Source organism: Megasphaera vaginalis (ex Srinivasan et al. 2021) (assembly GCF_000478965.1).
Taxonomy (GTDB): domain Bacteria; phylum Bacillota; class Negativicutes; order Veillonellales; family Megasphaeraceae; genus Megasphaera; species Megasphaera vaginalis.
Window position 1 is genome coordinate 1 of record NZ_AWXA01000046.1, and the last position, 57671, is coordinate 57671.

At 49.9% G+C, this 57671-nt stretch carries 54 protein-coding genes, 5 tRNA genes, 1 other RNA gene, 1 pseudogene and 1 other annotated feature (1 of these 62 running past the window's edge); of the genes and pseudogenes, 5 read left to right on the forward strand and 56 right to left on the reverse strand.

Features of this window, described 5'->3' with window-relative positions; genetic code table 11:
- The 40 genes and pseudogenes from HMPREF1250_RS07965 to HMPREF1250_RS08160 form a co-directional block, all read right to left on the reverse strand.
- A partial coding sequence (locus tag HMPREF1250_RS07965) for a ribonuclease HIII (RefSeq protein ID WP_023054161.1) occupies nucleotides 1-862 on the reverse strand: 862 nt, incomplete at its 3' end.
- A complete protein-coding gene (gene larC / locus HMPREF1250_RS07970; protein ID WP_023054218.1) occupies nucleotides 855-1298 on the reverse strand; it encodes a nickel insertion protein in 444 nt (147 codons plus the stop codon). The genes HMPREF1250_RS07965 and larC, both read right to left, overlap by 8 nt.
- 4 nt (nucleotides 1299-1302) lie before the next feature.
- The gene (gene larB, locus HMPREF1250_RS07975; RefSeq protein ID WP_023054168.1) at nucleotides 1303-2055 is read right to left on the reverse strand and encodes a nickel pincer cofactor biosynthesis protein LarB; all 753 of its coding nucleotides are present in this window, start codon (nucleotides 2053-2055) and stop codon (nucleotides 1303-1305) included.
- Between the two features lie 6 nt (nucleotides 2056-2061).
- Nucleotides 2062-2871: a TrmH family RNA methyltransferase gene (locus HMPREF1250_RS07980; RefSeq protein ID WP_023054197.1), complete on the reverse strand. Its 810-nt coding sequence runs from the start codon at nucleotides 2869-2871 to the stop codon at nucleotides 2062-2064.
- 95 nt (nucleotides 2872-2966) lie between these two features.
- Nucleotides 2967-3434, reverse strand: a complete 468-nt coding sequence (locus HMPREF1250_RS07985) for a hypothetical protein (protein WP_023054185.1) — start codon at nucleotides 3432-3434, stop codon at nucleotides 2967-2969.
- An 11-nt stretch (nucleotides 3435-3445) separates the two neighbouring features.
- Complete coding sequence (gene coaD / locus HMPREF1250_RS07990; protein WP_023054198.1) at nucleotides 3446-3937, reverse strand: pantetheine-phosphate adenylyltransferase; 492 nt, start codon at nucleotides 3935-3937, stop codon at nucleotides 3446-3448.
- Nucleotides 3938-3939: 2 nt separating this feature from the next.
- Nucleotides 3940-4494 (reverse strand): 16S rRNA (guanine(966)-N(2))-methyltransferase RsmD, encoded by a 555-nt coding sequence (rsmD, locus tag HMPREF1250_RS07995; RefSeq protein WP_023054167.1) that lies wholly within the window; start codon nucleotides 4492-4494, stop codon nucleotides 3940-3942.
- Between the two features lie 87 nt (nucleotides 4495-4581).
- The gene (plsY, locus tag HMPREF1250_RS08000; RefSeq protein WP_023054181.1) at nucleotides 4582-5193 is read right to left on the reverse strand and encodes a glycerol-3-phosphate 1-O-acyltransferase PlsY; all 612 of its coding nucleotides are present in this window, start codon (nucleotides 5191-5193) and stop codon (nucleotides 4582-4584) included.
- Nucleotides 5190-6521 carry a ribosome biogenesis GTPase Der gene (gene der / locus HMPREF1250_RS08005; RefSeq protein ID WP_023054216.1) on the reverse strand — a complete coding sequence of 444 codons (1332 nt, stop codon included), beginning with the start codon at nucleotides 6519-6521 and terminating at the stop codon, nucleotides 5190-5192. Before der ends, plsY begins: the two co-directional genes overlap by 4 nt.
- Before the next feature lie 6 nt (nucleotides 6522-6527).
- Nucleotides 6528-7853: a DUF512 domain-containing protein gene (locus HMPREF1250_RS08010; RefSeq protein ID WP_023054179.1), complete on the reverse strand. Its 1326-nt coding sequence runs from the start codon at nucleotides 7851-7853 to the stop codon at nucleotides 6528-6530.
- Between the two features lie 66 nt (nucleotides 7854-7919).
- The gene (locus HMPREF1250_RS08015; RefSeq protein ID WP_023054211.1) at nucleotides 7920-9899 is read right to left on the reverse strand and encodes a bifunctional 4-hydroxy-3-methylbut-2-enyl diphosphate reductase/30S ribosomal protein S1; all 1980 of its coding nucleotides are present in this window, start codon (nucleotides 9897-9899) and stop codon (nucleotides 7920-7922) included.
- Nucleotides 9900-10508 carry a lysophospholipid acyltransferase family protein gene (locus tag HMPREF1250_RS08020; RefSeq protein ID WP_023054196.1) on the reverse strand — a complete coding sequence of 203 codons (609 nt, stop codon included), beginning with the start codon at nucleotides 10506-10508 and terminating at the stop codon, nucleotides 9900-9902.
- A complete protein-coding gene (gene cmk, locus HMPREF1250_RS08025; protein WP_023054193.1) occupies nucleotides 10505-11176 on the reverse strand; it encodes a (d)CMP kinase in 672 nt (223 codons plus the stop codon). Before cmk ends, HMPREF1250_RS08020 begins: the two co-directional genes overlap by 4 nt.
- A complete protein-coding gene (locus HMPREF1250_RS08030; protein ID WP_023054212.1) occupies nucleotides 11173-12414 on the reverse strand; it encodes an NAD(P)/FAD-dependent oxidoreductase in 1242 nt (413 codons plus the stop codon). Before HMPREF1250_RS08030 ends, cmk begins: the two co-directional genes overlap by 4 nt.
- A gap of 15 nt (nucleotides 12415-12429) precedes the next feature.
- On the reverse strand, nucleotides 12430-13146 hold the full coding sequence (locus HMPREF1250_RS08035; RefSeq protein WP_023054201.1) for a pseudouridine synthase: 717 nt from the start codon (nucleotides 13144-13146) through the stop codon (nucleotides 12430-12432).
- Nucleotides 13118-13669, reverse strand: coding sequence for an SMC-Scp complex subunit ScpB (gene scpB, locus HMPREF1250_RS08040; RefSeq protein WP_023054182.1), 552 nt, complete (start codon nucleotides 13667-13669; stop codon nucleotides 13118-13120). The genes HMPREF1250_RS08035 and scpB overlap by 29 nt, the downstream gene beginning before the upstream one ends.
- Nucleotides 13641-14405, reverse strand: coding sequence for a segregation and condensation protein A (locus HMPREF1250_RS08045; protein WP_023054155.1), 765 nt, complete (start codon nucleotides 14403-14405; stop codon nucleotides 13641-13643). Before HMPREF1250_RS08045 ends, scpB begins: the two co-directional genes overlap by 29 nt.
- Before the next feature lie 116 nt (nucleotides 14406-14521).
- Nucleotides 14522-14610: transfer RNA gene (locus HMPREF1250_RS08050), tRNA-Leu, on the reverse strand.
- Between the two features lie 15 nt (nucleotides 14611-14625).
- Nucleotides 14626-14699, reverse strand: a tRNA-Cys gene (locus tag HMPREF1250_RS08055).
- Between the two features lie 6 nt (nucleotides 14700-14705).
- Nucleotides 14706-14780: transfer RNA gene (locus HMPREF1250_RS08060), tRNA-Gly, on the reverse strand.
- 5 nt (nucleotides 14781-14785) lie between these two features.
- Nucleotides 14786-14861: transfer RNA gene (locus HMPREF1250_RS08065), tRNA-Phe, on the reverse strand.
- A gap of 4 nt (nucleotides 14862-14865) precedes the next feature.
- A tRNA-Asp gene (locus HMPREF1250_RS08070) sits at nucleotides 14866-14942 on the reverse strand.
- 237 nt (nucleotides 14943-15179) lie between these two features.
- A complete protein-coding gene (gene rny, locus HMPREF1250_RS08075; RefSeq protein ID WP_023054204.1) occupies nucleotides 15180-16715 on the reverse strand; it encodes a ribonuclease Y in 1536 nt (511 codons plus the stop codon).
- A gap of 167 nt (nucleotides 16716-16882) precedes the next feature.
- Entirely contained in the window at nucleotides 16883-17305 is a 423-nt protein-coding gene (locus tag HMPREF1250_RS08080; RefSeq protein ID WP_023054173.1) for a regulatory protein RecX, read from the reverse strand.
- A 2-nt stretch (nucleotides 17306-17307) separates the two neighbouring features.
- Nucleotides 17308-18360 (reverse strand): recombinase RecA, encoded by a 1053-nt coding sequence (gene recA / locus HMPREF1250_RS08085; RefSeq protein ID WP_023054174.1) that lies wholly within the window; start codon nucleotides 18358-18360, stop codon nucleotides 17308-17310.
- 9 nt (nucleotides 18361-18369) lie between these two features.
- Nucleotides 18370-19626 (reverse strand): competence/damage-inducible protein A, encoded by a 1257-nt coding sequence (locus HMPREF1250_RS08090; protein ID WP_023054214.1) that lies wholly within the window; start codon nucleotides 19624-19626, stop codon nucleotides 18370-18372.
- Between the two features lie 13 nt (nucleotides 19627-19639).
- Complete coding sequence (gene rimO / locus HMPREF1250_RS08095; protein WP_023054186.1) at nucleotides 19640-20974, reverse strand: 30S ribosomal protein S12 methylthiotransferase RimO; 1335 nt, start codon at nucleotides 20972-20974, stop codon at nucleotides 19640-19642.
- Nucleotides 20975-22021, reverse strand: coding sequence for an ABC transporter substrate-binding protein (locus tag HMPREF1250_RS08100; protein ID WP_023054187.1), 1047 nt, complete (start codon nucleotides 22019-22021; stop codon nucleotides 20975-20977).
- Between the two features lie 4 nt (nucleotides 22022-22025).
- Complete coding sequence (locus HMPREF1250_RS08105) at nucleotides 22026-23903, reverse strand: YgiQ family radical SAM protein (RefSeq protein ID WP_023054176.1); 1878 nt, start codon at nucleotides 23901-23903, stop codon at nucleotides 22026-22028.
- 9 nt (nucleotides 23904-23912) lie between these two features.
- Complete coding sequence (locus HMPREF1250_RS08110; protein WP_023054178.1) at nucleotides 23913-24311, reverse strand: helix-turn-helix domain-containing protein; 399 nt, start codon at nucleotides 24309-24311, stop codon at nucleotides 23913-23915.
- 73 nt (nucleotides 24312-24384) lie between these two features.
- Nucleotides 24385-26856: a DNA translocase FtsK 4TM domain-containing protein gene (locus HMPREF1250_RS08115; protein WP_036243040.1), complete on the reverse strand. Its 2472-nt coding sequence runs from the start codon at nucleotides 26854-26856 to the stop codon at nucleotides 24385-24387.
- Nucleotides 26857-27010: 154 nt separating this feature from the next.
- Nucleotides 27011-27190: non-coding RNA, 6S RNA (ssrS, locus tag HMPREF1250_RS11230), on the reverse strand.
- Between the two features lie 120 nt (nucleotides 27191-27310).
- Nucleotides 27311-28588 carry a serine--tRNA ligase gene (serS, locus tag HMPREF1250_RS08120; RefSeq protein WP_023054162.1) on the reverse strand — a complete coding sequence of 426 codons (1278 nt, stop codon included), beginning with the start codon at nucleotides 28586-28588 and terminating at the stop codon, nucleotides 27311-27313.
- A gap of 29 nt (nucleotides 28589-28617) precedes the next feature.
- Nucleotides 28618-29260: pseudogene (locus tag HMPREF1250_RS08125) on the reverse strand (histidine phosphatase family protein).
- Nucleotides 29261-29269: 9 nt separating this feature from the next.
- A complete protein-coding gene (gene serA, locus HMPREF1250_RS08130; RefSeq protein ID WP_023054199.1) occupies nucleotides 29270-30865 on the reverse strand; it encodes a phosphoglycerate dehydrogenase in 1596 nt (531 codons plus the stop codon).
- 22 nt (nucleotides 30866-30887) lie between these two features.
- Nucleotides 30888-31961, reverse strand: coding sequence for a 3-phosphoserine/phosphohydroxythreonine transaminase (gene serC / locus HMPREF1250_RS08135; RefSeq protein ID WP_023054194.1), 1074 nt, complete (start codon nucleotides 31959-31961; stop codon nucleotides 30888-30890).
- Between the two features lie 388 nt (nucleotides 31962-32349).
- Nucleotides 32350-33684 carry an MFS transporter gene (locus HMPREF1250_RS08145; protein ID WP_023054165.1) on the reverse strand — a complete coding sequence of 445 codons (1335 nt, stop codon included), beginning with the start codon at nucleotides 33682-33684 and terminating at the stop codon, nucleotides 32350-32352.
- Nucleotides 33685-33797: 113 nt separating this feature from the next.
- Nucleotides 33798-34313: a transcription repressor NadR gene (locus tag HMPREF1250_RS08150; RefSeq protein ID WP_023054160.1), complete on the reverse strand. Its 516-nt coding sequence runs from the start codon at nucleotides 34311-34313 to the stop codon at nucleotides 33798-33800.
- Between the two features lies 1 nt (nucleotide 34314).
- Nucleotides 34315-34851: a hypothetical protein gene (locus HMPREF1250_RS08155; RefSeq protein WP_023054206.1), complete on the reverse strand. Its 537-nt coding sequence runs from the start codon at nucleotides 34849-34851 to the stop codon at nucleotides 34315-34317.
- Nucleotides 34852-34986: 135 nt separating this feature from the next.
- Nucleotides 34987-36240, reverse strand: a complete 1254-nt coding sequence (locus HMPREF1250_RS08160) for a diaminopimelate decarboxylase family protein (protein WP_071784768.1) — start codon at nucleotides 36238-36240, stop codon at nucleotides 34987-34989.
- Between the two features lie 160 nt (nucleotides 36241-36400).
- On the opposite strand from HMPREF1250_RS08160, the gene HMPREF1250_RS08165 reads away from it, so the two are divergent.
- Complete coding sequence (locus HMPREF1250_RS08165; RefSeq protein WP_023054177.1) at nucleotides 36401-37258, forward strand: LysR family transcriptional regulator; 858 nt, start codon at nucleotides 36401-36403, stop codon at nucleotides 37256-37258.
- A 136-nt stretch (nucleotides 37259-37394) separates the two neighbouring features.
- Here the strand turns inward: HMPREF1250_RS08165 and HMPREF1250_RS08170 are convergent, their stop codons facing one another.
- Nucleotides 37395-38339: a pyridoxal-phosphate dependent enzyme gene (locus HMPREF1250_RS08170; protein WP_023054154.1), complete on the reverse strand. Its 945-nt coding sequence runs from the start codon at nucleotides 38337-38339 to the stop codon at nucleotides 37395-37397.
- Between the two features lie 159 nt (nucleotides 38340-38498).
- Between HMPREF1250_RS08170 and HMPREF1250_RS08175 the strand changes: the two genes are divergently transcribed.
- Nucleotides 38499-39056 (forward strand): helix-turn-helix domain-containing protein, encoded by a 558-nt coding sequence (locus HMPREF1250_RS08175; protein ID WP_023054156.1) that lies wholly within the window; start codon nucleotides 38499-38501, stop codon nucleotides 39054-39056.
- Between the two features lie 99 nt (nucleotides 39057-39155).
- On the opposite strand, the gene rplT is transcribed toward HMPREF1250_RS08175, so the two are convergent.
- The 7 genes from rplT to HMPREF1250_RS08210 form a co-directional block, all read right to left on the reverse strand.
- Complete coding sequence (gene rplT / locus HMPREF1250_RS08180) at nucleotides 39156-39506, reverse strand: 50S ribosomal protein L20 (RefSeq protein ID WP_023054158.1); 351 nt, start codon at nucleotides 39504-39506, stop codon at nucleotides 39156-39158.
- 41 nt (nucleotides 39507-39547) lie between these two features.
- Nucleotides 39548-39745: a 50S ribosomal protein L35 gene (gene rpmI / locus HMPREF1250_RS08185; RefSeq protein WP_023054202.1), complete on the reverse strand. Its 198-nt coding sequence runs from the start codon at nucleotides 39743-39745 to the stop codon at nucleotides 39548-39550.
- A 17-nt stretch (nucleotides 39746-39762) separates the two neighbouring features.
- Nucleotides 39763-40278 (reverse strand): translation initiation factor IF-3, encoded by a 516-nt coding sequence (infC, locus tag HMPREF1250_RS08190; RefSeq protein ID WP_036243049.1) that lies wholly within the window; start codon nucleotides 40276-40278, stop codon nucleotides 39763-39765.
- Between the two features lie 11 nt (nucleotides 40279-40289).
- Nucleotides 40290-40399, reverse strand: a sequence feature (ribosomal protein L20 leader region).
- A gap of 55 nt (nucleotides 40400-40454) precedes the next feature.
- Complete coding sequence (locus tag HMPREF1250_RS08195; protein WP_023054220.1) at nucleotides 40455-40688, reverse strand: DUF1653 domain-containing protein; 234 nt, start codon at nucleotides 40686-40688, stop codon at nucleotides 40455-40457.
- Between the two features lie 56 nt (nucleotides 40689-40744).
- Nucleotides 40745-41989, reverse strand: a complete 1245-nt coding sequence (locus tag HMPREF1250_RS08200; RefSeq protein ID WP_023054163.1) for a deoxyguanosinetriphosphate triphosphohydrolase family protein — start codon at nucleotides 41987-41989, stop codon at nucleotides 40745-40747.
- 10 nt (nucleotides 41990-41999) lie between these two features.
- Complete coding sequence (locus tag HMPREF1250_RS08205) at nucleotides 42000-42686, reverse strand: TVP38/TMEM64 family protein (protein ID WP_023054207.1); 687 nt, start codon at nucleotides 42684-42686, stop codon at nucleotides 42000-42002.
- Nucleotides 42683-43288, reverse strand: a complete 606-nt coding sequence (locus HMPREF1250_RS08210; RefSeq protein ID WP_023054183.1) for a hypothetical protein — start codon at nucleotides 43286-43288, stop codon at nucleotides 42683-42685. The genes HMPREF1250_RS08205 and HMPREF1250_RS08210 overlap by 4 nt, the downstream gene beginning before the upstream one ends.
- A gap of 1035 nt (nucleotides 43289-44323) precedes the next feature.
- Here HMPREF1250_RS08210 and HMPREF1250_RS08215 point away from each other — a divergent pair.
- Nucleotides 44324-45508 carry an acetyl-CoA C-acetyltransferase gene (locus tag HMPREF1250_RS08215; RefSeq protein WP_023054219.1) on the forward strand — a complete coding sequence of 395 codons (1185 nt, stop codon included), beginning with the start codon at nucleotides 44324-44326 and terminating at the stop codon, nucleotides 45506-45508.
- A gap of 604 nt (nucleotides 45509-46112) precedes the next feature.
- On the opposite strand, the gene nifJ is transcribed toward HMPREF1250_RS08215, so the two are convergent.
- Complete coding sequence (nifJ, locus tag HMPREF1250_RS08220) at nucleotides 46113-49628, reverse strand: pyruvate:ferredoxin (flavodoxin) oxidoreductase (RefSeq protein ID WP_023054180.1); 3516 nt, start codon at nucleotides 49626-49628, stop codon at nucleotides 46113-46115.
- Nucleotides 49629-50065: 437 nt separating this feature from the next.
- Between nifJ and HMPREF1250_RS08225 the strand changes: the two genes are divergently transcribed.
- Nucleotides 50066-50977: a LysR family transcriptional regulator gene (locus tag HMPREF1250_RS08225; RefSeq protein WP_023054172.1), complete on the forward strand. Its 912-nt coding sequence runs from the start codon at nucleotides 50066-50068 to the stop codon at nucleotides 50975-50977.
- A gap of 27 nt (nucleotides 50978-51004) precedes the next feature.
- Complete coding sequence (locus tag HMPREF1250_RS10970) at nucleotides 51005-51364, forward strand: hypothetical protein (RefSeq protein WP_023054170.1); 360 nt, start codon at nucleotides 51005-51007, stop codon at nucleotides 51362-51364.
- A 327-nt stretch (nucleotides 51365-51691) separates the two neighbouring features.
- Here HMPREF1250_RS10970 and HMPREF1250_RS08235 read toward each other — a convergent pair whose 3' ends face one another.
- The 7 genes in view from HMPREF1250_RS08235 to HMPREF1250_RS08265 are tightly spaced (at most 28 nt apart) and all read right to left on the reverse strand, a layout consistent with a single transcriptional unit that may run on beyond the window.
- The gene (locus HMPREF1250_RS08235; protein ID WP_023054166.1) at nucleotides 51692-52618 is read right to left on the reverse strand and encodes a lysophospholipid acyltransferase family protein; all 927 of its coding nucleotides are present in this window, start codon (nucleotides 52616-52618) and stop codon (nucleotides 51692-51694) included.
- 15 nt (nucleotides 52619-52633) lie between these two features.
- Nucleotides 52634-53656 (reverse strand): UDP-3-O-(3-hydroxymyristoyl)glucosamine N-acyltransferase, encoded by a 1023-nt coding sequence (lpxD, locus tag HMPREF1250_RS08240; protein WP_023054200.1) that lies wholly within the window; start codon nucleotides 53654-53656, stop codon nucleotides 52634-52636.
- Between the two features lie 16 nt (nucleotides 53657-53672).
- The gene (locus HMPREF1250_RS08245) at nucleotides 53673-54092 is read right to left on the reverse strand and encodes an OmpH family outer membrane protein (RefSeq protein ID WP_023054215.1); all 420 of its coding nucleotides are present in this window, start codon (nucleotides 54090-54092) and stop codon (nucleotides 53673-53675) included.
- A 14-nt stretch (nucleotides 54093-54106) separates the two neighbouring features.
- Complete coding sequence (locus HMPREF1250_RS08250; protein ID WP_023054208.1) at nucleotides 54107-55054, reverse strand: OmpH family outer membrane protein; 948 nt, start codon at nucleotides 55052-55054, stop codon at nucleotides 54107-54109.
- Nucleotides 55055-55067: 13 nt separating this feature from the next.
- Entirely contained in the window at nucleotides 55068-55553 is a 486-nt protein-coding gene (locus tag HMPREF1250_RS08255; protein WP_023054159.1) for an OmpH family outer membrane protein, read from the reverse strand.
- Nucleotides 55554-55581: 28 nt separating this feature from the next.
- On the reverse strand, nucleotides 55582-56877 hold the full coding sequence (locus HMPREF1250_RS08260; RefSeq protein ID WP_231391303.1) for a hypothetical protein: 1296 nt from the start codon (nucleotides 56875-56877) through the stop codon (nucleotides 55582-55584).
- An 8-nt stretch (nucleotides 56878-56885) separates the two neighbouring features.
- Nucleotides 56886-57671: the end of a BamA/OMP85 family outer membrane protein gene (locus HMPREF1250_RS08265; protein WP_023054153.1), read on the reverse strand. It continues 1578 nt past the right edge of the window; the window shows 786 of its 2364 coding nt (coding positions 1579-2364); its start codon lies beyond the right edge, outside the window; it ends in the stop codon at nucleotides 56886-56888.

Below are 57671 nucleotides of genomic sequence, written 5' to 3' on the forward strand. Positions count from 1 at the left end.
GTAAAAAAAGCCTTATGGCCTCATCAATACCGGCCCAAGCTCCTTTCGGAAAGGACAGGGAAAAAGCTCGCTCCAAAGCGGCTATTCCTTCTATAAACGCGCTTCTGGCCAGAACAGACGCCGCGGCGACAGCAATATCCCGCTCCCCTCTAGGCACCTGTATCACCTGCCTGCCCGCGCACTGACAGCCTAATGCATCCAGTACGTAAGAGTCCTTACCGAACTTATCGACTATTATACAGGGACATTCGTACTTTGACAATAGTACACAAATGTTTTCAGCATGGAGACATCCCAACAGATGATTGAGATTTTTCCCTTCCTTTTTCAATGCGGCATACCGCCGATTATAGTCTTCCGGCGGATAGGCACGCAGCGTACAACGATCACCGAGACGGCCCTTTATCTGTTCCGCCAGCCGGATAATCGTGGAATCAGGCAGTGTTTTGCTGTCACAAACGCCGATTTCCTGGAAATAAAGAGCATCTTCTTCCGTCAAAAGGCAAGCTGCCGCCGCCAGAGGTCCGAAAACATCCCCCTTTCCCGACTCGTCACAGCCGATCCAGGTTTTTACATCGTATGGGCGAATCAATTCTTCCGGCGCGGCAGCCGCCGCTTTTTTCCCGTCGGCGAGCACCTTCGTCAACTGCCGCAGTTCTTCTTTCAACGGCGTGTCTTTTCCCTGCAACACGACGGAAATTCCCTTTTTGCCGTAATACCAGTTGACGGTACTCCGCATCGCGCCTTTACAGCAGATGAGTTGGCAGCCGTAATTGATTTCTTTTTCTTGCGCACAGAAAATTCCCTTTGCCGGCAGTGCTTCTCTAAATTTCTTTACTACCCGTGTCAGTTCTTTATCCATAAATTTTATACGCTTCTTCCTTAGCTCGCCGCTGCCACTCCTTCAAGGGCTTACCGCTTTTTTCGGCAGCGCGGCGGCAATCGTCATATTCAGCGGAAATAGTAGTGACGCGCCCGTTATGGGAACATATCTTACAGCCGATCCGTTCCCCGTCGACCGTCACTTCACCGAAAAAGCGCTCGCACGCCTTTCGTTCGACCGGAAAATGCCGCACGCCGATGGACGTCGTTTCTGTAAAAATAATCGCTTCCACTTCTTCTAGCAGCGCTTTCTTACAGAGAACACCGAGCATCACTGCCAGCCGCCCTTTCTTCATCAGCATCGGTACAGCCCAGACATCATTGACGCCGCTTTCCAGCAGGCGTGAAAAGACATACTCCAGATGCTGCGGATTCATGTCGTCAATGTTTGCTTCCATTTGCCATAATGTTTCCATTGATCTACCTCATGCCGTTAATCATAGCCGCCATTCTCCCGGCGCCGAATCCGTTATCGATATTGACGACGGAAACACCGGCGGCACAACTGTTCAACATCGCCAGCAGCGCCGATAAACCGTGAAAATTGGCGCCGTAACCGATACTTGTCGGCACGGCAATGACAGGTTTGCTGACCAGACCGCCGACGACGCTGGCCAGCGCTCCTTCCATGCCGGCGACGACAATATTGACATTAGCCCGGCAAATGTCCTCGCGCCGTGCTAACAACCGATGCAGCCCGGCTACGCCGACGTCATAAATGCGCTCCACTTTATTGCCCATAATCGTTGCCGTCAGCGCCGCCTCCTCAGCCACGGGGATATCGCTGGTTCCGGCCGTAATGACGGCAATTGTCCGCTCTCCGTTAAATACCGTCCGGTCCTTATGTTGATACACCATACGAGCCGTCGCGTCGTAGCAGGCGGTGGGAACAGTCGGCTTAATCCCTTCATAAACGGCCTGATCGGCACGCGTGCCGATAACATTATCGTAACGCGCCATAAGAAACGCCAATATCTTCACCGACTGTTCTGTTGTCTTCCCGGCGCAATAGACGACTTCCGGAAATCCGCATCGTTCCTGCCGCTGTAAATCGAGATTGGCAAACCCCAGATGACAGGTATCGCCTCGGTCATCGGCCAGTGATGCGGCGGCTTCTTCCAGCGTGAACACGCCGGCTTTATACGCTTCCAATATTTTTCTGATCTCATCCATCGTTTCTCACCTCGCAAAGCCGTTCGCTTCCCATGCTCTGTACAGAACCAGGCCTACGGCTGTCGCCAGATTCAACGATTCCGTATTGCTCCGCATCGGAATCGACAACAATTCGTCGCAACACTGCGCAAACGCCGCCGTCAGCCCTTGTCCTTCATTGCCGAAGGCCAGGACAGCGGGACGTTTGTAATCGGCAGCGGCGAAGGATACACGTCCCTGCGGCGAGGTCCCGAACAGAACCCTGCCTTGCCGCAGGACAAACGCACAGATCTCTTCTTCGTCAATATTCTCTATCAAGGGAACTTTAAAAATAGCGCCCATCGCGCTGCGCAGCGTCTTATCATTATACACGTCGACGCTGCCGGGACTGAGTATAACGGCGCCGCAATCCGTCGCCGCCGCCGTCCGTATGATGGTCCCCAAATTCCCCGGATCCTGAATGGCCTGCAAGTATACCAACGAACGAGCCGTGTTATCCTTCTCCAGCGACTGCAGCGTATGCGTAAAAAAAGGAACGACGGCGGCGATCCCCTGCGGTGACTGCGTATCTTTCAACTTATCGTACACGCTCTCCGTAACGAAAAAAAAGTCCCAGCCCAGTGCAACGCCGCGAGCGAAAAGATCGTCAAAATCGGCCTGCTCACGACCTTTCGGCGAAACAAAACAAATGCCGTCACGAATTTCGTTTTCCACCGCATCCGTCACCAGACGGCGGCCTTCCAGAAAAACTCGTCGCTGCGCAGTACGCTCCTTTTTTCGTTTCACTGCACAAGCCAATTTGATCCATTGATTATCACGTGAAGTAATTTCTTTCATACTCTCGCATCCTTTACGTAAAGCCGTTTTTGCGTAAGAAATAAGTGCAATACCGCAAGGATATTGCACTTACTGCGCCACTCAATTGATTTATCTTACTTTTTGGCATCTTTTCCGCGATTCGTCTGAATCAGACTTTCTCTGTTCTGCCGGATACTGGACAAGGTTTTTTCCAATGTCGACTCCACGTATTTCAAGACATCACCGGCATAGGTGATCGAACTGTTCTTCAAATCTTCAGACGACTGATTGGCATTGGCAATGATCAGATTGGCATGTTCCTGCGATTGCCGTACCAGTTCGCTTTCTTCCGTCAATTTGGCAATATAATCTTTCGCCTGTGCTACCATACTGTCCGCATGCCGTTGTGCGTCGGCGATGATTTTGTCCCGCTCGGCCAATACCTTCTTGGATTGATCCAATTCGTCCGGCATACAAACCTTTAAGTCGTCGATGATTTGCAGGATTTCTTCTTCTTCAACAACTTTCTTGTTCGTAAAGGGCATTTTTGACGCATTTAAAATGATGCTTTCCAAATCTTCCAATAATTTATCCGAATTCATCTGCTCCACCTCTATGCCTTATATTTATCTTTAAACTTCAATTTTAATTCACCTTCAACATAACTCGGCACAAGCCCCTCTAATTTGCCTCCGAAACAAGCAAGTTCCCGAATCCCCGTCGAACTGATATACGAATGTTGTGTACTGGCCATGATAAAAACCGTCTCTATCGTCGGTTCCACCTTTTTCATCAATAAAGCACGCTGAAACTCATACTCGAAATCGGTAAGAGCGCGAAGGCCGCGAATAATGATCGTCGCTCCCCGTTCAATCGCATACTGATTTAATAACCCGCCAAAACTGACAACTTCAATATTGGCAATATGTCTTGTCGTTTCATGGAGCATCGCTTCCCGCTCTGCCATGGAAAATAACGGTTTCTTCGTTGGATTTTCAAAAACGGCTACAATCAATCGATCGACAAGTTTACTGCCTCTTTCAAATATGTCAATGTGTCCGTTCGTAACCGGATCAAAGCTACCCGGACAGATTCCGATTCGCACCTTTATACCCCTTCCTTGCAACCGCGGATAAATGATATCTGCGTGTCGCTTCCATAGGTTTTTTTTCTGATAATTGTAAACAGGGGACTATCCGCTATCGGTTCCCGACTGCTGTGCTCCATGAGAAGCAGACCGTCAGACCGAAGCAATGTATGGCGAAAAATCAAAGCAATCGTTTCATTGACAAAATTCTTCACATATGGCGGATCAGCAAAAATATAGTCGAACCGTTCTCCTTGAAGATGTGCCAACATGCGCTTATAATCACCGGCAAGGACAGTGCATCGATCGGCCGCACGGCACAACAACGCATTTTCCCTAATCAGAGCGCCGGTCCTGCTGTCAATAAAAACGGCTTTTGTCGCACCGCGGCTTACCGCTTCCAGTCCCAAGGCACCGGTACCGGCAAAGATATCGAGAACGGCAGCATCTTTCAGCGCCCCGGGTCCGAGAATATTGAACAAACTTTCCCGCGTACTGTCGAGCGTCGGCCGCGTCAGCATGCCTTTCGGCGATTTTAAAAGGCGCCCTCGCGCGGAACCCGCTATAATTCTCACAACACCACCTGCTTGTACACAATCAATTATACACGTTTTTTTATACATATCAAATAGGAAAGGAACATCAGATTAAAATTTTATCAGCTACTTTGTTTTTACTCGTTCCACTTTTAATTCATTGCCATGAAGAAGTCGGATAATGTTATCTTTATGGCGTACGATGACCAGGACAGCAGCCAACAGTCCGAAACCAGTGACCGGGAGAGGTTCATCAAAAAAGTACATCGCAACAGGAACAAGCGCCGCCGCCACGATTGATCCCAGGGATACGATACGCGTAACCGCGACGATGACACACCAAACCAGAAAGACGATCGCCGTTTCAACGGGCGCCAAAAACAAAATAACGCCTAACCCCGTTGCCACCCCCTTGCCGCCCTTAAACTGGAGAAACAGCGAACAGGAATGACCGATAATAGCAATGAGCCCGCCGGCAATCATCAAATAAATCTGATATTCCGGAGCAGCGGCGCCGGCGAGTTTCCCCAGCCAAACACCTGACACGCCTTTGGCAATATCGAGAATCAGCACAGCCAGTCCGGGCATGGCGCCCAACACGCGGTACGCATTTGTCGCGCCGATATTATGACTGCCGTATTCCCGCAAGTCCGTATGGAAAAAAAACTTGCCGACGACAAGTCCGCTGGGGAAAGAGCCGACAATATACGCCAAAAGCAGATACAACAACGACATCATAACGCATCGTCTCCCTTCTTGCCGCGGACGATCAGGCGCAGCGGCGTTCCTTCAAAGCCGAACGTTTCCCGAAGACGGTTTTCCAAATAACGGGTATAAGAAAAATGAAGCAACTGCGGGTCATTGACAAAAAGCACAAAGGTCGGCGGCTGTACCGACGCTTGCGTCATATAATAAATCTTCAGCGGTCTGCCGCCCTTTGCCGGCGGCGGATTGGTCAATTGCGCATCTTCCAACAGTTCATTCAGCACACTTGTCGACACGCGCATGTGCTGCTGTTCCGAAACGTACTTGACCAGATCGGCCAACCGATCGATTCGCTGATGCGTCAATGCCGATGCGTAAAGTATCGGTGCATACTGCATAAAAGCCAGTTCGCGGCGAATATCATCCGTATATTTCAAAGAAGTCTTGCTGTCCTTCGGAACCAGATCCCATTTATTGACGACGATGATACAGCCTTTGCCGGCTTCATGGATATATCCGGCAATTTTTTTATCTTGTTCCGTCACACCGTCAAGGCCATCCAAAACCAATACGGCAACGTCTGATCGGTCAACGGCGCGCAGTGCCCGAACGACGCTGTACCGTTCCACAGGCAAGTCAATTTTTCCCTTCCGCCGCATTCCCGCCGTATCAATAAGGACGAATTCCGTACCGTCGTGCTTCCAATGGGTGTCAATGGAATCCCGCGTCGTACCGGGAATATTGCTGACGATGACGCGATCTTTACCGAGCAGCGCATTGGTCATTGAAGACTTGCCGACATTGGGACGACCGACCAGCGCAATGTGAATAGAGCCGTCATCCTCGTCAAGAACCGGAACCTTCTGAATGTATTTCAAAACCTCGTCCAATAAATCGCCGAGATTCATCAGATTAACTGCAGAAACGCCGATAGGATCGCCCAACCCGAGACCGTAAAATTCGTAAATATTCATTTCCTGCTCAACGCTGTCGATTTTATTGACCGCCAAAATAACCGACTTACCGCTTGCGCGCAGAAGCGTCGCTATTTCCTGGTCCTGCGGCTGAATACCTGTTTTGCCGTCAACGACGTAAATAATCACGTCCGCCTCATGGATAGCCAGTTCCGCCTGGTAACGCATGCTTGTAAAAATATGATTTTTTTCATCAACAAACTCAATACCGCCGGTATCGACCATCGTAAATTCCTGGTTGAGCCATTCAGCATCAAAGTAAATCCGATCCCGCGTTACGCCGGGAAGATCCTCCACGATGGAGATGCGTTTCTTTACAATTGCGTTGAAAAGCGTTGATTTCCCGACATTCGGTCTGCCTACGACGGCCACTAAGGGTTTATACATACACAATTACTCCTTATCTTCATCCCAATGATATAACAATTGTTTCAGGTCCGGTGCAAATTCGCTGACACGGACAGGAACGCCGATCTCTTTTTCAAATTCCGCCAAAGTCACGTCGTCGAGAAAAATATTCTCGCCTTTCCGCAGCGCCGTTCCGGGAATAATCAGGCCGTCAAAAGGCTGCGACAGCCCCCGCCACGTCCGCAACATATCCGTTGCCGTCAAAAGACCGGCAACGTTAATTTGACTGCCGAAATAGTCATTTTCCACCGGTATGATCTGGCAATGCAAATTGGCAATGCAGATTTCATTGACCAGATTTTCAATAAATGGCGCCGCCAAGGTTCCCGTAAACAAAGCCAGGTTCAGTTTTCGCGCGTACGTTGCGCGCGTCATGCCGTCCCACTGATGCCATTGTTCCTCAAACAGCCGCAGCATGCCGATGCCGTCTTCAATCTGCTCATACCCGTCATACCAAGCGGCAGGCGGCAACGCCTCATGAGCCTTCAGATAAAATTCGTCGGCAAGATAAACAAAACTGCCGCGTCCCCGTTCCCGGCTGTCCATGATGAAAGGCTTCGCCCGCTCGATAATATCCTTGGCACACGCCTCTGTTACAGGATTCAAAGGCTCGCAATCCTGCCGGAAACGGGTCATGCCCAGGGGCACGACGGCAACACCGAGGACATGATCCCCTAACGACGCAAAATCACGCAGCGTCTTCGTAAATTCTTCGCCGTCATTATACCCCGGCACTAACACGATCTGACAATACATATCAATGTCATGGGCAGCAAGATTTTGCAATTCTTTCAGAATATCCGCCGTCCGTTCCTGCCGCATCATGCGACTGCGCAACGCACCATTTGTCGTGTGAACGGAAATATGGAGCGGCGACAAGTGGTACTGAATAATCCGTTTCAGATCGGCTTCCGACATATTGGATAAGGTAATAAAACTGCCTGTCAAAAAAGACATGCGATAGTCATCATCTTTAACATAAAGAGATGGCCGCATTCCCTTCGGCATTTGAGAAATGAAACAAAAGATGCAATTATTGCGGCATTGCCGGATATGGTCAAAAACCGCTGATTCCATCGTTATTCCCAAATCCTCGCCAAAACGCTTCTGAAAATAACAGTCCCGCAATGCGTCGCCGTTTTTAACGACTAAATGAACATCTTCATCGGCCAACGCAAAGTTCAAGTCAATCAGGTCCGACACGTTTTGGCCGTTCACGGAAACGATCACGTCTCCCGGCTGCAATCCTTTTTGCGCCGCCCTGCTCCCTGCCGCTACCTTCGAAATGACAGGCTTCAATCTGTTTTTCATGCAGACCCTTTCCTATAAAGCAAAAAAAGGATAACCGGTAATCCCCGGCTATCCTTTCCCGAAAACTTATTTATCTTCTACAGTGTCCCCGATAGTAGCCGCTTCCTCTGCCGCATTTTCCAAATAATTGCGGACTTCCTGCGCTTCTGCATCTTTCTGGACAGCCAGCACACTTAAGGATATCTTTTTCTTATCCGTATCGACAGCGATGATTTTGACATCCAAAACATCACCGATATTCACCAAATCTTTAACGACGGCGCCGCGTTGTTCGCTTAATTCGGAAACGTGGAGCAAGCCCTGCAATTCCGGATCAATAGCCAAGATCGCGCCGAAAGGCAATAACTTCTTTACTTCCCCCTTGACAACATCTCCGACTTCGAATTTTTCAATTGCAGCAATCCACGGATTTTTCTGCAGCGCCTTCAGGGAAAGAGAAATACGGTTCTTTTCCTGATCGAATTTTTGAACCAGCACGTCGAGTTCATCGCCGGCTTTCAAAACGGCGTCAACCGAACTGATCCGTTTCCACGAAATGTCGGAAATATGAAGCAACCCTTCTACGCCGCCGAGATCAATAAAGGCGCCATAAGGCATGATCTTGACAACGGTACCGTGCATAACGGCCCCTTCTTCAATATTTTCCAAAATTTCGGCGCGCTGTTTCTCCCGTTCCACTTCCAAAACGGCTTTACGGGAAAGAACCAGACGATTTTTATGTTCATCAAGGTCAATGACTTTAACGGGGAACGTTTCGCCGACAAGATAATCGAGAGACTTCACGAAACGGACATCCCCCTGTGAAAGCGGAATAAACCCGCGCAGCGATTTAATGGAAACAACGAGACCTGCTTTATTGATCTCCTTGCCAGTACATTCGATCAGTTCATCCGCTTCAAAAGCAGCGCGAACTTCCTTCCAGTCTTCAACCTTTTTCATCTTAACGAGGGAAACGACAATAGCGCCTTCTTCTTTGATGTTGTTGGCAATTTCCACCGTCAATTCATCGCCGATTTTGACAAAATCGCTCGCTTTTTCCGGCGCCGGTACAGCCATTTCCTTCTTCGGCAAAACAGCTTCTGCCTTCGTGCCGATGGAAACATAGGCAGCATCATCGTTCACAGAAATAACCGTGCCTTTTACGACATCGCCTTTCTTTGGATTTTCTTCATAGTCATACTGGTCCAACAATTCTTCACTCATTACTTCTGTGCCTTCTGCTTGCAAATTTTCCATAATCTTAACAACCTCCTGTATTATCCAATCCGGTGTTGAAGCACCGGCGGTGATGCCTATTTCCTTCATGCCGCGGAACCACTTTTCCTGCAATTCGCCTGCCGTCTCAATGTGATAAGTCGGACAGCCCGCATCGCGGCAGACCTCTGCCAGTCGTCCCGTATTGGCACTGTTTTTGCCGCCAATGACAATCATTGCATCCACTTTTACTGCCAGCTTCACAGCCGATTCCTGCCGTTGCTGTGTTGCCGTACAGATCGTCATATAAACGTCAAGCTGATCGGTCTTCGTTTCCAATATGGCGGCAATGCGCTTGAAATGCGCCTGTGAAAAGGTCGTCTGCACAACAACGCCCATCCTTTTACAGAACGGAATTTGCTGCGCTTCTTCTTCCTTATCTATTATAATAGCACGATTGCCCCCCCATTGTGAAATACTAATTACTTCAGGATGGGTTTTTTCTCCGATAATAATTAAGGGAATGCCTTCTTCGATAACTTTTTGCGCATCATATTGCGCTTTTTTTACATGGGGACAAGTGGCATCGACCAATTCCAACCGTTTCGCTTCCGCCTGCCGATAAACGGCCGGACCGACACCGTGAGAACGAATCAGGATCTTTGATCGATCGGCCACCTCATCCAAGGAATGAACCGGTGAGACGCCCCGTTCCGCCAGCGCTCCTACTACCTGCGGGTTATGAATAATCGGCCCCAGTGTATGTGTTCCGGCAACGGCCTCGGCTGCAAGGTCGACGGCGCGGCGCACGCCGTAACAAAAGCCGCAGGCCTCTGCAATAATCACGCGCAATTATACTGCACCTCCATAACGATCCAGCAATCGTTCCACCGCCGCATGAACGGCAGCGGTAAAGGTTTCCACATCCTCTTTGCCGCCTGCTCCCCGAGGCGGATATAGCGGTTCACCGAAAGCAACACAGACAGGACCGCTCTTCTTCGGCAATGTCCGCGAATTGACGACTGCCGCCGGCAAAACCGGCACGCCCGCTTTAATGGCGATAGCGGCCATTCCTTCATGAAAACGGCCCAATTTCCCCTGATTGCGGCTCGTCCCTTCCGGAAATATGCCCAGCACATGCCCTTCCCGCAAAATTCGGAGCGATTCGACGACGGCTTTGCGATCGACATGACCGCGTCGCACGGGAAAAGTATGAACATACCGCAAGAACCGACCCATAAGGGGATTTCGAAACAATTCCTCTTTCGCCATAAAATGGATCAATCGCCGCCGCATGGCCGTTCCCAATAACGGCGGATCGAAATAACTGGCATGATTGCAGGCCACAATAAACGCCCCCGACTGCGGTATCCGTTCTGCGCCGTACACTTTCATTCCCAGCCAAACATACGTTACTGCATTGAAAAGAAATCGAATGATCTTGTATGAAAAAGCTCTCATCGCGCCCTCGCCTCAATCAAGCGACAAATCATGTCCGCCGTTTCGTCCAGCGTCAATTCGCTGTTATCGAGCAAAACGGCATCATCGGCTCGGCGCAGCGGTGAAATCTCCCGCTCCGAATCCAACTTATCACGAGCGGCAATGTTGGCGGCAATGTCCGCCAAGGTTTCCGTCCCTCCCGCCGCCTGTACCTCAAGCCAGCGCCGCCGCGCCCGAGAAGCGACAGATGCCGTCAGATACAACTTCAAATCAGCTTGCGGCAAAACGACTGTGCCGATATCACGGCCATCTAAAATCACACCGCCGCCGGCAGCCATTTCCCTTTGTAATTGTACCAGTTTTCGCCGCACCACTGCAAGAGCCGCAACGGTTGAAACATGAGCAGACACGTCATAACTGCGGATTTCCTTCGTCACCTCTCTGGCATCGACAAAAACGCGGCACCGTTCTTCGCCTGCTTCCAACCGGATCGAAACAGTTTCCACCAATGCCGCCACTTTTTCTTCATCAGCAATCGACAGCTGCCGCTCCAATAATGCCCACGTAAAGGCCCGGTACATAGCTCCCGTATCAATATATAAATAATGCAGCCTCTTTGCCGCAATCTTAGCGGCGCTGCTCTTGCCGGCACCTGCCGGCCCGTCAATGGCGACAGTTATTTTCCTCATTCCGCTATCTCCTCTGCAGCCGCCTTGCCGGCAACAAAACCGGTGGAAAAGGCTGCCTGTAAATTGTAACCGCCTGTAAACGCATCAATATCAAGAACTTCACCGGCAAAATACAGCTGCGGAACGACTTTGGATTCCATCGTCTGCGGATTGATTTCCTTGACGGAAACGCCGCCGGCCGTAACGATCGCCTCGCTGACAGGTCGCGTCGCCGTAATGGTAAGATGGAGTTCCTGCAACGTTTCCACCAAATCCTGCCGCCGCTCTTTTGTCAGCTGACTGACAGGAAGCTTCGCCTCAATGCCTGCTTGTCGCAAAACAACGGGAATCAACCGTTGCGGCAAAAGATCATTCAGCGCATTCCCCATTTGCTTGCGGACATATTGCTGTAAATCCCTCTGCACGCGAGCATCCAGTTTTTCCTTTGTCAGCGCCGGCTTAAGATTCAATGTCAGTTCCAACGGAAAAACGATGTCCTTTCCGTGCGCTGCCGCCGCACTGAGCATTAAAATGATCGGGCCTGAAACGCCGAAATGCGTAAACAGCATTTCGCCGAAACGAGTATCTATTTTCTTTCCTTTTTGCCAAAGTGTTCCCGCCACATTCCGTAAAGACAAACCGGCAAGATCGCCGGGCCACGCTTCAGCGGTCACAAAGGGAATCAGAGACGGTTTCAGGCAACTGACGGAATGTCCCAAAGCGGCGGCAAAGCGATGGCCGTCGCCAGTTGAACCGGTAACGGGGTACGAAACGCCGCCGGTCGTAATGATGCAGGCCTCGGCGGCATACCGTCCCTTTACCGTTTCTGCCTGCCAGCCGCCAGCTTCCCGCCATAGGCGCTCTACAGTTTCGTTAAAGTGGATTTGCACTCTATGCTCGCGGAGCTGCCGGTAAAAAAGTCTGCGCACTTCGACGGCGCTGTCGGAACAAGGAAAAATACGACCGCCGCGTTCTTCCTTGAGAGGTAATCCCCATGCCGTCACACGGGCCATCAAATCCCGGTTCGTAAACTGCCTGTAAGCGCTGAAAAGGAATCTGCCGTTTCCCGGTGTGTGGCTGATAAATTCGGCCATGGAGCAAGAGTTGGTAAGATTGCACCGCCCTTTGCCGGTAATTCCCATCTTTTTCCCTACAATATCATTTTTTTCAAAAAGTCGGACCGCTGCACCTGCTTCGGCAGCGGCCAGAGCCGCCATGATACCGGCAGCGCCGGCCCCGACAACCAGAACGTTTTTCATCGTCAATGCGTACCTTTATTTATATCGATATAATTCTCTAACTTCTTCGCGCGTTAAACGGCGGTAAGCGCCGCGCTTGACGCCATGGAGCGTCAGAAAAGCGTACTGTACACGCTTTAAATTATGCACTTTATAGCCGAAATATTCAACCATCCGCCGCACTTGTCGGTTGCGCCCTTCATGGATCGTAATCTCCAACGTCGTCATGTCGTTTGCACCGTCATATCCGTTATAACAGACAATCGCCGGCGCCGTCATTCCGTCGGCGAGTTTAACGCCGTCTGCCAGCTTCTGCAAATGCCCTTCGGCAACGCGACCTTTGATTCTGACTTCATACGTCTTATCGACAAGCCGACTCGGATGCATCAGGATATTTGCCAAAGCGCCGTCATTAGTCAGCAGCAGCAACCCTTCCGTATTTTGATCCAAGCGGCCAACAGGATAAATTCTGTCCTTTACGGCTGAAAAGTAGTCTAAAACGGTTTCTCTTCCCTGATCATCGCTTGCTGTCGTAATGACCCCCTTCGGTTTATTGAAGAGATAATAATGCTTCGGCTGCATCTCCAGCTTCTGCCCGTTGACGACGATGACATCGCGATCAGGATCGACTTTTACGCCCAATTCCTTGACGATGACGCCGTTGACACGCACCTTACCAGCCAGGATCAATTGCTCCGAAGCGCGCCGCGAAGCAACGCCGCAACTACTCATCACTTTTTGCAATCGTTCCATTTTCTTCCTCCTGTACAGCGCCAGCTGCATCTGCGTCAAAATTTTCTTCCCGTAAAAGGATCGTCAAATCATCTAATGAATTCAAGCCGATACATTCCAAAAAGTACGGTGACGTTCCGTACAAAATAGGCCTGCCAGGCGTATCTTTACGCCCCAGGTCCTGGATCAGGCCCTGCTGCAACAAAGCCGAAACGATATGTCCCGACGAAACGCCGCGCAACTTTTCTATTTCCGCCCTTGTTATCGGTTGCTTAAAAGCGATGATGGACAGCACTTCCAACGCCATAGCTGATAATTCCGTCGTCCCGCTGCGAACCCAATTGATCCGGTCGTGCAGTTCTTTCTTCGTTGCCAGCTGATACCCTCCGGCTACTGTCAGCAGCGTAATGCCATGCTGTTCATGAAGTAACAGTCGTTGCAGCGCTGCTGCCGTATCCCGTACCGTATCTGCCGTCCATCCCGTATGGGCGCTTAAATCCGCAACGGTCAGCGGTTCACCGCTGAGAAAGAGCAGCGCTTCCAAAATTGCCGTTCTCTCCGGCTCTGCAGTTGTATTGCAAGGCAAGGGCATGTCCATCGTCTCCGTCAGATATAGTCCGGCATTGTCCCATTTTTACTAATTCCAAGACAGCCAAAAAAGTAATGATCAATTCTAATTTCGTACGGCAAGAGCGGAAAATGTCGGAAAGCGTCACCGGTTTCCGCTGTCTGGCAAGCAGTTCCTTCACCCGCTCCATACATTCATCGACCGTATAGATTTCCTGCCGTATCCGTACAACTGCCGGCGTCGATTCTTCCAATGCCAGGAAAACCGTATGAAAGGCTTGATACAGGGCATTTTTTTGAATGGTTCCAGAAAACTTCGGCTCATGCGGCAACGGCGTTCGCTCCCTGTCCAACATATAGCTGCGCGCTTCCCAAAGCGTTCCCATCACTTGTGAAAGAGCCTTCATCCGCCTGTATTCGACCAACTGACGGACCAACGCCTCCTGTAAATCGTCTTCAGCCTCATCGCTTGCTTTCGGTACCTTCGGCAGCAAATGACGTGACTTGATCTGCAGCAGCGTTGCCGCCATCAAGAAAAACTTGCTGCCGTAATTAGCATCGAAAGACTTGATCTGACTTATGTACTCATTAAACTGATCCGTAATCTCCACAATAGGGATATGATAGATATCGACTTTATTCTTCTCGATCAGATATAAGAGCAGGTCCAACGGCCCTTCAAAATCCGATACTTTGTAACGATATTCCCCCATCTCGTCTGCAACGTCCCTTTCAAAGGCATGTAACAAAAAAGGCTTGGATCTACATCCAAACCTTCTGGTCGTCTGCAAAAGGCCCCTGCCGAGCCCCTTTACAATGTTTGATTGAGTGGTGCCGGGGACCGGAATCGAACCGGTACGGATATTTCTATCCGACGGATTTTAAGTCCGTTGCGTCTGCCAGTTCCGCCACCTCGGCATGACAGAAAAACTATGGAGGCGGCACCCAGAATCGAACTGGGGATGAAGGTTTTGCAGACCTCTGCCTTACCGCTTGGCTATGCCGCCATACTATGGAGCGGAAAACGAGGCTCGAACTCGCGACCCCCACCTTGGCAAGGTGGTGCTCTACCACTGAGCTACTTCCGCATGATTGGTGCTCAGGGACGGAATTGAACCGCCGACACGGGGATTTTCAGTCCCCTGCTCTACCGACTGAGCTACCTGAGCAAAATGGCGACCCCGATCAGATTTGAACTGACGATCTTCGCCGTGACAGGGCGACATGTTAAACCGCTACACCACGGGGCCGTTTCCATTCGGAACAGTCGATAACTCCGAACAAGGAAGATTATATCATGACAGAAATCATTTGGCAAGTCTAAAAATAAAAGTCTCTGCAAATACCATTCCGCACTCCATCTTCTTTTGCCGGCAGAAAAAGACGTACGTTTCGTCCCGTCCATCCCCGCCGGGAACGCCGGTTATAGTCCGATCGCAGTAAAAGCCCCTTACCTTTCCGGTAAGGGGCTTTTCTGATGGGGCCTTTTATTTTGCATAATCGATCATCCGTGTTTCGCGGATAATAACAACCTTGATCTGACCGGGATATTCCAATTCAGCTTCAATCCGTTTGACAATATCGTGAACGAGGATGACACAGTCGTCTTCGCTCAATTTTTCCGGTTTTACCATAACCCGAATTTCTCTGCCTGCCTGAATGGCGAAACAGTCTTCGACACCGTCAAAAGATTCGGCGATTTCTTCCAGTTTTGTCAATCGTTTCAAATAATTTTCAAGCGTTTCCCGACGCGCTCCCGGACGAGCCGCCGAAACGGCATCAGCTGCCGCGACAAGCACAGCCTCAATCGTGGACGGTTCTTCATCGCCGTGATGAGAGGCAATCGCATTGATGACTATTTTTGATTCGCCGTACTTCTTGGCGACATCAATGCCAATGGAAACGTGCGTTCCTTCCATATCATGATCCAACGCTTTGCCGATATCGTGAATTAAGCCGGCGCGTTTGGCCATCGTTGCGTCTACGCCGAGCTCTGTTGCCATGATTCCCGCAAGCTGCGCAACTTCGATAGAGTGACGCAGCACGTTTTGTCCGTAGCTGGTGCGATAACGCAGACGTCCGAGAACTTTGATCAATTCCGGATGGAGGCCGCGCACGCCTGTTTCGTACGTTGCCTGTTCTCCCGCTTCGCGAATCTTCTGATTGACCTCCTTACGAGCTTTTTCAACCATTTCTTCAATGCGCGCAGGATGAATCCGACCGTCGACGATCAATTTTTCCAACGCGATACGGGCAACTTCTCGGCGAATCGGATCAAAACAGGATAATATGACCGCTTCCGGTGTATCGTCAATAATCAAATCGACGCCGGTAAGCGTTTCAATGGCACGGATATTACGGCCTTCACGACCGATGATCCGCCCTTTCATTTCATCGTTAGGCAAAGAAACGACGGAAACCGTTGTTTCTGCCACATGATCGGCGGCGCACCGCTGGATTGCCATCGAGATAATTTCTCTGGCCTTCCCTTCAGCTTCTTCTTTCGCCTCGTCTTCGAGATTTTTAATCATAATTGCCGTGTCATGCTTAACTTCCGTTCTGACGTTGTTCAGAAGTAATTCCTTCGCGTCTTCAAAGGTAAGTCCCGAAATCCGTTCAAGCTCCGCCATCTGCCGATCATGGAGCAAATCTACTTTCTCTCTGACTTTAGCGATTTCATTTTCCTTGCGAATCAGCGATTCTTCCTTTTTTTCAATCACTTCCGTCTTTTTGTCCAAATGCTCTTCCTTCTGCAGGAGACGCCGTTCCATGCGTTGTATTTCCGCGCGACGCTCTTTATTCTCGCGTTCGACGTCGGCACGCAGCTTGTGGACTTCTTCTTTCCCTTCGAGGATAAGTTCCTTCTTGTGGGCTTCCGCCGTCTGTCTGGCATTGGAAACAATCCGTTCCGCTTCGACTTCAGCTTGACCCAGTTTTCCTTCAGCTATCTTCACGCGATAATAATAACCGGCGCCAAGACCGATCACGGCGAAGACAACTGCTGTAGCTAGTATTGCCAACATTCCTGATTTCACCTCCTTTTCAATAAAAAAAACCGAACGTACTGTCCGGCTTTTTTAATATGAATCATTAATTTCTTTACTTCATTTTCAAAAAACCTATACCTATGCAAAATAATCTTCAGTCAGGAAACTGACTACTCTAATTGTAGTTTTTTTTCACATTCCTGTCAAGGAAAATACGTTTCCGTTACAGCGCGGATAACGGCCCCCGAAAAACCGCGATAAGCCAGAAAACGGCTTATTTTCCGGATATCCGGCGTTTCTTCCCCGAAGCGTCTGCGCAACAGTCGGCAAGCCGTTTCATATTCATCGCCCGGTTCCGCATCGGCCGGTATCGGCAGGTGCCGCTGACGCAATTTATTACAGATGTAACGATGTCCGTACTGTTCTTTTTGGCGATAATAACGATATACTGAGCGGGCCAGACGGCAATCATCAAGCAGCCGTTCTTCCTTAAGACGGCCGACGACGGCGTCGGCCAAACGCCCGTCAATTCCCTTACGCGTCAATTTGCCGCGCATCTCCGCTTCGCTGAGGAAGCGCACACGGAGAAACCGCAGCGCTTCGTTGTAGGCCTCAGAAAATCCCATGGTCACGCATCGGTACCGTCAGTACTCGTTTCCGGAATATCCGTCAGCACTTCATCAAACTTTTCCGGTTCCGCCGCCAACGTATCGCGAATGATTTTTTCCACTTCGTCCGCCACGTCCGGATGTTCCTGAAAGTAAGCTTTGGCATTTTCCTTGCCCTGCCCCAGCCGCTCTCCCTTATACGAATACCAAGTGCCGCTCTTCTCAACAATATCCATAGAAGACGCCAAATCCAGGATCGTTCCTTCCTTGGAAATGCCCGTTCCGTACATGATGTCGAATTCGCAGTTGCGGAAAGGCGGCGCGACTTTGTTTTTTACGACCTTGACGCGAGCTCTGTTGCCGATGACATCGCCGCCGCTCTTAATCGCCTCGCCCTTGCGGATTTCAATGCGGATGGACGAATAGAATTTCAGCGCCCTGCCGCCTGTCGTCGTTTCCGGATTGCCGAACATGACGCCGACTTTTTCACGGAGCTGATTAATGAAGATGACGATTGCTTTCGATTTGGAAATAATCCCCGTCAGCTTGCGCAGGGCCTGACTCATCAGCCGCGCCTGCAAACCGACATGGGAATCTCCCATTTCGCCTTCAATTTCCGCTTTCGGCACAAGGGCCGCAACGGAGTCGACGACAATGATGTCGACAGCGCCGCTGCGCACGAGTTCTTCCGTAATTTCCAGCGCCTGCTCGCCGTTATCGGGCTGGGAAATCAGCAAATCAGCCGTATCGACACCTAAATGCCGGGCATAAACGGGATCTAATGCATGTTCGGCATCGATAAATGCGGCAATACCGCCGTTTTTCTGTGCCGAAGCAATGGCGTGCAACGCCAACGTCGTCTTCCCCGATGATTCGGGACCGTAGATTTCGATGACGCGGCCGCGCGGAAATCCGCCGACGCCGACAGCCAGGTCCAAGGCCAGCGATCCCGTCGAGATGACCTCCATGTTCATCTTCCCGGCCAAGTCGCCAAGGCGCATAATGGCGCCTTTACCAAAATCCTTTTCAATCTTGCGCAAGGCATTCTCAAGAGCTGCTTGTTTCGCTTCCATCGTTTTCTCCTATTCTTGGTGCTCCAATACATATTGTAATCCGTAGTATATTGCCCGCGTTGCGGCGCGGTACTTTATTTCCATCCTGTCGCCGGGATAAATATCGCGATGCACGGCCGTTCCCCAGAGACCGTCTATACCGGTGTATACCAAACCGACGGGCCGTTCTTCCGTACCGCCGCCGGGGCCGGCAACACCGGTCGTGCTGACGGCCAGATCGCAGCCGTAAAGCCGGCGGCTGCCGCGCGCCATTTCAGCGGCGGTTTCAGCGCTGACCTCGGTAAAGGTCGCAAGTGTCGCCGGCGACACGCCGAGCAATTTCTCTTTCATTTCATTGCAATAGGTCCCGGCAGACCCGCGAAAATAACCGGAACTGCCCGGGATATCGGTAATCAGCGAACCGATCAGGCCGCCGGTACATGATTCGGCGGCGGCAACAGTTAACCGGCGTCTGCGCAGCTCCCGTCCCAAGGCGTCGGCAATGGTTTCCTCATTAAAAGTGACCGCCGTCCGCGCCAGCCGTCGCCGCAATTCTTTTTCAAGAGGCTGCAGCAGCGACTGTGCGGCGTTTGCCGTTTCCGCCTGTGCCGTCAGACGAACTTCGACGAATCCGGGACGGGCATACATGGCAATTGTCGGATTCGACTGCGCTATAATCAGATCCATCAACTTTTCTTCCAGCAGCGCCTCACCCATATCGTAAATATTGACGTACAGAGACTGAATGTACCCTTGCGGTCCGAACCGCTGCAGCAAATACGGCTGTACCCGATGCACAAACATCCACTGCATTTCTCGCGGCGGCCCGGGCAGATGGATCAAAACCTTGCCACCCTGTTCCGCCGCAATCCCCGGCGCCGTACCGGCTTCATTGGAAAAAATAACGGCGCCTTCCGGAATCATGGCCTGCCGCTTTTGGTTAGCCGTCAGCGAGCTCCGTTCGGGATGGTGCGCCTGAAGCCAGGAAGATATGTCTGCCATGACGGAATGATGATAGACCAAGGGGAGCCCAAGCACCTCTGCGCCGACAAGTTTAGTCATATCCCCCTGCGTTGGACCGAGCCCGCCTGTCGTAATGACGATGTCGACACGCTGCAGCGCCGTCTCCAAAACCGCTTTCATGCGCTGCGGGTTGTCACCTACCGTCGTCTGGTACAAAACGGAATATCCCAGGCGATTCAGCTGCTGTGACAAATAGCGGGCGTTATCGTTGCCGATTTCTCCCATAAGCAATTCCGAGCCTGTCGTCACCAGTTCTACAAACATAGCCGCTCCTTTCTCATTCCGCCAATTCTGCAGTCAAATCATACGCAAAGCCCTGCACGATGCGAACGACAACCATATCGCCGGGCTGCAGGCCGGCGGCATTATCCACATAGGTCAGACCATCAACCTCGGGAGCTTGTATCTCAATCCGCCCTACAGCCTGCACGACGCCGTCTTCTTCAACGATTTTTTCCGCCAGAAACGTATGCAACGTTCCTTCGAGACTTCGATTCCTTCGTTCTGATACGGCAGCCTGGATCGACATCAGCATATGATAACGTTCTTCTTTTACTGCGGCAGAAATCTGATCAGGCATTTTGGCGGCTGCAGTCCCGTCTTCCTGTGAATAGGAAAAAACACCGACAGCATCAAACGCCGTATCTTCAACAAAGTTGCAGAGTTCCTGAAACTCCGCTTCCGTTTCGCCCGGAAATCCGACAATAAAAGTGGAACGTAAAGCCAATTTACGGCCATGCCGACAGAGCTTTTGGATCAAGGCGAGGACATCAGCCTGTGAATCGCGTCGATTCATTCGTTCCAATACGGACTGCGCTATATGCTGAAGCGGCAAGTCGACGTAAGGACAGATTTTTTCCTCCCTAATCATGAGCTCCATCAATTCATCGGTAAAGTAATGGGGATATAAATAGAAAAGCCTGATCCAGCGGATACCGTCAATTTCCACCAACTGCCGCAATAACGCGGGCAACAACGATACGCCGGCAATATCGACACCGTAACTCGTCGTATCCTGCGCGATCAGATTAATTTCCTTTACGCCTTCGGCGGCCAGCGTTTTCACTTCCGCAACAATCGAGTCGATCGGCCGGCTGAACAGCGGTCCCCGAACCTGAGGAATAATACAAAAGGTGCAGCCGTTATTGCACCCTTCTCCGATCTTGACGTAAGCGCTGTACGTCGGCGTCGTTCGCACCCGACTCGTATGCTGATCATAGAGGTGACGAACGTCATCCATAAAACAGGCGCGCCGACCTTGTTTGACAGCCTGAATGGCTTCCCAAATCCGATCCCATGAGCCGGTACCGAGAAGAGCGTCGACTTCCGGCATTTCTTCCAACAGGCTTTCTCTATACTGTTGGCCGAGACAGCCTGTAACGATAAGCATCCGGCAACGCCCTTCCGTTTTATAGCGCGCCGCATCCAAAATCGTACGAATCGATTCTTCTTTGGCCTTTTCAATAAACGTACAGGTATTGACAATGATGATATCGGCTGCTGCCAAATCGTCGACAATGCGAAGATGATGATCTTTCAAAATCCCCAGCATCACTTCCGTATCAATTAAATTTTTAGAGCAACCGAGACTGACAAACCCTATATTTTCCATCTACATTCCTTTCCCGAAGCGAATTGTTTTGATCCACCAATCCTGAACCTGCCGCCGCTCTTTTTCGGTAACGACCTGTGCCATGTCAAAAAACACCGGACTGTGGCCCCGTGAATCAACATGAGCCGGTAACGCATCGGTCGTATAGTTTAAATAAAGATGATTTTTCTGCAATATGCCGTCGACAGGTGAGGATAAAAGCCAGTCCATAAAGGCAGTCGCCAACTCATCATCGGCGCACCATTGCGTAAGTGCAGCGCCTGTCAGCCAGTAGGCGGTCCCATCCTGCGGATAAAGGATGTAGATCGGCGCCCCGTCGTTGCGATATTGTCTGGCAGCAGCGCCGTCGGTAATGCCGATCTGGGCGTCATTGCCGGCAACGCGGAGAATAATCGGCGATAAAGACGTGCTGTAAGCACCGATGTGGTTCTGCAAGGTCTTAAAATACAAGGACGCATTATCCTGACCGCGCAGTGAAACGAAATGAAACAGAAAATTTCCCGTTAAATCGGTAGCCGCCAGATCGGGAAACGCAACGACGACTTGCGGATCCGTCAGCAAATCATCCCAATAGTTGATCTCACGACCTCGTCGGGCATAGTAATCGCGGCTGACAACAAAAACCAGAGGATCAAACCAAAGTCCCGTCCAATTGCCGTCAGCAGCTTTGAACCGCTCCGGAACCGCAGCTGCCCGCTCGGACGAACTGGCCTTCAAATGTTGTAATCCGTCTTCGCTATACAACGTTTCTTCCGAAGCAATGACAAAATCCGGGATACGCTCGTTCGGGTCTTTTAAAAGACGGCGTATCGTATCGTCGCTTTCCGTGCGTATCTGGATGCGCAGTTTCGTCTCCTCATAAAAGGCTGCGGCAAGATCCCGATTAACGGCATCCGGCAAATCGGATACGACAACCAGGTGCCGTTCCGCTTCGTAAGCTGCCGCCGCCTTGGCCGCCTGTTGCTCTTCAATGACATAGGCGCATAAGGCCAACACGGAAATAACAAAGAAGATGATGCCGACGAAAGGCATTTGTTTTTTAATCATAGACTCACCTGTTCTTGCTCTTCTTTCTCACCTTTACACGTCTCTTGACAGGCCGGCCGTCGTCTTGCGCCGCTCTCTTTTCCGGCAGCCGACGCGGCCCAATCAGACATTTGGACCCGTAACCGATAAGATCGCGGCGGCCGGCGCGGCAGAGCGCCTGATAGACGAGATCGTAATTGGCCGGAGAAGCATATTGCATCAAAGCCCGCTGCATGCGCTTATCTTCTTTGCCGCGGGCAACATAAACGGGCTTTCCCGTAAGCGGATTTTCACCTGTATAATACATTGCCGTCGACAGACTCCCCGGAGTAGGAATAAAGTCCTGCACCTGCTCCGGCTGCATATGCATATCGCGCAAAAATTCGGCCAACGCCACGGCATCGTTCAGCGTACAGCCGGGATGACTGGACATAAAATACGGAACCAAATATTGCTTCTTGCCGATTTGCCGATTGGCTTCGTCAAAAAGTTCTTTAAAACGCAAAAAATCCTGTACGCCAGCCTTCCCCATCAGATCCGTCACATGCTTGACGACATGCTCCGGCGCGACCTTAAGCTGCCCGCTGACATGATAACGACACAGTTCTTCGATAAATTCGGCAGGATTATCCGCCAAAAGATAATCGTACCGCAACCCTGATCGGACAAAAACCTTCTTGACACCTTTTACATGGCGAATTTCCCGAAGCAGTGCCAGGTAATCGCTGTGAGACGCATTTACGTTCGGACAGACTTCACTGCCGACGCAATGCCTGTTACGGCAGGCGCCTTCCGTTTCCTGTTTACGGCAGGCGGCATGGCGAAAATTGGCCGTCGGACCGCCGACGTCATGGATATACCCCTTAAAGCCTGGCAACGTCGTCATTTTCTCGGCTTCGCGCAGCAAGGACTGATGACTGCGATGTTGAATAATCCGCCCCTGATGACTGGCAATCGCACAAAAATGACAATTCCCGAAGCAACCGCGATGGCTGGTCAGGCTGAATTGGACTTCCTGCAAAGCCGGGACGCCGCCGACTGCATCATAGGCGGGATGCCACCGGCGTTGAAAGGGCAATTCGTATATCGCGTCCAGTTCAGCCGTCGTCAACGGCAACGCCGGCGGATTCTGGACGAGATATCGATTTTCCGACGCCTGCACAACCGTCTTGCCGTAAAAGGGATCCTGCTCTTCATACTGTATTTTAAAAGCTTTCGAAAAAAGCTTCTTATCTCTCTTCACCTCTTCATAGGAAGGGCAGAAAACGAGATTCTTCCCTCGCGGCTCTCGGCTTGTAACATAGCAGATGCCGCGGATGTTGTACATTTCCGCCGGCGATTTTCCTTCAGCCAACGCATCGGCTATTTCGACTATCGACCGTTCTCCCATACCGTAGCTGAGTATATCCGCCTTACTGTCAAGCAGAATCGAATGCCGCACCTTATCGGACCAGTAATCATAATGGGCAAAGCGGCGCAGACTGGCTTCAATGCCGCCGATAATGACGGGTACATCCTTGTAAGCTTCGCGCATACGATTGGCGTATACGATGGTAGCCCGTTCCGGACGGCGTCCGATAGCGCCGCCGGGAGAGTAGCTGTCTTTATTACGAATCTTTTTGGCCGCCGTCTTTTCATTCAGCATCGAATCGAGATTGCCTGCCGTAATCAACGCCGCCAGACGCGGTCTTCCCAACGCCTTGAACGGTTCCAACCGTTGCCAGTCCGGTTGCGAAATGAGACCGACCCGATAGCCGCGGCTTTCTAACACTCTGCCGATAACAGCGGCGGCAAAGCCGGGATGATCGACGTAGGCATCTCCGTTGATATAGACGAAATCCAACTGATCCCAACCGCGTTCTTCCATATCGGCGCGGCTCGTGACCAAAAACTGCTGTGACATACAGTCCCCCTATACGAGCAGCCAGGCAATGAGGAAAATAAACAAAACGAGACCGGCAACAATCGTAATTTCCGGCCACCGTCCCTGATTTCGCCTCTTTCTGGCAATTTTTTTGCCCTTCAGATCGCGCTGCCGCGCCTGCTGTACCAGGCGCACATCCGGCTGCGGCGGCTGCGGCGTTATTCCTTCACGGTAAACTTCCACGAGCGCTTTACCGTCAACGCCCAGATAAGATGCGTAGGTACGGATAAAGCCCCTGACAAAAACAGCGCCCGGTATTTCATCAAATCTATTCCCTTCCAACGCTGCCAAATACGCTTCCTTTATATGTACGGCACGGGATACTTCCGGCAAGGTGCGCTCCTGCCGCTGCCGTTCGGCCTGCAGTACTTCTCCGATAGACGACAAAAAAACAGCTCCCTTCTTTCCCCACTACACATTTTCATAATTATATACCACTTGCCCAAAAATTGATATCTTTTTATGAATGCAGATATTTCCGTTCCACTTCTTCGGCAGTCATTAAAATTTCCCTGCCTTTGCTGCCATTGCCGGGCCCGACGATGTGCAGCGCTTCCATGGCATCGACCATGCGTGCAGCGCGGGAAAACCCGACACGGAAGCGGCGCTGCAGCATGGATACCGATGCCTGACCCGTTTCCAGCACCATGGCGATAGCCTGTTCCATCAGCTCATCTTCAAAAAGCGCATCGGCCTTTTCATCAGACTCATCTTGTGCTTTCTGCACGGCTTCACTGTACACCGGAGTACCTTGAGAACGAATAAATTCAACCAACTCGTCGATTTCTCCATCCGAAATGAAGGCCCCTTGCACGCGGAGCGGCTTCGATGCGCCCATAGGATAAAACAACATATCGCCTTTACCGATAAGCTTTTCGGCGCCGGCCATATCCAAAATGGTTCGCGAATCGATCTGACTGGATACGGCGAAAGCAATGCGGCTCGGCACATTCGCTTTGATCAATCCCGTCAAGACGTCGACGGAAGGGCGCTGCGTAGCCAGGACCAGATGCATGCCGCAGGCTCTGGCTTTTTGCGCCAGACGGCAGATGGATTCTTCAACATCGCCGGAAGCCGCCATCATCAGATCGGCCAATTCATCGATAATGATCACGACAAAAGGCATGGCATCTTCCGGATTGATTTCATTATACCGCGATATATCGCGGGTTTTCGTTTGCGCAAACCGTTTGTACCGGTCATCCATTTCACGAACGGCCCACCGCAGCACATTTGCCGCTTTCTTGGGATCGGTAACGACAGGCGTCATCAAATGGGGAATTCCGTTATAATTGGATAATTCGACGACCTTCGGATCAATCAGCACCAGTTTGACATCTTCCGGCCGCTGCTTGAAAAGAATACTGGCAATAAAGGTATTGATGCATACGCTTTTACCGGAACCGGTGGAACCGGCAACAAGCAGATGCGGCATCTTCGTCAAATCGGCAATAACGGGGTTGCCGGCAATATCCTTGCCCAGGCTGACCGGTACGCCGCGAGCCGCATGCTTGAATGAATCGGTATCAAGCACGTCGCGCAACGCTACACCCGTCAATTTTTTATTCGGTACTTCAATGCCGACAGCAGCTTTGCCGGGAATGGGCGCTTCAATACGAATATCCGTTGCCGCCAACTTCAAGGCAATGTCGTCGGCCAAGTGAACGATTTTGCTGACTTTGACACCGGCCGCCGGTTCCAGTTCGTAGCGCGTAACGGCCGGGCCTTGACTGGCATTCATGATCGTCGCGTCAATATTGAAACTTCGCAGTGTTTCTTGGAGTATCTTTGCATTTTGCCGCACTTCATCGCTAAGTCCCGCCGCTTGTTCCTTGCCGGCATGAAGAATGGAAAGAGGCGGTAGCCGGTACGTCCGTTCTCCCTGAGCCGTCGGCACGGCGCTCTGCCCCTGTGTTCCCACATCAGCGGCAGCATCGATCCGTTCCACTTCAACGGGACGAAGATCGGGAAGATCAAGCGCGATGTCGGCGACAGGCGCAGTTCCTTCCTGCGGCGCCGGCGCAGTGGCGGCAGCGACAGGAACAGCAATTTCCGGCACGACGGCAGAAGCGGCTTCTTCCGCTTCCGCCACTGGCTGCAACACGTCTCCTTTTTCCTCCGGTTCCGCTGCCGGCGCTTGTCCGTTCAGTCCGTCGTCAGCCGTCTCCGCAGCCGTGACCGGCACGGTTTCATCGGCAGTACGCGGAACCGGCCCGTTTTCGTCTTTTTGCGGCAACGATACGTCCACCTTCTCCCTGCCCCTTGACTCCTCAAGGTCTTTCTCCACGTCATAGATATGCCGTTCCTGCCACTGTTGGCGCAGTGACCGCGAAGCTTCGTGAATACCGGCGGCAGCCTTTTCCGAGACCTTAACCACTTCTTCTGCGGCCCTGTCGGAAGCAATGGCAACAGGTCGTGAAATAGAAAACTTCTTCCAAATCATGATCGTAATGAACAAAAGGATGAGCAGCGCCAGCCCTGCGGCAAAAGAACCGAGAAACGTGCGCAGCAGGGAAACGACAACGGCGCCGACAAGACCGCCGCCGAAACGCAGGACGTCCGACGCGAATTCCGTTCCCTCCGTACTGAGACATAGGTGATAAAAAGCCAGAAGCAAAACATATACCAAGGCGGCGGCAAGCCAATTACCATTCACCGGGCAGGCCTTGCGTACAATAATATATTTTAATCCCAGTATCAAAACGGCGACAGTAAATACAATGCGACCGAAACCGAACCCCCAGGCCAATGCGGAATCCAGTCCGGCGCCAATGTTTCCGGTACCGATACCGATAACGCCGAGACTGGCGAAGATGCCGAAAAAAGCCAGTACCAACCCAATGATCTCATATTTCATCAGCCCCGCATCGACACGGCGCCCACGTCTCTTACCGCTCCTGCGCACCGTTCGCGCCGACGAAGCGCCTTTCATCTTTATTGCACCTTTTTTCCCCTGTGCCAATCCGTTCACCTTCCAAAGCGAGTTTACATCTGCTCAAACCGTTCATTTATTTGCTTTTTCAATCAAACAGAAAGCCGCCAAGATGTCTCAGCGGCTCTATCGTCAGCAGTATACAAATAAGAAAAAGAACCCCACCATGCCGTTTATAAACCGAGTTTTGAGCCTGCCTAAGCAGGTGGGTGTCCTCCTATGAGGTTCAACAGTCCCGCAAAAGGCATTGTTTTACCGCAATAGAGCCCGGACTCCCAATGTATGAAGTGTTGGTTCAAAACATCGAGACCATTTACGCACACAGTAGGGTTTTCTCTTGTGTATAGTATATCAAATTAATGTGAAAAATCAAGTCATGACGCAGAACAGCTGCCGTTCCACCTAAATGGCCGATGCATTTTTGAAAAAAGCGGCGCCGTTTTAGCGGATACGCTTAAAGGCGTTTCGTGATCAAGTCACACCCCATGTACGGTCGCAGTGCTTCCGGCACAATGACGCTGCCGTCGGCTTGCTGATAATTTTCCAAAATGGCGGCTACCGTCCGGCCGACGGCCAGGCCGGAGCCGTTCAAGGTATGAACGTATTCCGGTTTGTCCTTCGGCGAACGACGGAACCGAATATTGGCACGGCGAGCCTGGAAGTCTTCCGTGTTGGAGCACGAAGAAATTTCCCGATACTTCTGTTGGGCAGGGAACCAAACCTCCACATCGAAGGTCTTGGCCGCCGAAAAACCGATATCGCCGCTGCAGAGGCACACGACATGATACGGCAGTCCCAACTCCTTCAAAATGTCTTCCGCATTCCGTGTCAGCTTATCCAGTTCATCATAACTTGATTCAGGCGTTACGTACTTGACCATTTCCACCTTATGGAACTGATGTTGACGGATCAGCCCGCGCGTATCGCGGCCCGCCGAACCTGCTTCGGCGCGGAAACACGGCGTCAGCGCCGTCAAATAAATCGGCAGTTGAGCACCGTCGATGATTTCGTCACGATAATAATTCGTCAGCGGCACCTCAGCCGTCGGAATCAGGAAATATTCCGTTCCTTCGAGACGGAACATATCTTCGTAAAACTTCGGCAGTTGCCCTGTTCCCTGCATGGATTCGCGATTGACGATATACGGTGGGATCACTTCCGTATACCCGTCCTTTTCCGTATGCCTGTCAAGCATGAAATTGTAGACGGCGCGTTCCAAACGGGCGCCGGCGCCAACATAAAAATAAAAGCGTGAGCCTGTAACTTTAGCGGCCCGTTCGGCATCGAGAATACCCAGTCTTTCTCCTACTTCCCAATGATCGAGAGGTTGGAAATCAAAGCTGCGCACTTCGCCCCACTTACGCACTTCCGGATTGTCGCTGTCATCATTGCCGAAGGGCACGGAAGCGTGACACATATTGGGAATCATCAATTGAATATCCCTGAGTCTTCCTTCTACATCGCGAATTTGTTTATCGAGCGCATCGATTTCATCGCCCAGTTGTTTCATGGCTTTGATTTGTTCACCGGCATCTTCCTTATTCCTTTTCAAACGACTGATCTCTTGCGTCGCCGTATTCCGTTCATTCTTCATCGCTTCCGCTTTTTGGATCAATTCGCGCCGTTCTCCGTCCAAAGTTGCAAATGCGTCCAAATCAACCTTTGCGTGCCGGTTTTCAATATTAGCCTTCACGGCAGCCAGATTTTCACGTATAAATTTAGTATCTAACATCGCTGATCGTCTCCTTTACCGTCTTGAAATCATAATCCTTTTTGTTCAATCGCTGTACAGGTACCCCATATGAAGAGTTGAATTTAAAAGCACCAAACGCCACTTACCATTATGACATTCCAAGACATTTATGCAAGTGTTGTCTTGCTTAATTTGCCAGAAATGACTCATGTCCAAGCCCAGCAGATCACAAATAATCGCTTTGTTAACGGCGTCATGAGCCGCTACCAGAACGGTCTTCCCGTCATACGCCTCGGCATACTCGGCAAAGGCGTCCCTGACGCGGCGCCGCACGTCTTCCAGCGACTCGCCGCCGTCTCCCGGCATGGTCACCGTCTCCGGCCGCTCATGCCAGGCCGCGAATTCCGCCGGATAAGCACGTCTGATCTCATCGGCCAGACGTCCCTCCCAAAGACCGTGATTGATCTCCAGCAATCGTTTGTCCTTGACAACCTGGAGCCGGTGCAGATCGGCGCAGAAAGTACACGTAAGATACGACCGGCGCAGAGGGCTGGAAATGCAGACATCGATCGGGACCTGACGCAGCCCTTCGGCAACCAGATGCCCCTGCTGCACCCCCTTTTCGCTGAGCGCCGTATCTTCCTGCCCTTGATAACGGCCTTCAATGTTCCACTGCGTTTCTCCATGTCTGATTAAAATGATTCGTACCATACCTACCTCCTACGACTGCGTTTCGCAATGAATCAGTTTCATGCCGAGTATCCCGTCTATAGAGCGAAGCTTCAACATAATATCGTTCGGAATGTCATCCTGCACGGCAATCGCCATGATATTATGCCCCGCTTTTGTCATCTTGCCGACTTGCATGCCGTTAATATTGATATGAGCCTGCCCCAGGATCGTGGAAATCTGGCCGATCATGTTCGGCTGATCGATATGCGGCGCCAACAGCAGATAGCCTTCCGGAGTGAAATCGACACGATATTCATCGATCTGTACGATCTTGGCTTCCGTATTATTAAACAGGGTTCCGACTAAAGAGTGTTCTCCTTTGTCCGTCTTGATGCGAACCGTAACGGCATCGAGGAAATACCCTGCGTCATGGGACTTTATTTCCTTGACCGAAATGTGGCGTGTCCGGGCAACTTCCGGCGCATTGACAAAATTGACCGATTCCTGAAGAATCGGATTAAGAGCGCCTTTCAGGACGGCTGTCGTCAAAAGGCCGATTTCCGTATCGGCCAGTTTGCCCGTATATTCGACACTGATTTCCCGCATCGGTCCTTCAGACAGATAAACACCGAGAATGCCCATCCGTTCCATCAGATCAAAATACGGCTGAATCAGCGTATACACGTTTTTCGGAATCGGCGCCATATTGACGGCTGTCGGTACCGGTTCACCGCGCAGCGCCGCCATGACGCCTTCGGCAACATCCAGGGAAACGCCCTCCTGCGCTTCAATCGTCGAAGCCCCGAGATGCGGCGTAATGACGACGTTGTCCATGCCGATGAACGGATTGATATCCGTTGTCAGCGGTTCCGTCGGAAAAACGTCAATAGCGGCCCCCGCCACGTGACCGCTCTTCAGTGCTGCCGCCAAAGCTTCAATGTCGAGAACAGCGCCGCGGGAAACATTGATAAGACGGACGCCGTCCTTCATTTTAGCTATTTCGGCGGCACCGATCATGCCGCGCGTTTCCTTCGTCAGCGGCGTATGGAGCGTAATGTAGTCCGCTTCTTTCAGGAGCGTATCCAGATCAACGAGCTCAACGCCCAACTGCTTGCCCCGCTCTTCGGGAATGTAAGGGTCACAACCGATCGTTCGCATTTCCATGGCCTGCATCCGCTTGGCAATACGCGAGCCGATACGGCCGACACCGACGATACCAATCGTTTTGCCGCGCAATTGGATGCCCGTAAATCGTTCCCGATCCCATTCGCCGGCAAGAAGTGAATTATACGCTTGCGGAATATGGCGCGTGACAGCCATGATCATGGCACATGTATGTTCCGTCGCCGCCACCGTATTCGATTCCGGCGCGTTAACGACAATAATGCCGCGCTGTGTGGCCGCCTTGATATCAATGCTGTCGACGCCGACACCGGCGCGGCCGATCACTTTCAACTTCTTCGCCGCCGCAATAACGTTAGCCGTAACATGTGTCATCGAACGCGTTACCAAACCGTCATATTCTCCGATGCAGGCGATCAGACCGTCTTCATCCAAATTCGTCTGCACTTCCACGTCATACCCGTTCCGGCGCAGCAATTCCACGCCTTTTTCCGATACATCATCGCTGACCAATATCTTCATTTCCTTTACCTCCTTATGCTCCCTACCGTCTCTTGCGGAACTCGTCCATAAATTCCGCCAGCACTTCACAGGCCTCTACGGTGACGGCGTTATAAATCGACGCTCTGCAGCCGCCAAGCGAACGATGGCCTTTCAGGCCGATAAGCCGCCGCGCCGCGCCGGCGGCAACGAAGGCCTTTTCCAATTCCGGCGTCGCCAACCGGAAAGTTACGTTCATTAAACTGCGCGAATCAACGGCGGCATGACCGCGGTAAAAACCGTTACTCCGGTCAATGGCATCGTAAACGATAGCCGCTTTTTGCCGATTGCGTATTTCCATCGCCGTCAGACCGCCGTTCCGGTCGATCCAATGCAAAACTTGATTGACAAAATAAATGGCGAAAACAGGCGGTGTATTATACGTCGAATCATGTTCGACAAAGGTTCGATATTGCAGCATTACGGGAATATCCGTTCGCGCCTGCTGCAGCAGCGTATCCTTTATGATCGCGACAACGGCGCCGGCAGGTCCGACATTTTTCTGCACCCCTGCATACAGTAAATCAAAATCGGCCACATGAACGGGGCGCGCCAGAAAATCACTCGACGCATCGCAGATGAGCGGCAGTCCGAGATGCGGATACTGTTGCCATTCCGTTCCGTAAATCGTATTATTGGACGTAATATAAAGATAATCCGTATCGTTTTGAAGGTGAATCGCGTCGATTTCCGGTATCCTTCCGAAATCTTCCTTTTTACCGCTGGCCGCTTCATAGATCGGCCCGAAAAAGGCGGCAGCTTCCATCGCTTTCGTTGCCCAAACGCCGGTATTGACATACGCGCCGCGCCGTTTCAGGAAATTGGCGCCATGCATCAGAAATTGCATGCTGCCGCCGCCTTGCAGAAAGACGATGTGGTACCCGACGGGAATACGCATCACCTTTTTCAGCAGCGCAATCGTATCGGCCTGCAGTTCCTGATAGGCCGCACTGCGATGACTGATTTCAACGATACTCATACCGGTATGATTGAAATCGAGAAAATCGCGTTGTACTGTCTGCAAGACGGAGAGCGGCATCGCCGACGGTCCGGCATTAAAGTTATAAACTCGTTCCATACCCTGACACCTCTTCAGAAAAAATTAAAAACGGAGAAGCCGTCCCTTTGGGACGAGCTTCTCCATCTCGCGGTACCACCCAATTTGCCGTACTGGAAACAAAAAGTTCTCGCCCCTGAAAAGGGACGAGAACCTATTTCCCGCGTTGCCACCCAACTTGCCGTACGGCCATCTTTGCCAGCTGTACCGGGCATACCCGTCAAATTCATCATTTGCCGCTCCGGAGTGGAACGCCTCACCGTCATGCTGCCTCACAGCGACCGGCAGCTCTCTGAAAAGAATGGCAATTTGCTTCTCCCTCATAGCGTTTTCATAATTTCTTCTTATTATATCCAGCCGTCTGCCATCTGTCAAGGAAAGGACAAATGTCATTTATAAAACGACATGCTTATTTTTGATTGTGGCAGAGATCGGCAGAAATGCTTTCCAAATCCTTTTGCTTGCTTTCCACTCCCAACGAAAAGACGATGCAGGAAACGGCAACAAAGACTGCGGCGAACAGATAAAACACCGTCGTCATCTGTGCTCCTGCCGCAATCATCTCGCCAACCAGGAGAGGCGCCGTCATACCGCCGATGCGGCCGAATCCGGCGGCCCAGCCGCTGCCGAGAGCGCGTATTCGTGTCGGATATAATTCAGGCGTATAGGCATAGATAACGCCCCAGGCGCCGAGATTGAAAAAAGACATGACTGCGCCCCATCCCATCAGAGCGACAGCCGTCGCGGCATGACCGAAAAAATATCCGGCAACGCCGCTTCCTAAAAGAAACAAGGCCAGCGTATACCGACGACCAATAAAATCAACAAGCCAGGCAGCCGCATAATATCCCGGTAATTGCGCCAAAGTCATGACCAATACGTAGGAAAAGGTCTTGACGACAGTAAAGCCTTGCTGGTACACCAAGGACGGCAGCCACATGAAAATGCCGTAGTAACTGAAAACGATGCCGAACCAGGCCAACCATAACATACAGGTACGGCGGCGAAACTGCCGTGACCAGAGCAGGGAAAAGGACGCTTCCTCAGGCTCATAGGCGGCTTCCGCCGCAAACGGCTGAGACGGTACCTGAAGACGTGTTTCCAATTCCCGAACAATCGTCTTCGCCTTTTCAAAATCACCTTTTTTCAGCAAATAACGCACCGACTCCGGCATATGAATGCGGATCACGAAGGTATAGAGAGCAGGTAAAGCCCCCAAGGCAAACGCCCAGCGCCACCCATAAAGAGGAATGAAAAAATAGGCAATGAGCGCCGCGGCGATCCAGCCGACGGCCCAAAAGCTTTCCAGAAGGACCAGAAAACGTCCCCGAACCCGTGCCGGTGAATATTCCGTAATCAACGTTGCCGCTACAGGCAGTTCTCCTCCCAGCCCGAAGCCGACGAGAAAACGGAAAAGTAAAAGCGTTTCGTAATTCCAGGCCAGCGCGCAAAGGCCGGTAGCCACGCTATACAACAGAATTGTCGCCGTAAATATCTGTTTCCGCCCGAAGCGGTCGGCCATTGTTCCGGCCACAACGGCACCGAGAGCCATACCGATGAGCCCGATGCTGCCAATAAATCCCATTTGTGCCGGCGCCAGCTGCCAATCCTTGGCCAGAACCGGCAGGACAAACGCGATCAGCCCCGTGTCCATGGAATCAAAAAGCCACCCCAGGCCGGCAACAGTCAGCAGTTTGTAATGAAACGTACCAACAGGCAAAGCTTCCAATCGTTCTAAAATCATACGTTCATCTCCCTATATATACATCTGTCATGACAACTGTAAACAATACAAATTATAGCAGAAAAAACAAAAAAAGCAACAGGAATTCCTGTTGCTTTACTTCCCGTTGCCCGTCAATCCTCATATAAGACACCGCTTCGGCGCAGAGCCGCTTCAATGGCGCGCAACTCTCCTTCCGTAGCGGCCTCGACCAAATGGGTATGAATACCGCCGCTGATCTTGCTGAGCAGTTCGGCGTTGGCCTCGGCCATGCGCTGCAAATATGCGTTAACGTCGCGCCGTGAACGAAGATGCAGGCTGCCTTCCAAATTACCGTACACATCATGCTCAATGACAACATTATGAACGATACCGCCGTTGTCGACAATGGCTTCTAATTCCTGCCTCATTTTGTCGGCGCCATGACAGCAGACAAAAACGCGCCGGACGCGGCCATGTGCCGACGTCAGCATCTGATATCCGCGCGGTGTGGAAATGATCGGCACTCCTTGCGCACGCAGAACGGCGACATCGCCGACGATAATCTGGCGGCTGACCTGACACTGCCGGGATAAAGCCGTTCCCGTCAACGCGTTGGGCGAAGACGACAAAAGCCTGACGATTTCCTGCCGGCGTTCCTCTCCATCCATTTCACTCGTCTCCTTCCATTTCAACCAATTCGTGATACAACGAAATCTCTTCCCAAGAGGCCCTAAAAAAAGACGCTATGCCGCATCCCCATAAAAGTCCGGTAAAAAATCCGGTAACGGTGCCAAGACCGATCTGGATAAGCCACGACAACAGATACAGAGGATAATAAAAAGCAAATACCTGAATGGCAATAAAAAAGAAAAGCCAACTTGCATAAAAAAGCGGCGCCCCCTTCAAAGGCGGGCATTGCAATTTTCCGATATCGGCAAAATAACGAAAATGCGGTAATTTATCGCGATGATAAAAGGAAACTGCGCCACCGATCAACACGCCGAGAAGAAACCACAAAAGCGTCATAAATAAAGCCTGGGCATAATAACAAATAATCGCTGCAGCCCAAAGTAAATACATAACGTGAGCAGAAAAAAAAGTCCACACGGAGCAGATGCACCGCCGGCGAAACCGGCATACATACAGGAACAAAACGACGGCTGCCGTAATTTGGAATCCTGTAAACAAGGTATATAACTGGATCAATGCTCCTCTCCCCTTCCGGCGGCAACTGATGATACCAGTATCTTATCACATTTTCCTGCAAGAGGCATACAAAACCGGACAAAAAAAGAGTCTGCCGTATACTTTACCTACGGCAGACTCTGCTGCAATACCTGTTTATAACGCGGAAAAATCGATTGTGGCAAAAAGATCATCAACGGTTTCCGCACGGCGAATCTGCGTCACCGTACCATCCTCATGAAGCAACAGTTCTGCCGAACGGAGCTTGCCGTTATAATTAAATCCCATCGAATGACCGTGCGCCCCGGTATCGTGAATAGCCAGGATATCACCGTCTTCGATTTTCGGCAACTTACGGTCAATTGCAAATTTATCGCAATTTTCGCAAAGCGATCCGGTAACGTCATAAACATGATCGAGAGGCGCTTCTTCTTTTCCCATAACCGTCAGATGATGGTAAGAACCGTACATGCCGGGACGCATTAAGTTGGCCATAGAAGCGTCGACGCCGATATATTCTTTCCAAATATGCTTATGGTGAATCGCCGTCGTCACCAAATACCCGTAAGGCCCCGTAATAGCGCGGCCGCATTCGAAGGAAATGCGCGTTCGGTGAAGTCCGACAGGCTCCATAATCTCTTCAAAATACCGCCGAATACCGGCGCTGAGTTCAGCGTAATCGACAAAGTTTTCTTCCGGACGATACGGCAGTCCGATACCGCCGCCGAAATCGAGGAATTCAATATCGATGCCCAAAGTGTGATGAACTTCGGCAGCTAATTCAAACATCATTTTGGCCGTATGAATCAGGCCGCCGGCATTGAGTTCATTGGACACGACCATCGTATGCAGGCCGAAATGCTTTACGCCTTTCGTCTGAAGAATCGTGAGAGCTTCAAAGATTTGCTCCCGCGTCATACCGTATTTAGCCTCTTCCGGCACACCGATAATATCATTGCCGCCCTGCAACAACGGGCCGGGATTATAGCGGACACACATCCATTCCGGCAACGGCCCGTTTTCTTCCAAGTAATCAATCAGCGAAATATCATCTAAATTGATCAACGCCCCCATTTCCAATGCCTTTTGATACTCTTCGTACGGCGTATCATTTGATGAAAAAACGATATCTCTGCCGCCGATACCGACCTTTTCACAAAGAATCAATTCCGGCAAAGAACTGCAGTCCGCACCTACGCCTTCATTTTGGAGCAGGCGCATGATATACGGATTCGGCGTCGCCTTGATAGCAAAATATTCTTTGAAGTCATACGCCCAAGAAAAAGCATTGATCAGCTTACGGACATTATCAATAATCGCTTTTTCATCGTAAATATGAAAAGGCGTCGGATATTGCTTTATAATCTCGCGAATCTGCGTTTCCGTAAAAGGCACTTTCTTTTCATTCATGACAACGATTCCATCCTTTCTGCAAAACCTGCAACTCTTTCCCTTATATCCATCCATTCTTGTCTCTTTTTCACGTTTATTATATAATAGTGCAAGGTAATTTGTAAAATAGATTATATCAATAAGATTGATTTGATATTCGAATGACTAGGTATGTGCCATGGATACAATCACGCTGCGCACCTTTATTACGCTGGCGCAGATCAAAAATTTTACCAAAACAGCCCAACAACTTTTCGTTGCCCAATCGACAGTTACAAATCGGATCCGCGATCTGGAATCGGAACTGGGTACGGCCTTATTCACGCGCAACCACAAACAAGTAGAACTGACGAGAGAAGGAAACACATTCCTCGACTACGCGCAACGCTTTGTCGAATTGGAAATAAAGGCCCTGCAGGAATTACAGTTGGCACCTGCCTATACGCGGCAGATTCGTCTGGGAACGACCAATACGATCTATGAATGTCACTTGCAAAAGAAATTGCTTGCCTATTTGACGGCAAAACCGCCTGTCTCTGTTGAAATTACGATCAGTCATACGAAGGAAATGTTGGAAATGCTGCAAAGCGGTCTTCTTGACGCCGTTTTTTCTTTCACGTCTCTATACAAAGAAGGCTTTATCTGTCGCCCCTATCACTGTGACACGATGCACCTTGTCTGCGCCGCCGCCAATGATGAATACAGAAACGGCATTTACCAGCGCGATCTGCAGACAATCGATTACTTATTCTGCAATTTCGCCCTGCAAGGCGTCGGCCTTTACATTCGCGACCTTTTCCCCAAACATCATCGTTTTCCCATGGAAATAGACAACAGTACGAAGCTGCCTCAATACGTTGCCGCCGGCCTTGGCTATACCTTTCTGCCGGAAAGCTTGATTGAAGAAGAACTCATTCAGCGCCGCCTTCGTTCAATTCCCCTGCTTGATTTTGCGCCGCCTCAAGTCGACAGCTACTACATTACGCGCAATCCAAATACGGTACCGCAAAAACTGGAGCAAGCCCTTTTGCTATAAGCATGACCGGATCGTGCTATGAACACAGGCGGTATTCACACGGTACAGAGAGATATCTCTATCAGCAGCAAAAAGAACAGCAGGCAAAATTCTTTGTGCCTGCCGTTCTCACGGCAACCTTGAAAATAAAGGGGGCCTAATTCTTTTCGGACCTTTCCAGCCCGTAGACTTTTTGATAATGAAGAAGCTTTTTCAAACTGATTTTAGAGCCGCCGCAGGCTTCTACAACAATATTTTTATATGGCTTCAACAGCGGTAAGTTATCATACACGACAGACAAAGAAGCGCCGCAAGCCGGTTCCACCAAGGTACGGCACTCATCGGCAAAGCGAAGGCAGGCCCGCACCGCGGCGGCGTCACTGACAATACAAGGGACAACCCGATATTGCAGCGCATAATCCAAAGCCTGTTGGGCCACTTTCTGCGCGCTGAGACTGGTCGCCACCGAATGAATGCCGTTAAGCGCTACCAAATGACCTGCCTTGACTGCGGCGGCTAAGGACGCTGTTCCTTCTGTTTCCACTGCAATAACAACCGTGTCTGTCCAACCATTGCGAATCAGCCCTTCCATGACGCCGCAGAATAAACCGCCGCCCCCTACGGAAAGGATAATACAGTCAGGCTGGCTGTCACATTGTTCTTTTAATTCATCGACGAGTGTTGCGTGTCCTTGCCAAAGAAGAGGATGATCGAAAGGCGGGATATAAGCGCCCTGTCGATTTGCCAAAAGTTCCCGCGCATGGGCATCGGCTTCATCCCAGACGTCACCATAAACAATGGCTTCCGCTCCCTGTGCACGCAGCAGTGCAACAGTCTCCTGATCCGTCGATTGCGGCACGACGACAGTAACCGGTATCCCTAACTTATGACCGACATAGGCTGCGGAGAGACCGGCGTTGCCTCCCGATGAAGAAATGAGACAAGCCGCTCCGTCAGCTACAGCCTGCCTGCACAGTCGTTCCATACCGCGCAGTTTAAACGATCCCGACGGCTGCCAGGCATCCATTTTTACCGCCACCTTGCGGCCCTGTGCATGTTCACTGCATAATTCAATTAGCGGTGTCTGCGAATACAATTGCATGCCACTCACGCTCCTTTGCTGGAATACTTGGGCTATTTATTGTATACTAAGACTATAATTTCATTATATCGAAATTTCTATATAATGAAATTATTTCCTTTATAACGGAATTATAGTCTATTATTCTTGTTTTGGCAAGTGCCATATGTGAGGTGTTTTATGGATACTATTAGTGAAAATATTGGGAGTAATCTCAAATTTATCCGCAAACAGCGAAACCTGACTTTAGAATCGCTTTCAGCGGCATCCGGTGTCAGCAAAAGCATGATAAGCGAAATTGAACGGGGTATCAGAAATCCTTCAATTTCGATATTGTGGAATTTAGCAAATACGTTGAAGACACCGCTGAATTTTTTCTTAAAACCGCAAGGAACGCAAGGGGCCGTCATTTATCGACCTGCCGCGACATCTGTCGGCGATGATGAGACAGGCTGCATTTATCATCCGCTCATGGAATTTGACGAGTCTAAAGGGATTGAATTATATACCTGTACTTATCAGCCAGGCGGCTGTACAGCCAAACAGGTCCATTATGCCGGTGTCGAAGAGTATGCCTTTATTGCATCAGGCAACATCACGCTGCACCTTCCCGATGAAAATCTGACGGCAGCGGCCGGTGAAGTTCTCCACTTTCCCGGCGATAAACCGCATTGGTATTCCAACGACAGCCTGGACACAGCCGCTGTCTTCGTAATGATGTATTACCCCAAACTTTGACAGTACCCCGTCCGGGAAAAAAACTGCCGCTTGATTGCAATGCCGCCTTACATGCAAAAAAGGTCTTGCCTTAAAGGCAAGACCTTTTTATTCTGTCTCTTACTGTGCTTTGGCTACGTCTACCAATTTTGCAAACCCGGCTGCATCATTGACAGCGAGATCGGCGAGCATTTTACGGTTAACGATAACACCGGCCTTCGTGAGACCGCAGATAAACCGACTGTAACTCATACCGTTGGCACGGGACGCGGCATTGATACGGGCAATCCACAATTTGCGGAATTCACGTTTTTTCGTGCGACGATCACGACGAGCATAGAAAAGCGCCTTCATGACACTTTCGTTTGCTTTTTTGAAGAGACGGCTGCGCGTACCGCGATAGCCTTTAGCCATTTTCAAGATTTTTTTATGACGAGCGTGTGCTGTAACACCGACTTTAATTCTAGCCATTATATGATTCCTCCCAATTTACAATTGCAAACTACGACAGCTTATGCGTACGGGCACATTTTACGAACGGCATCAAGATTGGTTTTGGCCACTAATGCCGCTTTACGTAAGTTCCGTTTCCGTTTTTGAGATTTCTTTTCCAAGATATGACTCTTATAAGCCTTCGCACGTTTGAATTTACCGGTTCCCGTCAAGGAAAAACGTTTTGCCGCAGCGCGGCGGGTTTTTAATTTCCGCATGATACAATATCCTCCTCTTACTTCACCTTATTGACAGCCATAACCATCGTCATGTTTCTGCCCTCTATTTTCGGCTCTTTTTCTACGTGTGCAAGTTCTTTCAGTTCATCAGCGAAACGAATCAGCAAATTTCTGCCCAATTCAGGATGGCTCATTTCACGGCCGCGGAACATGATCGTCACCTTGACCTTGCTGCCTTCACCTAAAAACTTTTCTGCAGCCTTCTTTTTGACGTTGAAATCATGGTCTTCAATGTTGGGCCGTAATTTGACTTCTTTCAACGTCAGCACTTTTTGTTTCTTCTTAGCCTCTTTTTCGCGTTTCTGCTGTTCGTAGCGATACTTGCCATAATCCATAATACGACAGACAGGCGGTTTGGCATTCGTAGCAACTTCAACCAAATCCAACCGGCGTTCTTCAGCGATCTGCAGAGCTGAACGAAGCGACATGACGCCAAGCTGTTCGTTCGTATCACTTACTACGCGGACTTCACGGGCTCTGATTTGTTCGTTAATACGCTGTTCCTTACTAATCGTCTTTCACCTCCATAAAAAAAGAACGGACAGCATGGGCTATCCGCTCTTACCGTACAACATAAACCCTAGTAACGTAACGTCGTGTAAGGTGAGAAGCGGATAGCCTCTGCTTGATTTTAGCGAATTCATTTTATCAAATATATACGCACGCTGTCAAGAAAAATATTCTAATCTCATCGTTTGCGAAGCACGAAGCGGTAATCTTGTTCCGCCTTCGGATATTTATTCCTGTCAATTTCGCCCATAAACTCTTTCAGCGGCCTGGCATAGGTCTTCCGATTTCCGTCCAGCGCTTTGTAAATAACGAATTGAGCACCCGTTTCCGTATGTTCGGCCAAGGTGATGATCTGGTACGTACCTCCCTTGAAATGAAGCCAAATTTCCTTTTCTTGCGGTAAATCTCTCATGCGTTCCTCCTTTTGTCCGACTTGCCAACTATGCCCTACATTGTAGCACACCGAGACTAAAAAGTCGTCATTTCGACAAATATTTTTTCCGCATACGTATCCGTCATGCCGGCGATGTAATCAATACAGGCAATTCGGTAATCGCGCTCCGTCGAGCTGATGCGATAGAGCACGGCATTGCCGAAATCGTTGCCGAATTTATCGTGTAGCGCCGTTTTCCTGCCGACGTCGGACAACTTGTACATCCGTTCCAGAAAATGACGTCCCAGCGTCGGGTAATCGTGCTGCAGAAGGCGAAGATTGTCTAAGGTTCCGTCGCCGGCATAGCATTCTTTTAAAAGAGAGTAAATTGATTCCAATATCAGACGAGCGTAAGCATGGTAATTTTCCAACCGTTTGCTGCGATAAATATGCCGGTAATTAAATTTCATGACTGTATCCATAAGTTGCAAATGTGACGCCGACAAGACCAACCCTTTTTCCGGCGTGCTTTCGCGGCAAATATCCGTTACCAGCGGATACATAATGGCTGTATTCGTAACCGATTGGAGATTCATCCGCAGATGACTGTTCAATTGCCGCAACAGCTCCTTCAGCGGCTGCCCGTCCTCTTTAAGGATGTGCAACCTGACGGCGTCCTCAATATCTCTGCCAAGATAAGCGATCTTATCGGCAATTTTGACGACACAGCCTTCCCAGGTGTACGGTTCATACTCATTAGGGCGACGGATCACGTCCAGATCAAGGGCTTCCCGTCGCGGCCGCAGTACGGTTTGCCGCACTTCGCCGCAATGACTGATAATGCCGTCACGAACGGCATACGTCAACATCAGATTGCTAGTTCTGCCGGCAGGATCCAACAAGGTCTCAATGGAATCGACTACACGCAACCCCTGCCGTTCATGCCAGAACGTTTCCCCCAATTCCTTCTTACTGATTTCCCGCAACACCCGTTCTCCCAAATGCCCGAAAGGGGAATGCCCCAAATCATGGCCCTGCGCGATCGCCCCGATCAACTCCGTGTTCAGTCCCAAGAACTGCCCGATCGTGCTGCTGACGGAGTTCACTTGGTTAACGTGATCGATGCGCGTCGAAATGTGATCATTCTTCGTCGTGAAAAAAACCTGTGTTTTGTGTTTCAGCCGACTGTATGCCGTCGAATGAATAATCCGCGTGTAGTCCCGTCCGAACTCGGTACGAAAATCACCTTCACGCCGATAAAGACGCCCTTTTCTGGCGACTGCCTGTCGCCAATGAGGATGTTGCTCATCCATCCGCACACTCGCAAAAGACCCTTTCATCGTTCCTCCTTTATGTGGATTTTTTCCGCTTGTAATAGTGATAAATTCCGTAAGCCACGGCAATCCCCATCACGAGAACCAGTAAACGTCCGCCATGCTGTTGTATATGAATCAAGTCATGCCCCAACCAAACTTCAATGACGACGGCAGGCAATTTACCGACAAAAGTCGCCGCCGTATGGTCACGAAAGCCGATCTTGCTCATCGCTATCAAGGCAGTAAAGAGAACGTTGGGGGAATACGGGATCGCTCTGGCAATAGCGACATTCTTTATCGTACTGTACGAATCAATTTTGCTGAGCATATTGCTCTTTTCAATCAAGCGCTGCGCGTAGCCGCGCAAAACGGTTCGCATGATCAGAAACCCCGCTTCATTGCCCAGAAACTCGCCGATCCATGAAATAATGATGCCGGGAATTAACCCGAACATGATGCCGTTGACAATGAGAAAAGGCAATGACGGCAGGCCGGTCATGTTGGTCAAAACGATCATGAAAATACTGATAGCCATCGCACCGTAGCCGAAGGAGCCGATATAGCCGATCAGACCGCGAATATTTCCGCTCGTCGTCAATACCACCAAGTTGTGATAAAAATCGGGAATAAAAAAATGAACGGCCACAAAGATCAGCAAGAGAATGATGCAAACGGCAATTTGCAACCATCGGTTCGACTCAATAATCGGTTTCCGTTTCATGATTCGTACCCCTTTAACTGACGCAACGCCTTCCGGACTTCAGCAACGGCGATCTGTTTCGCTTCTTTTTCGGCAATGTCGACATGGAGCCGCTGTTTTGCTTCCTTCTTGATGCGCCCGTACAATCCTTTGGGGAACTCCGGATACGTAGTTGTAATACCGCGCGGAAAAACAGCCTCCCGTTCCAGGATATACCCTTCAGGGCAATAGCCCGACGGCCTTGGATGTCCGGGATCAAAATATAAAAGGGCAGCATGTTTGCCGCTGCCGCTAACGACGACAAACACATCTACATCACCGATTGTGCGGACTTTATGAAAAAAAAGCCGACCGCCGGTATCGGCTAACCGCAACTTGGATAAATAACTCCATTCTCCAAAGCTCCCGTTAACGGGAATCGGATTGGTCGGGACCTTGCCAAATTCGCCGCTACCACCTATTTCATCGCAGTTTCGTCCTTGTAACAAAGCATTTCTGATGTTCTCCGGCAACAATTGGTTTTGCTCTTCCGGCGAATTAAAAAGCCGATAAGCGCGATTATAAATCTTATCGCTTCCCGATTCGGCCGGTTTATTCTGATAAAAGGCATCTAAAAACCCCATTTCTTTCTCCTTTTCAATCTTTATTTAAGCTTTTATTTATTATATGATGTTCCCTTCCGGCTGTCGAGGGAAGGCCCTCCTTTCTGTATCGCTATTCTTCTTAAACAATTAAAGTTTTGAATATTTTTAGAAAATTTATACATATTTTATATTTTTCAATCTTTTTTTATTCCGCCTTTTTCAGTTAAAACACCGACATTTATCTGTCCTGTAACTTAATTTGGCATAACCGGAAAAACAACAATTGCATTTACATCATTTTGAGTGTGTATTAATGCCTAAGATGCCTATTGTATTTTTTATGGCTAGTGCTATTATAATTCCAGATAGATTAAACGTTTTAAATTTTGTTTTATCTATCTGTTTACTATAAATCATACGTATCCCGAATTTGGATTACGAAGAGGTGACCATACAATGACACAGTTAAATGAAAACGTAAAATTAGTTATATCACTCGGAATCTTAATGAGTTATAGTTTTGTTGTCAATATGCTATAAAGTAATTAAGCTTATGAATATTCATTTAATTGCATTTACAGACAGAAAGGAGCTTTCCCTATGAGCGGTTTAAACGAAAATTTCAAGTTGATTATTTCCCTCGGCATTCTGATGAGCTACAGCTTCATCGTTAATATGTTCTAAGTGGAAAATGGCATGGCAAAAGCAGCAGTCCTACTCTTATCGATATCGAGATTTTTATGAGTCATATCTTCGATAAAAGGAACTGCTGCTTTTATTTTTCCCTTTTTCGGCCAGTCTAAATTTAAGCATTCTTTTTACGCCTTGCATTTTATTATCCAATGACTAATCAGCATAGGAATATCTCCTTTTTCCTCTTGCTTTTCTTTGTGAAAAAATATACTATAATGTATGTAGAGATTGTGAAATTTGGAACTCATATTTTACAGCAGTTGCTGAATTTATGACGTTACCGGATTATCCGATCATATTCATGTTTGAAACAGCAGATTCATCTACTGTATGAAAAAGTATACCTAATTTATTTTCGCATTCAGAAAGGGTGGTTATGAGATGAAAGAAGTAGTAATCGTAAGCGCTTGCCGTACAGCTGTTGGTAAATATGGCGGAGCTTTCAAAGACGTTCCTGCCGTAGATCTCGGCGCTGTCGTTATTGAAGAAGCAATCAAACGGGCCGGTATCCAGAAGGAAGCCGTTGAAGAAGTCGTAATGGGCAATGTTCTCCAGGCAGGTCTCGGACAGAATCCTGCTCGTCAGGCAATGATCAAAGCCGGTCTTTCCATCGAAACCCCGGCCATGACAATTAACAAAGTTTGCGGATCCGGTCTTCGTTGCGTATCGTTGGCAGCACAGATGATCAAAGCCGGTGACGCTGATATTATCGTAGCAGGCGGCATGGAAAACATGTCGATGGCTCCGTATCTCGTACAAAAAGCTCGTTGGGGCTATCGTATGGGCGACAGCAAATTCGTTGATGAAATGATTAAAGACGGCTTATGGGACGCTTTCAATCAATATCACATGGGTATGACGGCAGAAAACGTTGCCGAACGCTTTAATGTAACCCGCGAAGATCAAGATGCTTTGGGCTGCCGTTCGCAGGTCAGAGCTTGTGAAGCCATTAAGAGCGGCGCATTCAAAACGCAGATCGTTCCCGTCGTCATTCACGGCAAAAAAGGCGACATTATCGTTGATACGGACGAATTCCCTCGCGAAGGCACAACAGTCGAAGGTCTCGCCAAATTAAAACCGGCATTCAAAAAAGACGGCGGCACGGTTACGGCAGGTAACGCTTCCGGCATCAACGACGGCGCTGCCGCATTTGTCGTCATGTCTGCTGACAAAGCCAAAGAACTCGGCATTAAGCCGCTTGCCAAAATCGTAAGCTACGCTTCTGCCGGCGTTGATCCCGCTATCATGGGTACAGGCCCCGTTCCGTCTTCCCGCAAAGCCCTTGAAAAAGCCGGCCTGACAGGCGACAAACTCGATCTTATCGAAGCAAACGAAGCCTTTGCAGCACAGGCTGTATATTGCTGCCGTGAGCTCGGTCTTGACATGAATAAAGTCAACATCCATGGCGGTGCTATTGCGATCGGACACCCGATCGGTGCATCTGGCGCCCGTATTCTCGTTACACTTCTCTACGGTCTCCAGGAAGTTGACGGCACTTATGGTTTGGCTACACTCTGCATCGGCGGCGGCCAGGGTACGGCTTGCATCGTCGAACGGATCAAATAAGGTTCTTTCACACAGGGAATCAAAAAAAGAAAGACAGGACATGATGTCCTGTCTTTCTTTTTTACCTGCATACATACTTTTTGAATGCCATATTTACGTTTCCGCCATCCCCGCTTTCGACCTATTTATGCCGCTCTGTCGACTGCCCGCCGCGCTATACACTCTCGCTTCCCATGACGTAGCCAGGCGTTTATCGGCAATACAGACGTTCCTACTCTCCTGATGATCGCCTCCAGACAGAGGCAGTCTGTGATCCCGGAAAATGGTTATCCCCTCTTTATAGGCCCCTTTGCTCGGATCCCGACAATAGACGGCTTACCATCGTCCGGCGCCATAACGCTTGCCCTCCCCGTTTACTACGCTCCTTACCGGGCACGTTACCGGGAACACCGACGACAGGTTCTGTATCAACAGATTCCATATCGTTAATACGAACCGGCGTGACTTCCGGCTTCCATGATTAAAAACTCTCATATCGCTTTAAACGGCGGACCATCCCATGAAATCCGATATACGCGATCCCGTTCCTGATAGCAAGGCTTATTCCAGCAAAAAAAGAGGACTCCATATGGAGTCCTCTTTTTCAAGCATATCGCTTTGATTCTTAGCCTTCAAAACCGCTCTGGAAACGTACATATGTCTGACGGCGGGCTTTAGCGTCGGCTTCAGTCTTTTCATAAAGAGACTGTGCCATATCGGGGAACGCCTTTGCCAAGGAAGCATAACGAACTTCTCCCTGGAGGAATTCCTGGAACTTCGTGTAGTCCGGTTCTTTCGAATCGAGACTGAACGGATTCTTGCCTTGAGCTGCCAGATCCGGATTGTACCGGAAAAGATCCCAGTAACCGCAGGATACGGCGAGCTTTTCTTCTTCCTGGCTCTTGCCCATGCCCTTGCGGATACCGTGGTTAATGCAAGGAGCGTAGCAAATAACGAGAGACGGGCCATGATATGCTTCAGCTTCGTTGATTGCTTTCATGAGCTGATTCTTATCGGCTCCCATGGATACCTGAGCCACATAGACATATCCGTAGGAAATAGCCATCATCCCGAGGTCCTTCTTCTTCGTCCGCTTGCCGGATGCGGCGAACTGCGCGATAGCAGCCGTCGGCGTAGCCTTGGAAGACTGGCCGCCCGTATTGGAATATACTTCCGTATCGAGAACAAGGACATTGATGTCCTGATCAGAAGCGAGGACATGATCGACGCCGCCGTAACCGATATCGTAGGACCAGCCGTCACCGCCGATGATCCAGTGGGAACGTTTTACGAGGAACTGTTTCTTTTCGAGGAATTCTTCGAGGATTGCCTTGCCTGCAGCTTCGGCCTTCAGGAGAGCTTCCACTTTATCAGCGCGTTCACGGCTCCCTTCGCCTTCCATGAGGTTGGCAGCCCAGTCGCTGAGAGCAGCCTGAAGTTCCGGAGAAGCAACAGCTTTGGCTTCTTCAACTTTAGCAGCCATATCCTGACGAACCTTATCTACACCGATGAACATGCCGAGACCGAATTCAGCAGCATCTTCGAAAAGGCTGTTCGCCCAGGAAGGACCATGACCTGCGGCATTAGTCGTATACGGAGCAACCGGAGCGGATGCACCCCAAATGGAGGAGCAGCCCGTTGCATTGGCAATCATCATGCGATCGCCGAAGAGTTGCGTAACGAGTTTGACATACGGTGTTTCGCCGCAACCGGCGCAAGCGCCGGAGAATTCGAGGAGAGGCGTTTCGAACTGAGAACCGATAACGGTCTTCTTGTTCTGCGGATTAGCTTTCGGCATTACCGTTTCCGTGCCATAGTACCAAAGATCCATCTTAGCGCGTTCTTCGTCCGTATTCGGTACCATCGTCAACGCCTTGACAGGGCAAACATTTACACAACTGCCGCATTCGAGACAGTCAAGCTGGTCAACGACAATGGCGAAATCATATTCTTTGCCAGATTTTGCTTTCGGAGCAACTTTATACCCTGCCGGAGCTGCAGCCGTTTCTTCTTTTGTCGTCAAAACAGGGCGAATGGTAGCATGAGGACATACAAAAGAGCACTGCGTACAACCGATACATTTTTCGCTGTCCCAAGCCGGTACATGCAGAGCCGGACCGGCTTTTTCAAATTTAGAAGTGCCCGACGGCATCGTACCGTCTTCACGACCTACGAAGTCGGATACTTTCAAATCATCGCCGATCTGACCGAGAACGGGCGCTGCAACATTTTCAAAATATTCGCTCGTCGGACGGCCCGCTACCACTTCATCAACAGCATCAGCCCAAGAAGCAGGATACTGTACTTCATGGAATTCACCGACACCGGCATCAACGGCAGCCCAGTTCATGTCAACGACCTTCTGCCCCTTCTTGCCATAGCTCTTGACAATGGAGTCTTTCAAATATTTAACGGCATCTTCGAGAGGAATAACCTTTGCCAAGGCAAAGAAAGCAGCCTGCATAACCATGTTGATACGCGTGCCGAGGCCGAGTTTCTGGCCGATGGCATCACCGTTCAGCGTGTAGAACTTAACGTGATTCTTAGCGATATCGCGTTTAATCTTTGCAGGAAGTTCTTTTTCCAATTCTTCGTCCGTCCAGGTACAGTTCAGCATAAACGTACCGCCGTCTTTAACGCCGCGGAGCAAATCGAAGCGACGTACATAAGATTGACGGTGGCAGGCAATGTAGTCGGCTGCGTCAATCAGATACGGCATTTCAATCGGCTGTGTCCCGAACCGCAGGTGAGAAATCGTGACACCGCCGGATTTCTTGGAATCATAGGCAAAATATGCCTGAGCATACATGTCCGTGTGGTCGCCGATGATCTTGATGGCCGATTTATTGGCGCCAACAGTACCGTCGGAGCCGAATCCCCAGAATTTGCAAGATGTCAGGCCCGTCAGATCCATCGGCATCTTCGGTGCCCGTGCCAGGGAAAGATTCGTAACGTCATCAACGATACCGATCGTAAAGCCGTTAAGAGAATGTTCTTTATTGAGTTCTTCAAAGACGGGGAGAATATCTTCAGGAACAACGTCTTTGGAGCCGAGACCGGCACGGCCGCCAATCAAATCAATGGCCAGACCGCTTTCCTTGACATAATCGACGATGTCCAAATAAAGGGGTTCACCGAGAGAACCCGGTTCTTTCGTACGGTCGATAACGGCGATCTTTTTAACCGTTTTCGGCAATACGGCGGCCAAATGCTTGGCCGAGAACGGACGATAGAGATGAACGTTGATGGCCCCGACTTTTTCGCCCTGACCGACGAGATACTTGACAGCCTGTTTTACAACGTCCGATAAGGAACCCATGGAAACGATAACGCGTTCCGCATCAGGAGCGCCTACATAATTGAAAGGCTTATATGTACGGCCGGTGATTTCAGAAATCTTATCCATGTATTCTTCAACAATGTCCGGCATCGCTTCGTAGAACTTGTTATTTGCTTCACAATGCTGGAAGTAAATATCCGGGTTTTCAGCAGTGCCGCGAACCTGAGGAGCATCCGGATTCAAGGCGCGCTTGCGGAAATCGTTCAACGCATCCCAATCTACCAAATCGCGATAGTTTTCAAAATCCATGACTTCAACTTTTTGAATTTCATGGGATGTGCGGAAACCGTCAAAGAAGTTGATGAAAGGCAAACGGCCTTTCAGAGCGGCCAAATGAGCAACGCCGGCCAGATCCATTACTTCCTGTACATTGGATTCGGCCAAAAGACAGCATCCCGAAGCGCGAGCGGACATGACGTCCTGGTGATCGCCGAAAATGCTCAACGCATGATTAGCCAAAGCACGAGCAGCTACATGGAAGACACCGGGAAGCAATTCGCCGGCAACTTTATACATATTCGGAATCATCAATAAAAACCCTTGCGAAGCTGTATATGTGGTGGTCATGGCACCGGCCTGCAAAGAACCGTGGAACGCACCTGCCGCACCGGCTTCAGACTGCATTTCAACGACTTTTACGGTGCTGCCGAAAAGGTTTTTCATACCGGCAGCTGCCCAATCATCGACATGTTCAGCCATAGGAGAAGACGGTGTAATCGGGTAAATTGCAGCAACTTCGGTAAATGCATAGGACGCCCATGCAGCCGCTTCATTACCATCCATGGTTTTAAATTTGCTCATAGAAAAAAACACGCTCCTTTATTTGAGTTCAAAATAATTGACAATACGGCGAAACCGTACTGTTCAGACAAAGTTAAAAGTTCATTGTCATCCGCGCATACTGTATACAAAATACATTCCGCATAAGCATACGACACATATGTCTATATGTTACTGCTATCACAACATAAGACAGTTCAGGAAACCTTCAATAAAGTATTGCTCTTATACTAAATATGTAATATTATTATAGTGATATTACATATTCGCAAAACGACACTTTTATTTTTAGCTCCGGACCAGTGTATCCGAACGACTTTGTAACTTTCTTCTACTACTTGATTATATTCCTTAAAAAACGGGAATTCAATAGACGTCTCATACCGTTTTCAATATCAATATGTGTCATTTGGTAAACATATACTTTTTCAGTATCTATTATTCCGGGAGGTGGCAATATGGATTTTCATCATCTCAAATATTTCGTAGAGGTTGCCGACAAAAAATCTTTCAGCAAAGCGGCTCGAACGCTGCATATCTCGCAGTCGGCCATCAGTCGTACCATCAAAGCCTTGGAAGAGGAACTGAGTGTCGTCCTCTTTATGCGCAACGCCAAAGCCGTTGAGCTCACCGATGCAGGCGCCATATTTTTAACGCATGCCAAACGTGTCGTCTTTATGTTTGAGCATTTAAAGGTCGACTTCGAAAATGAGTTCAAATTGGAACAAGGTACGATCCTGATCGGCTTGCCGCCGATTACAGGCGCGCCTATTTTCGCCAATCTTCTCGGCGCTTTCAAGCAGGAATATCCGCAAATAGAGTTGGATTTATACGAACACGGTTCCAAGAAAGTAGAAATCAGCGTCCAAGAAGGCCTGATCGATTTAGGGATCGTGTGTACCCAACCAAAGGAAAAAGAATTTGAATCATTCTTTTTAAGCCAGGATCCGATGCACGTTATCATTCATCGAAATAATGTGCTCAGCAAAGAAAAGACGATTCCGTTGAAAAAGTTGGCCAATGAATCGCTGGTCTTGTATCGAGATGACTTTAACCTCCATGACGAGATCATTCAAAACTGCAAAAAAATAGGTTTTCAGCCTAAAATCGTTTTTGAAACGAGTCAGCGCGATCTGATGATTCAAACAGTTGTCGCGGACCTGGGGGTCGCTCTGCTGCCAAGCCGGCTCTGCCCGAATAAGGAAACGTCGCCCCGTATTTATGATTCCGTCGTGGTCCGGCCTTTAGTGGAACCGGAAATCATGCACGTGCTCTATGTCATTTGGAAGCGCGGCCATTACCTTTCTCATGCCGCTCAGCTTTGGCTTGATTTTGTCCGCAACAAAGCCCGCACTATTTCTAATATGTAAACTTTTCAGCGGAAGGATGTTCTCACCTTGTATTCCACGCCTAAAAATATCTTGAATCATATCCTTTCGTTGCTGCAGCAGCGCTGTGCTGATCCGAAAAAGCTCGCCGTACTGTCTTTTTCTCTCCTGGCAGTGATACTTCTCCAACTGCTCTGCATATCGTATCTCATCGTGCAAGTCGTTGAACTGAAAAACCTTTCCCATATCCAGGAATTTCGAATTGCCCAATTGGAACAAGATTATAATAATTACAATAATCTTCTCTACTCCCTGAATGAATCGGTACAGGACATTCAAAAAAAATGGACGGACATCAACTTCAGAGTGTTGCGCAATACTTGGCGATTGGATCCGAGTCAGCCGCAGCCGCCTTCTCAAACGCAGTAATTCGTAGATATGCCCTGCCATGCATATCGGCAACTTCTTCCGCCGGTATACATGACAGGGCATACGTATTTTTGCAGAAAAACCGATGCCATACTGCCGGGCAGTTTTTTCTAACCGTCAACCGAAAAGCGCTCCCTCTATGGGAGAGAAAATAGATTTTTTTAAACGCCTTTCTTAAGTGATCATCTCCGCCTTCGACATCGCTCATCTTGCAAAAGTGATTATCCGTAACGCAGTCAGTTATCAGAACCGAAATATCAGATGATTTTCGCCTGTCCGGTTAAACAAAGAGACAACTGCTGTGCAGTTGTCTCTTTTAATTATAGTTTATATGCTGTTTTCCTTTTCATTTTTCCCGGCTTTTTTCGCCTTATACCGGTCTGTCCATTTCCAACGATTATGGAGCCAGAACCAGTCTTCCGGATACGTCCGTATACGGTTTTCCAGGATCAGGTTCAATTCCTGCGTCAGCGAATACGTGCGTTCTTTTTTTTCTTCTTTCGTGTATTCTTTGTCACATGCGAAAGGATATACAGGCGGCAATACTTCTATGCAATGGTGGTATGGCCGGTCTTCATGAATGAACACCGGCACGACGGGGTAGTTACCCAATACGGCGAATTTCGCAGGTCCGTCAGCAGTGAGCGTATCCTTGCCGAAAAGTTTTACCATAATGCCGGCATAACCAGGGTCCTGATCCATTAAGAGTCCGATATAATAACCGTCCCGCAAAAAGCGGATCATATCTCGAATACCGGTTTTATACGTTACGTGCTGCTTTTGCATCTGCCTGTACTCATTGATAAAGCGATCGGCGCCGGCATTGTTTTGCTCTTGCGCAACAGAAATCAAGCGCAGCCCTTCTGTCGCCATAACGGCGCCCAGGAGCTCCCAATTGCCGGCATGGGAAGCCATAAAGACACCGCCTGCCGGATTTTCGATGAGTGGATCCAGGTATTCTCTGCCCCTGATCTCGACTATTTCACGCAGCTTTTCTCTGCCGCGATACTGCGGAAAGAGCAAGACTTCCACGATCATCGGGCCAAAACGCAGGGCGCTGGCCTTGCCGATCGCCATCGCTTCGTCAGGATCATCTGTAATAGCGCAATCCAGGATCTGCCGCTGCGCCAAGAGCTTCCTCTTCTTGGGAACGAAGGCCCAAAAGAAATGCCCCAGCCAGCGGCCGAATGCATGACTCCAGGAAAGAGGGAGATGACAGAGTAAAAAACTCAGACATTTCATCAATATATACATGAGAGCGTACCTTCTTCAATCCTTTTTTTCCAAAGCTGCCAACCGGGCTTCCAACGCCTTAATCGTCTTTGCCATTTCCGGCAGCCGCTTTAAGTGGACTTGCATCCGGCTCCATTCAATATGAGGACGTGCCGGAAAACCGGCGTTGACCGTATTCGCCTTGATATTGCCGACAATGCCCGATTTACCGGCAAAGACGGCGTTGTCGCCGATGGTAACATGACCGGTACAGCCTGTCTGTCCGGCGAAAATGACATGGTTCCCCGCCTTCGTGCTGCCGGCGATCCCGGTCTGCGCAATGAGAAAACAATCTTCACCGATTTCGACATTATGCCCCAAATGGACGAGATTATCGATTTTTGTACCGCTGCCGATTTTGGTACTCCCCAACGTGGCGTTATCGATCGTCGTACAGGCTCCGATTTCCACATCGTCACCGATAGCTACATTCCCGATCTGAGGAATCCGTGTATGTTTGCCTTCGTTCGTCGCGAACCCGAACCCTTCTCCGCCGATAACGGCATGAGCCCGAATAACGGCCCGTTCGCCGAGAACACTGTTTTCATGAATAACGGCGCCGGGATAAATAGTGGAACCGCTGCCGATCGTTACCTGATCGCCAATAAAGACAAAGGGATATATCGTGCAATCGGCGCCGATCTGTACATTTTTGCCGATAACGGCATAAGCCATTACGGCAGTACCGCTGCCAAGCTGCGTATCTTCGCCGATAACGGCCGTCGGATGAATCCCTTCAACAACGGATTGACGCGGATGAAAAAGCACGAGGAGCTGCGAAAAAGCCAAGCGGGGATTAGCAACGACGATCAGCGTATTGTCGCCGGCAGGCACTTCTTTTTCGACGATAATAACGCCGGCATGAACCTGCGGCAAATATTCCGTATAGGGATCGACGGCAAAGGTGACGTCGCTTACGCCGGCCTCTGCCAGTCCCTTTACATCACTGACTTCCCTGGTTTCATCGCCAACAACGGATCCATTCAGTAATTGTGCCAATTCGCGTACTGTTTTTTTCACGATGTACAACTCCTTTTTACTTCATCTTCGCGATCAAATCGTCCGTCACATCGATACCGCCTTGCGGAACGGCAGACTTCACGACAACGATACCGACATTTTTTTCCTTGGCAATATCACCGAGTTTGCTTTGCATATCCGATAAAAATTGACGCTGCATGCTGGCAGCATAAATATTTAATTCCTGCTTGACTTGCTGTTCCTTTTTCTGAAAATCCTCTGCCGACATGGATTGTTGCGCTTCCTGCAGCTCTTTATTGGCAGCTTCCCGTTTTTCATCGGTCTTCTGCTTATATTGCTGAACAATAGGCGCTTCCTTTTGTACCCGCGTCATGTCGACGACACCGACTTTATCTTCACCGCCGCAACCTGACAACAATGCTGTCGTCAGCATGAAAAGTGCTGCCGCCGCTAATCGTTTTCCTGATTTCTTCATCAATAAGCCTCCTGTTATGCCAGTCTGGCAATAATGTCATCCGTTATATCCAACGCCGTGCCGGTGCCTAAGTATTCGCTGAAAACCATATCAATCCCCTGCTCTTCGGCAACGGCGGCCGCTTTTTCACGGATATCGGTCATGATGGCCTCTTTTTCCGCCTTCATTTCCCCTTCTTTAGCTTCCAACTTTTCCTTCCACTCATTGTTCCAAACAGACGGATCCAGCCGCTCGCCCAAGGCTCCCATCTGCGCGGCAAAAAGTTCGTGACCGTCGTCACGGCGCTGTTGCAATTCTTTCTTTACATCTTCGGCATAGGCCGTCAGCTCCGCAGCGGCTTTTTCCTTCTCTGCCGCCATCGCCGTCGTCACGTCTTCCGGCACCGCCGCATCAGCGCTCGTCTTGTCGCTTTTTTGCAGCAATCCCTGCAATTCCGTCTGAACCGCCTGCCGCTCTGCCGCAGTAAGAGAAGCCGTCTGTAATTTCAACTGCAAATTAACGACGCGCAAATTCTCTTCTTCCGTTAATAACGGCCCGTTTTTCCGGTGAGCCTTCATCAGTTCCTCATAACGACGCTGTAAACGGTCATTCAGTTCAGTCTGTTTAATTGCCACTTTGGCCTGCAGCTCCTGATCTAAGGCGGCGCCGGCCAGTCCGTCGGTAAGCGCAAATTTATCCAGCGCTTTATCGGCCAACGAAGCCTGCCGCGAATAATTCCACTGCTCAAAGCGATACTGTGCCAACAGCGAATTATATTCCATCTCCAGGCGATGATACGTACTGTAGCGCGGATGGCTCATAACGACATGCTCCAGGTCAACGTATGCATACGTAAGGCCCTGTGCGGAAGAAGCGGTCGCTTTGGAAGAAACCGCGCCGCGAGCATACGAATACCAAATACCGGCAGCAACGATAGCCGCAATGATCAATACGCCCAGAACAACTGCATATTTCCGTCTCATACGATCGCCTTGCTTACTGCGAAGAAGAACCGCTCAATTTTTTGGCTACCTGTTCCGTAATATCCGTCCCGCCGTAAAGAACGACGCGTTTATCGACGACGAGGCTCAGGCTCTTCGTATTGGCAACATCACTGACGGCGCTGTCAACCTTATCCTGCAGCCCCTTTTGAATTTCTTCCTGTTTCTGTGACATTTCCTGTTGCATCTGCAAATAAAGCTGCTGTTTCTGTTCATCAGTCATATTGGCGGACTGACTTTCAAATTTCTGCTGCATTTCCTGTGAAGCCGCCTGATATTGTTTTTGTGCGTTCGCCAAATCTTCGCTGTCCGGAGAAAATACTTTGCTCATATCAACAACACCGATATTGCTCGACGGCGCGGCATTGACGGGATTTCCGGTCTGCATGATGGCGATTGCGGCAACGCTCAAGACAAAAATAAACGCTACGGCAGCAGAAAATATTTTAACATTTTTTTTCTTACCCATTTCTGACATCATAATTGTTGTTCTCCTTTTATTCAAAAAATTATAAATAACCAATCACACGAAGCCACTGATCATGGTCGGCAACGACATATTCCAAGCCGATATAATCGTGGATCTTATATCCCAGTGCGAATTCATTATCGTGGTGCGTCAAATCGTGGTCATACCTGCCGTAAAACCGCCGGTTCAATTCTTGCCGCAGCCAGAGATGATGACTGCCGTCTTCCGTTTCATACTGGTAACCGGCACGGAAAGACCCGCTGCGATAAAAATAACCGGGAATGAAATTCCACGTCAGCGCCGAAGGCTTGAATTCCACTTCACCGTAAAATTCGTGATGGACCCCGAGCTTGCGGCCGAAATGCGCTTTCAGTACCGTGTTCTCATCACCCTTGTAGCCGTCTCCTTCACGGCGGTTCACATCAATGTACGCAGCCGCCTGGATATCATAAAAATCCGTTTCTGAACGAAGATGGATTCGCATGTTTTCACCCATCTCGACAGTCGGCAAAACGCGGAGCTTATACTTGCGGATAACCCATTGCGATGCCAGTGTTTTCCGCAAATCCTCCTGCACATCACCGGCATGGCGCTGTACGAAGGCGACAGGCAGTCCGGCTAATCCGCCATAACGGCGTTCCGTCTGTTGCCGCGCGTTGAGAAAAATAATTTTCGGCAAATTTTCCGCTTCAAGATCAACATAAACGTTGCGTACAACAGGCAGCTTCGGCAAAAAATAAACGGCAACGGTCGCTTCTTCTCCGGGCGTGATGATGATGCGCGGATAAAACTCCGGAAGCATCGTTTCCAATTCTTGTTCCAGTACGCTTTTCGCCGCGCCGCCGGCCCAGTCCAGGGCATCGACAGGCAAGCCGATCAGCAGTTGTTCGATGAAGGTGTCAGCACCTTGCAGATCACGCAGCGCCAACTCTCTTCCCATCGCCGGCAAAGAACCGAAATCGAAATTCGTATGAACTGCATGAATCGTTTCGCCCCAAGGACGGATCTGCACTTCTAATACCGTCTCCCGTCCCGGAGCAATACGGATGTCCTCAACGGTATACCCGATGAGGACACGATTGACAATATCATTGACTGTGCGTCTGTATTGCTCTTGCTGATCCGCTATGACGCCATCATCCTGGCCGACAAACACATGCCGCCCAATCGTCTGAATACTCGCTGCAATGCGCTTTTCGACCAACGGCGGAATCGCCTCTCCCGTAGAGGAAAGGCGAACGTCGACGGCTGTCACGGCAGTGGCGGCAGCCAAGCCGGCGCCGCTGAACAGCATCACCAAGAACAGAAAGACACACCGTAGTATATGCCGTTTCATAGGGCAACCTAGAACTTGCCGCCGAAGCTGAAGTGGAACTTGCCGCCTTCAGAACCTACACCGTAATCGAGACGGATCGGCCCGATCGGCGTCGTGACCCGGAAACCGATACCGCCGGAATAATGGATCCCTTTGTTTTCATGGTACCACGGAATATTTTCCGTGCCGCCCCATGCCGAACCGGCATCGGCAAATACGACGCCTTGCACCTTCTTGACGATGGGGTACCGGTACTCGATCGTCGCGGCATACATCTTATTGCCGCGGAATTCATCGTCTTCATAACCGCGCAGCGTATCGGCGCCGCCCAAGGTGAAGAGATCATTATACGGCATATCGCCGTCTGCGATCCCGCCCATCAGGCGGACAGCAATGACCTGGGACCTGCCGACTTTATAATAGAGTCGTTCTTCGGCAAGGAACTTATAGTAATCAAAGTCGCCGCCCAGGCCGTGCCCGGCCCAGGTCGTCGTAAAGGACAGGCGCTTGCCTGACGTCGGGTCATAAACGTTATCGCGGTTGTCATAGACATGGGACCACGAAAGACTGTTCGTGCGGCCGAAGTTATGTTTAAGATAGCCATCGGTTTTAAAATTATAATCACCACCATGGTTCTGATTATAGTCATAACCGCTGCCTTCCCAGCCTGTATATTCCGTCTTTTTCGACTCTGCCGTTACAAAATCGCTGACATATTCACTGCGGACACGGCCGTAAGTGATATTGAAGCCTGACGTTTTCTTATCATACTGGGATACGGAATTCCCCTTTTCATCGTAATCTTCGTACTCTCC

What these genes read in the sequence shown, in the direction of transcription:
- serA (WP_023054199.1), bottom strand. Translation starts at nt 30,865, where the DNA reads ATGAAGATATTGGTCAGCGATGATGTATCGGAAAAAGGCGTGGAATTG.
- HMPREF1250_RS08020 (WP_023054196.1), bottom strand. Translation starts at nt 10,508, where the DNA reads ATGAGAGCTTTTTCATACAAGATCATTCGATTTCTTTTCAATGCAGTA.
- HMPREF1250_RS08255 (WP_023054159.1), bottom strand. Translation starts at nt 55,553, where the DNA reads ATGATGTCAGAAATGGGTAAGAAAAAAAATGTTAAAATATTTTCTGCT.
- HMPREF1250_RS08200 (WP_023054163.1), bottom strand. Translation starts at nt 41,989, where the DNA reads ATGAAAGGGTCTTTTGCGAGTGTGCGGATGGATGAGCAACATCCTCAT.
- recA (WP_023054174.1), bottom strand. Translation starts at nt 18,360, where the DNA reads ATGGAAGCGAAACAAGCAGCTCTTGAGAATGCCTTGCGCAAGATTGAA.
- HMPREF1250_RS08215 (WP_023054219.1), top strand. Translation starts at nt 44,324, where the DNA reads ATGAAAGAAGTAGTAATCGTAAGCGCTTGCCGTACAGCTGTTGGTAAA.
- larB (WP_023054168.1), bottom strand. Translation starts at nt 2,055, where the DNA reads ATGGATGAGATCAGAAAAATATTGGAAGCGTATAAAGCCGGCGTGTTC.
- HMPREF1250_RS08195 (WP_023054220.1), bottom strand. Translation starts at nt 40,688, where the DNA reads ATGAGAGATTTACCGCAAGAAAAGGAAATTTGGCTTCATTTCAAGGGA.
- HMPREF1250_RS08205 (WP_023054207.1), bottom strand. Translation starts at nt 42,686, where the DNA reads ATGAAACGGAAACCGATTATTGAGTCGAACCGATGGTTGCAAATTGCC.
- HMPREF1250_RS07980 (WP_023054197.1), bottom strand. Translation starts at nt 2,871, where the DNA reads ATGAAAGAAATTACTTCACGTGATAATCAATGGATCAAATTGGCTTGT.
- rny (WP_023054204.1), bottom strand. Translation starts at nt 16,715, where the DNA reads ATGTTGGCAATACTAGCTACAGCAGTTGTCTTCGCCGTGATCGGTCTT.
- HMPREF1250_RS08160 (WP_071784768.1), bottom strand. Translation starts at nt 36,240, where the DNA reads ATGAATGAAAAGAAAGTGCCTTTTACGGAAACGCAGATTCGCGAGATT.
- HMPREF1250_RS08080 (WP_023054173.1), bottom strand. Translation starts at nt 17,305, where the DNA reads ATGGGATTTTCTGAGGCCTACAACGAAGCGCTGCGGTTTCTCCGTGTG.
- HMPREF1250_RS08165 (WP_023054177.1), top strand. Translation starts at nt 36,401, where the DNA reads ATGGATACAATCACGCTGCGCACCTTTATTACGCTGGCGCAGATCAAA.
- rpmI (WP_023054202.1), bottom strand. Translation starts at nt 39,745, where the DNA reads ATGCGGAAATTAAAAACCCGCCGCGCTGCGGCAAAACGTTTTTCCTTG.
- HMPREF1250_RS08260 (WP_231391303.1), bottom strand. Translation starts at nt 56,877, where the DNA reads ATGAAACGGCATATACTACGGTGTGTCTTTCTGTTCTTGGTGATGCTG.
- larC (WP_023054218.1), bottom strand. Translation starts at nt 1,298, where the DNA reads ATGGAAACATTATGGCAAATGGAAGCAAACATTGACGACATGAATCCG.
- HMPREF1250_RS08250 (WP_023054208.1), bottom strand. Translation starts at nt 55,054, where the DNA reads ATGAGACGGAAATATGCAGTTGTTCTGGGCGTATTGATCATTGCGGCT.
- HMPREF1250_RS08010 (WP_023054179.1), bottom strand. Translation starts at nt 7,853, where the DNA reads ATGAAAAACAGATTGAAGCCTGTCATTTCGAAGGTAGCGGCAGGGAGC.
- HMPREF1250_RS08105 (WP_023054176.1), bottom strand. Translation starts at nt 23,903, where the DNA reads ATGTCACAGCAGTTTTTGGTCACGAGCCGCGCCGATATGGAAGAACGC.
- HMPREF1250_RS08245 (WP_023054215.1), bottom strand. Translation starts at nt 54,092, where the DNA reads ATGAAGAAATCAGGAAAACGATTAGCGGCGGCAGCACTTTTCATGCTG.
- HMPREF1250_RS08115 (WP_036243040.1), bottom strand. Translation starts at nt 26,856, where the DNA reads ATGAAAGGCGCTTCGTCGGCGCGAACGGTGCGCAGGAGCGGTAAGAGA.
- rplT (WP_023054158.1), bottom strand. Translation starts at nt 39,506, where the DNA reads ATGGCTAGAATTAAAGTCGGTGTTACAGCACACGCTCGTCATAAAAAA.
- HMPREF1250_RS07985 (WP_023054185.1), bottom strand. Translation starts at nt 3,434, where the DNA reads ATGAATTCGGATAAATTATTGGAAGATTTGGAAAGCATCATTTTAAAT.
- HMPREF1250_RS08035 (WP_023054201.1), bottom strand. Translation starts at nt 13,146, where the DNA reads ATGGAACGATTGCAAAAAGTGATGAGTAGTTGCGGCGTTGCTTCGCGG.
- HMPREF1250_RS08225 (WP_023054172.1), top strand. Translation starts at nt 50,066, where the DNA reads ATGGATTTTCATCATCTCAAATATTTCGTAGAGGTTGCCGACAAAAAA.
- cmk (WP_023054193.1), bottom strand. Translation starts at nt 11,176, where the DNA reads ATGAGGAAAATAACTGTCGCCATTGACGGGCCGGCAGGTGCCGGCAAG.
- HMPREF1250_RS08090 (WP_023054214.1), bottom strand. Translation starts at nt 19,626, where the DNA reads ATGTTTGTAGAACTGGTGACGACAGGCTCGGAATTGCTTATGGGAGAA.
- HMPREF1250_RS08235 (WP_023054166.1), bottom strand. Translation starts at nt 52,618, where the DNA reads ATGTATATATTGATGAAATGTCTGAGTTTTTTACTCTGTCATCTCCCT.
- HMPREF1250_RS08150 (WP_023054160.1), bottom strand. Translation starts at nt 34,313, where the DNA reads ATGGATGGAGAGGAACGCCGGCAGGAAATCGTCAGGCTTTTGTCGTCT.
- HMPREF1250_RS08210 (WP_023054183.1), bottom strand. Translation starts at nt 43,288, where the DNA reads ATGGGGTTTTTAGATGCCTTTTATCAGAATAAACCGGCCGAATCGGGA.
- HMPREF1250_RS08045 (WP_023054155.1), bottom strand. Translation starts at nt 14,405, where the DNA reads ATGGGGGAATATCGTTACAAAGTATCGGATTTTGAAGGGCCGTTGGAC.
- HMPREF1250_RS08145 (WP_023054165.1), bottom strand. Translation starts at nt 33,684, where the DNA reads ATGATTTTAGAACGATTGGAAGCTTTGCCTGTTGGTACGTTTCATTAC.
- der (WP_023054216.1), bottom strand. Translation starts at nt 6,521, where the DNA reads ATGTATAAACCCTTAGTGGCCGTCGTAGGCAGACCGAATGTCGGGAAA.
- plsY (WP_023054181.1), bottom strand. Translation starts at nt 5,193, where the DNA reads ATGATGTCGTTGTTGTATCTGCTTTTGGCGTATATTGTCGGCTCTTTC.
- rimO (WP_023054186.1), bottom strand. Translation starts at nt 20,974, where the DNA reads ATGGAAAATATAGGGTTTGTCAGTCTCGGTTGCTCTAAAAATTTAATT.
- HMPREF1250_RS08100 (WP_023054187.1), bottom strand. Translation starts at nt 22,021, where the DNA reads ATGATTAAAAAACAAATGCCTTTCGTCGGCATCATCTTCTTTGTTATT.
- HMPREF1250_RS08170 (WP_023054154.1), bottom strand. Translation starts at nt 38,339, where the DNA reads ATGCAATTGTATTCGCAGACACCGCTAATTGAATTATGCAGTGAACAT.
- HMPREF1250_RS08175 (WP_023054156.1), top strand. Translation starts at nt 38,499, where the DNA reads ATGGATACTATTAGTGAAAATATTGGGAGTAATCTCAAATTTATCCGC.
- serC (WP_023054194.1), bottom strand. Translation starts at nt 31,961, where the DNA reads ATGGAACGAGTTTATAACTTTAATGCCGGACCGTCGGCGATGCCGCTC.
- nifJ (WP_023054180.1), bottom strand. Translation starts at nt 49,628, where the DNA reads ATGAGCAAATTTAAAACCATGGATGGTAATGAAGCGGCTGCATGGGCG.
- serS (WP_023054162.1), bottom strand. Translation starts at nt 28,588, where the DNA reads ATGTTAGATACTAAATTTATACGTGAAAATCTGGCTGCCGTGAAGGCT.
- HMPREF1250_RS08030 (WP_023054212.1), bottom strand. Translation starts at nt 12,414, where the DNA reads ATGAAAAACGTTCTGGTTGTCGGGGCCGGCGCTGCCGGTATCATGGCG.